The sequence below is a fragment of the Legionella santicrucis genome, from assembly GCF_001468135.1.
Lineage (GTDB): Bacteria > Pseudomonadota > Gammaproteobacteria > Legionellales > Legionellaceae > Legionella > Legionella santicrucis.
The window spans coordinates 10,961-56,280 of sequence record NZ_LNYU01000048.1; the positions used below are offsets into that span (position 1 = coordinate 10,961).

Sequence of the window (45,320 nt, forward strand, 5' to 3'; positions counted from 1 at the left end):
CGACGCATTACCTCAAATGACCTGTTGCCTAAGGAGAGAAAGCGGCATGGGAGCATTGAAAAGGGATTTATATTTAAAAACATAGCGCTTGTGTTATCGCCGAGGTAATAGTGCTGTAAAAAAACGTATGTTGGATGAATTTTATTATCATCGGATGATAACGCGCATGACGAACAAAAAATTTGTTGTTGAAAAAGAAACGCCAGTAGATCGTACAAACTCATAATGATTCATAGTAAGAGGCTCTAATTGAATCGTTTTACCCTGCAGAACCTCCAAATTACTGACTTTTGGTTTGTTTTCATAATAGACACATCAAACGTTATTTATTTAGTGTTGATCTTGATTCTATTCAACAAGAAAATGAATTTCGTAAACATCCCGGATTATGATTTTCTAACCGGGATTGTTTTTGAAAAACTAACAGGTTAATGAGAGCGCATTCTCAACACCCTCCGGGGATGTTGCTTTGGTCAATTCTTTCTCTACTCGTGCAATAAGGGTATCCATTTTATCTCGTCCACCAAAAAACTCACAATCTAAAATAACACTAGGATCATGTTCAAGAAATTCCTTGAGAAATATTATCCCATTACCAAGATCCTCTTTACTCAACTCATCTAAAGAACGCTCGAGACCTAATGCTTTTTGTAAGGTAAACAATAAATTGTCATCCAGTCCCCTTGGATGTTGCAATAATAAGGCATATCCACCAAAAAGCATATAGTTGCATTTTTGCTCATAACCTTCCTTTAACTTGGTTAGCAAAATGCTATGATCCATTGATTCGAGATTATCTCGAATCAATGGTGTGTAATATAAATCATATATTATATTTCTTGATTTATCTGATTCAACATATTTAAGAATACTTGCGCCAATTGCCTCGTCATTTAATGTTTTAAAAACATTAAAATCTTTATGCTCTTTTGCTACCGCTTTGCACCATTTTTCTATATCTTTATCAAGCTGCTGTCGTTCATTTTCAATTTGTTTTATTAGAGATTGGACAAAAGCGATTGCTTTAAACCGATGCAAAATCGCAGCACCACGCCTTGTTTGTTGCTCAATAATCTCCTGCAAGTATTTTTGGAAATTTGCATCTTGAGCAAAATGAGGATATTTCATGTATCGAAGAACTTTTTCTTTATCTTCGATAAGCATATTATCACGAAAAACCTCTAATGCCCGTACAATAGTTACAACATCAAGAATCTTTAAGTCATCTTCTTTGAATTTCTTTTTAGGAATATGCTCTATTTCTTTTAATTGCAACGCCCTTCTTATCGCTAGGAACAATTTACAATTAGTGACATCACATCTACCAAAATAGGTCCAAGATGCATATCCATTATAATCATCATACTCTTTGATTAACCGAAAATAACGATGAATTAATGCTCCTAATAAAAACAAAGTGCCTTGGGTGGTTTTTTCTTTATCTTCTTTGGGAATTTGTCGCAATTCATTAACTAATAAGTTAAATACTTCGCGTTGACTCTCTCTATCGGTCTTGCTGTTTATTACTTCATTTGTTCTGGCTATTAATACTTCAAGACTAGTTTGTTGCACTGAATCACTACTCCGTGCTTCAACCACTTTATATCTGCCTAATAAAGTAGAATATGCAGTGTCCAGGTTAAGAGTATTGACTCTAAATGTCGCAAATGGTGGTGGGGTATAAGTCATACAACCTCCTTATTACATATTCAATCCCAAGGAACCCATGATCCCTCTATAAATCCCATACAACGCTGAAGAACCATTATAAAACGATAAGTGTTTAGCCTCATGAATGTCTTTTTGAATTGTTGCTCCTAATCGTGTATTTAATTCACTATATGTTTTTTCTTCACGTCTTTCATAAACAAAAGTGCAATAATAGCTAAGATCGCTCAGACACGAATCAAAGAACCCCTTATTTATCTCTTCAAGTGATTGCACCCCCAAATGACCGCGAAATAAATCAATCAAAGGTTGGTGCAAATAACTGTTTATTATTGAGCTATATTGAAACCACTTTAGTAAATATATTCCAATAATAACCTTGGTTCTAAATTCATTGAAATCATCAAGAGTTAACTTAGGATCCCTTTTAACGTCTTTAACATAATTGAGTAAATCATAAGTCTCATCTAAGCTCCGAGCTAGGAGACTTATTGTGCTCGCATCATCCATGGCAGCATTGTCAGGAATTAGTATTGAAAAAAAACTTAAACAGCCCGCATGTTGTCCATAAGCTCGTGCTAAACACATCGCTAACCGTTTTGCTTTTTGCTGAAATATAGCAAACTGAGTCATTGCATCCCTCCTGCAAATAGTGACCCGCAAAACTGCAACGCGTCATTTATGTCCTAAAATGTAAACGCCTCCATTTTTTATAACAACCAATAAAAAATATTGCAACTATTAATTTAACGAATTGAACATAAAAAGAATTAAGCGTTTCTTTTTCTCAATTAATGCTTGAGTTTTAACGGTTAAACATATAGCCATGTTGTTGAATTATTCATCAAAACACTACATTGCAAAACGCTCATCAATTGAAGTAATTAGCTTTTGATGAATACCATTAAAACCACGGTTACTCATAACCAATACAGCATCTCCTGCTTGTACTGTTTTTGAGACTTCATTAACGATGTCATCATGGCTTTTACAAATGGTGTAAGGGCAGGTCCAATGATCTAAGGTTTTATGTAAATCAAAATCTTGAGGTTCTAAAACATAGGCGCCATGAACTGATTCCAAAGCGTGTGCCATTTCTATAGCATGAATGCCTGTGCGCATGGTATATGATGCAAACTCCAAAACAGCAAAAATTCGTTGATGCCTATTACTTCGTTTTAAAGCATCAACAGTGCGCATGATAGCGGTAGGATGGTGTGCAAAATCATCATAGACGGTGATACCATGCTTATTGGAACGAACTTCCAATCGACGTTTCACTGGTGTAAAACGTTCTAAGGCTTCAGCAGCAACTTCGGGGCTTACGCCTGCGTTTACACTCGCAGCAAGCGCAGCCAAACCATTTTCTACATTAAAACGGCCAATTAAAGGCCAATTAACTTCCGCAACTTCTTGCCCCAGATGCAATACTTTAAATGATGAACCATTCTCTTCAAGTAATTTTGCAGACCATTGAGCATCACCATCCAAAGAAAGCTCTTCAATTCGTGAATACTGGCCACGTGCAATAACTTCATTTAGCGCTTTATCATGACAAGGTTTGAGCGCAACACCACTTGCAGGTATCGTTCTTAACAGATAATGAAACTGCAATTGAATTGCTGCAAGATCAGGATAAATATCGGCATGATCAAACTCTAAATTGTTTAAAATAGCTATTCTTGGTCGATAGTGCATAAATTTAGGACGTTTATCAAAAAAAGCACTGTCATATTCATCTGCCTCAATTACAAACCATTTTCCTGAGCCCAAGCAAGCACTGGTTTTAAAATCTGACGATACACCACCGATCAAAAAACCAGGATTCAAACCCGCTTGATGTAAAATCCATGCAATCATAGAGGTGGTTGTTGTCTTTCCATGTGTTCCTGAAACAGCAATCACTTGATATTGGGATAAAATGTTTTCAGCGAGCCATTGTGGTCCTGAAGTGTAGGGCTTTCCTGACTCCAGAACAGCCTCAAGCACGGGCATGCCTCTTTTAATTGCATTACCCACAATAATTAAATCAGCTTGTAATGCATAACGTGTATCCACATAACCCTCAGTCCACTCTATGCCTTTTGCCGCAAGCAAATCACTGACAGGTGGATAGCAATTAGCATCGCTACCAGTAACTTTATGCCCTGCTTCACGAGCAAGCAAAGCAAGGGCACTCATAAATGTTCCACTGATACCTAATATATGTAAATGCATAATAATCCTAATCTCATTGTAATAAAGAAACAGTTAAAATGTTAACAGCAACTAAGCCAAAAGTAGTTAATACTGCTTGAATCATAGTCAAATTTAATGCGAACTTATAAATATTAGCTGTAATAACAAATTGCCAAACCGATAAGCCCAAACTTAAAAATAAATAAATAATTCCCAGAAATAAAAATAAAGGGTTTCTTAAATGAATTTGAGATAAATAAGGAGCGATCAGCAACAAAGGAATAACTAATATATGAATAATAATGTTGATAAAAAATAATGAAGTTACAACTTGTACAAGTCTTGCTGCTAACCCTTTAAAGGATAAAACCAGATAAGTATAAATCACATCAGAAATAATCAAACAGAAAGAAATAAGTGCACTATTCACCATACCATTAGAAGATTTAAATGAAGTAACACTCCATTCAATCATGATGAGTAAAGCCAAAAAAAATCCACTCAAAACCATTCGAGAAATAGAATAAGGGGTATTTTCAGGACTTTCCTTTAATAAACAGATGTCCCAGTAACGATCAAATATAAAATGGAGCATTTATGTCTTCATTTTAGAACATAGAGTATTCGTCCTATTGTCATTAAATTAGTCCACTACTCTCTTCATTAATTTCTTCACCATGCTAAGCTGCTGAATGACAGGTTCATTCCATGGCCCTGATATTTTGTAACTGTACCCAGAAATTTTTTGCATACTTTGACTTATAATATTATTTGCAACCCATGCTGCAACACCAGCAACAGGGCCACCTGCAATAGTTGCAACAACTGGTAAGCTTGCGGTTATATGGGGTGAGATCTTTAAGTTCAAATTATAAGTATGCTTGGGTAAATTTAAATCTCCTTTCATACCGGCATAAGCAACCGGACCATCCAGATAACTGTCTTGGGTGGTCATGATCCCATTGTTAATCATAAAATTTCCTTGAAAAATGTCAAAGCTGTATCCTTGATGTGACAAATCACTAAAATCCAATTGCAATCGACGCGGAATTGTCTGTAAACTCAAAATACTTAATAATTTACCTAAACCCAGTTTTTCTTCAGTTGCCTTACTTAAATGAGTAATCCTTCCATTTTTAAATTGTAGATACATCTCTCCATTTAATGAGGCGAGAGAAAAGTTATATACTCTATTTTTCCACCCCCCGTGAAACTCCATATAACCTTTTTTAGCATGAACAGCAGGAGTTACATTCCAACGTTCTAAAGTTTTTGCTAAATGAGTCATATTTAATTTGACATCCAGTTTTGTTTGGTTGACTTTATTTTTTTCGGTCCACTCGCCCTGAACATCAAACTGATAAACTGGAGAATCAATTCGGCAATAATTTATCGACCATTTTCCAACACTGGACTGGCTTTTCAAAGTAACGCTACCAATTTGTAATTTATTCACTGATAAGTTATCAATGCGCAAATTAAGATTTGGAATTTGATCTGGGTGTATTTGTACTGAATCAACATAATCCTTATCAGCAACATGGATTTTATCCAAATTCAAATACTGGACATGGCCGCTTAATTCGTTGGTTGGTGCACGATAAACCAAATCTGCAGCAATCATTTTTTGTTGTAAACTAAAAGACCAATCCTTGTTAGGTAGTATTTTTGCTTTAATAACCATTGCATTGAATTGTTGTTTTAAAAAGTTAAATTTATCAATGGTTATATTGATGATGCGTAGTTTATTTAATAAAGATGTATTCGTTTGTGTTGTAGAAAATTGAGTATATATATCCTTCCAATCGTGCAAATCAAAACCTTTTAATGAGCCGACCAGTGAAAGCCCCGGTAAATTCTGATTTACCGCATTCGCACTTCCCAAGCGCAATTGCCCTGAACTAAAAGCCAGTCCTTGCTTTTCTTTTTTAAACAGTAGATCAGCGCTGAGCCGTACATCATAATGACCTCTTAACCGCATTGATTCTTTTGCATTAAAATCAACATTCAAATTTAGAGGCGTTTTTTCATCCGCCTCTTTTCCTAAAGGTGCAGGTAAATGAATTGCTAATCCCTCCAAGGAGCTGCTTAAACTGATACTGTCTGCTTCCGAAGGTTTATCAGTTAGCTTTAATTCTGCATTCACCAAAAAAGAACCATCAGCTAAAGCAAAAATAGGTAGTTTAAATTGATCCTTTAAAGAATCAACAGTACATTTTCCATTAACGGTAATTGTTGTAGCTGGTTTTGGCTGTTTAACAGATTGAACTTTAATATTCATTGGATTTTCAAGAATGTTAGCAGACAAGGAACTATCAGTAACTCCTGCTTCATTAAACATTAATTCACCAGATAAATTCTTTACAGTAAATTTGCTTAATTCATGATTTACAATAATGGTGTTATTTTTAAAAGTCGCATTTCCCTGAGCAAGCACGGTATCATTTTCAGGATATAAAGGAGCCTCTACTCTTAAATTGAGTAATGCAGTTCCCTTAACTGACAACATTTTCAAAAGAGATAGTTTTTTCTTGAGGGGAGAAGCCATAATATAATCCATCATTTTTTGAACAGATGCATTAATTCTTCCAGTAACAATCAAATTTTCTTTATTCTTTCCTATATCATCAATACGCAAATGCATTTGTTTGGCTGGCACGCCCTGAAAATTAGCATGGGCTATATCAATATTTAAATTACGCTTGTTTAGATGAATATATCCATCAATGTCTTTAATCACTTGCCATTTAGAATTGATTGCAAGCTCTCCCCCACTCGCAAAACTATCTATAGTAAATTCCCCTGTATTATTATCAAAGGGGAAATCTTTCGCTAAACCGTTAAGCCTAATCTGGCCACTTGCTTCAGAAATACGTTTTAGATCATTTTTCAACCAAAGATATAATTTGGGTTTCAAGTATTCTTTAGGAAGAAAAGCAACCCATTGCTGCCAATTTTTTCCAGAAAATTCGGCACCCAAACGAATATGGCCTATAGATTGGCGACTTACTTGATCGACAACACCTTGCATACTCATTGTTAACTCAGGCTGACTAAAGACAAATCTCTCTATGCTAACGCGCAAACCGTCATTCAAGTCCTTCCAATCAAAAGCACCATTAAGTAATGATAAAATTTGCTCTGGATAACCGCTTACCTTTATGGAAGTATTCTCGGAGTCAAGTTCTAAACGTCCTTGGTCAGGTTGCCAATTAATCACTCCTGAAAGATGATGTACTTCTGGGATGGAATCTCTGGCGTTCCACCCCAGCTGTTCAAAACGTGTTAAAACATAATTAATAGAATAATCATTAAAAACTGTCTCATTATCATCTTTTTGCAAATTATCTTTAATGTTTTGCTTGTTCTCATTAGACCCAGCAAGCTCGATCTGAGGTAGCTCATCTGCACCAAAGCTCAACGCATTAAAACTTGGGATGGGAGGGATACTTGAGGCATTAGCATTCGCCGTTATCATGATCTGAGAATCATGTAAGATTCCCTGAGGCTCCATGTCCAACAGGGCTTGCATGCTTTGGGGCCAGTCAATTGCATGAGACAGTAGCGATTCGATAATAATTGATTTCACAAATAATTGATAACTTTGCTGCTCTTTCTTGTATTTAAGTAATATCTGATTTTCAGGCCAACTCATTCCTCCCATACGCAATTGAATGTGATCCGCAAGCAATTGCCATCCTACATTATCAGGCTTCCAAGATAAGTTAGCAAAAAAAGACTGAATCAATTGGCTTTGTTGATTACGTAATAGGCGCCAAGCCAAACGTTTAAAATCTACCTGTGCTTGTACTGAAGTAATAGAACCATGACGCATATCAACCCATAAAGTAATGTTACCTTTACCGCCTTCCAAATGTTCCGTTGCTTGAGGAAATAAACTTTGCCATTGAGCAGGTACGATATTTTTAGCCGAGAAATAAAACCGTCCTTTTATCTCTTCAAAATGTTCCGGATCAAAATATCCATCTCCTAATAACTGAAAATCAGTACTGTTAGTTTGTGCGAGTCTAGCGCCTCCCTTAAATTTATAATGTCCACCACTATTGGCTACTGATACATTTAATCCATCTACTGGAATCAAACCACCATCGCTAAAATAAAAATAAGCTGAAACATGTTTAATAATTAAACGTTCTTGTTGTGATAACCAAATTAAAATTTGTTTGGTTTTTTCGGGGGTCATGTCATTATTATTGAGTGCATTTGTAGTAATACCATCAATAGTCCAATGAGCATCCTTTTCTCTTAGATTAAGATGCATATCATCAATATAAAGAACGCCGGGTTGTATCTGCCAATTCCATAAAGATTTGAATAAATTAATCCCTACTAATAATTTATTGACATGAAAATTATTATTTGAGTCATCGCCTAAAGTAACTTGATTTAATTTAAGTACGGGATGAAACCAATACCATCCTGTCTCTATAGTTTGAATGGTAACTGGCTGGCCAAGAAGAAGGGATAGATGTTGTTCAATATCACCTTTATACTCTTTCGCCCATGGAGTTAGTGCACGGAAAATACTGGATAAAACAGCCATAAAAATTATGAAGACTGCTAAATACACCCAGATTCGTTTAAATACTTTACTCACACTTAGGATTCGGTTACTCATTAATTGTTTTACTATACCATTGCTTGCTTGCTCATACTACATTTTAGGTTTTATACAGTGTAACCTTCCTCTCGCATTTTCGCTAATTTATAACGTAAAGTTCGCTCGCTTACTCCTAATAAAGCAGCTACCTTTTGTCTATTACCTTCATTTTCTAATAATGTTTTCTCGATCAATTCAAATTCATGGACTTGCAAATTTTTACTGTATGCTGTTGAGCTTGTATCTGGAACCAAAGGGGCGGTTAAGGATAATTGTAAATGTTCTGCTTCGATAATACCTTGTGTTTGTAATACTAATGCTCTTTGAATCACATTATCAAGCTCTCGTGCATTTCCTGGCCACGGATAAGCTAACATCAACTTTTGCGCAGCTGGGCTAATTACAGGAACTACAGGCTGCTTATGTTGGCAATGTTTACGAGTTAAATAATTGGCTAAAGGAATAATATCATTTTTTCTTTCTCGCAGCGGATGCCATTGTAAGGGAAAAACATTCAAACGATAGAACAGATCTTCTCTAAAGCGTCCAGCTTTCACTTCGTCCTTAAGTAGTCTGTTTGTTGTAGCCAAAATACGTACATCAAGATCTATTGTTTTATTAGCACCAATACGCTCTACTTCTTTCTCTTGTAAAACACGAAGCAATTTAGCTTGTAAACTTAAAGGCATTTCACTCACTTCATCCAGAAGCAAAGTTCCACCTTGTGCTTGCTCAAATTTTCCTGGAGTAGACTTATACGCCCCAGTAAATGAGCCTTTTTCATAACCAAATAAGGTTGCTTCAAGCATTTGTTCAGGAATTGCAGCGCAATTAATTGCAATAAAGGGTTGTTTTTTTCGCGGTGAATGATCATGAATAAAATGTGCTAACACTTCTTTCCCTGTTCCACTTTCACCACTAATCATTACTCCCACATCAGATTGAGCGACTTTTAATGCCATAGACAATAAAGCTTGGCTTTTAGGATCTTGGGCTATAGGTTCTCCAGTATTTTCATCAAATTCAACTTTAATGTATTGATTGATTTTTTCAGTTAATACCTGAGCACTAAAAGGTTTTTGTAAATAATCCACTGCGCCATGATGAATAGCCGTCACTGCATCTTGAACGGAACCATAAGCGGTCATTAAAATAACAGGCAACCCTGGTCTTTTTTTTTGGATTTCCGATAATAGCTGATTTCCATCCATCTCATCCATGCGAATATCGGATAAAACTACAGAGGGATTATGGATTTCAAGAAGAACTAAAGCTTCTTTGCCATTTTTAGCTGTAATATAAGTATGGCCAGAAATAGTCATTGTTTCAGCCAGAGCTTCCCTTAATACCGGATCATCTTCAACGATTAAAACATGACTCATAGGATTTCCTTTTCTAAAAGTTAGTACCCCCTAGGGCAAAAACAAATTCACTTGAGTGCCGATTCCCTCTGTAGACTCCAAATTTACTCGACCTCCATGCGCTTTTACTACTGCATATACCACTGCTAAACCCAGACCGTTACCTTGAGCCTTTGTAGTATAAAAAGGTGAAAAAGCCTGATTTTTCACCTCTTCTGTCATTCCTTTTCCATTATCTTCTACTGTTATTTGTATACCTGAATTGTCAGTAGATGCAAGTGTTAAATTAATTTCTGTTGCTTCTGATTGTAATGAATTAATCACTAAGTTTAAAACTGCACCAAGGAGTGACTCTCCATGGATTAATGCCTCACGTGTAATAAGCTGGTTATTCACATTTAACGTTACCCCACGGGCCAAAACATACGGTTGAGCTCGTTGTACCAGTAAAGAACACCAGTAAGTTACATCCATGCGTGTTGGTTCGATTGTAGTACCACGTGCAAATAATAATAAATCCTGAATTTGTTGCTCAATACTACTATGACATTCTTGCAATCTAAGAATCCAATTTTGAGTGCGGGAATCCAAATCAAGAAGATTATTCAAATGTTCCGTATACAACATAGCTGAAGCTAGAGGAGTTCTGATTTGATGAGCCAGCTGGGCGGTCATTGTGCCAATAGAAACTAAACGCTTTTCATTTTCTTTAGCTTTCTCATAATCTCGTGTTGCCGTAATATCTGTTAAGCTCACTAAAATACCTGGCAAACTATCTAAAGTAGCAACCGCTACATGAACACGCCTTCCATCCGCTAGAGAAACCTCATGCCCATCATCAACACGCGGAACAAACGCCCGCAAAATCACATCTAACCATAAAGAACCGAGTAATCCATAACCTAACATCGCTTCGGCAGGTGGGTTTAACCAAACAATACGCCCTTGAGAATTAATAATCACTAAAGCCGTAGGCAAACTGGATAGAATATCCCACTCAGAAAGAGGTATCTGGGGTTTTACAGCACAAGTTTGGTAATTAGAATAATGCATGATGAAATTATTATAATTAATATACTGACTCTAACAAATTTAGATTCAAATGAGAATATCTAAAAATTATGTAATTACAATCTATTAATGCTTAAGTATTTTGAACTAAAGTCTCTTACCTCGATTCTCTTTTTCAAGAGTTTCTTGAGCAACAGCTTCCTTCATTGAGACTAATCCATTTTTAATCTTATTACCTCGTTGAATTGTAGTGGCTATATCGTCAACTTTTAGAGGAATAATAGTAACATGTTGGTCGTATACTGACCTTTCTAAAGAAGTTTCATCGTTCTTAAGTGAACACTTTACTCCCTTTATATCCTGATCTATTTCTTTGTCATCAATATCATGGATTATTACATCACATTCTTTATTTGTATCTGTATCATGAATTATCACATCGCATATATCATCAAGAAAACCCTGTGAACTACTTTTTGCTGATTTACTCAAGTGGCGGCGCTTAGATTCCTCATCATCTTTTGCGGCTTGTTCCTCATCACTTTGTTTTAAGACACTGATCTTTTGGAATAAAGCCTTTTTGTTTGCATCAAGTCCCGGAAAAATTTCATTACCTGCTAGTCGGTTTAAAAGAAAACATGTCTGTGTTATTTTAGTCATCTTAGGCAAGTTATCTTTTATGTCCTCAATAGTACTAATCCTGGGTACCCTGAAAAATCCAAAAGAAATTTTATGAAAGAACCATCTAAAATTATTGGCTATTTCTAAATCTTTTTTTAATAATGCATCATCCACAGTATGTAAATATTGATTCATATGAACAAGGGCTTTGTCTCTGAATAATGCCTCTGGATTAAGTCTCGGATCTTGAAGTAGTTTTTCTAAATGAGCTGGCTCCATTTGCTCTAATTTTTTTTCTAATTTCTCATCTAGACTATCTGCAGTTAAAATGGCTCTAATTAATTCGATATCTTCATAAGAGCTTAATCTAGATGCGGGAGATAATTTTTCCAACTCTTGTATCAATGCATCAGGAAAGAATGTTACCTTTCCTAATAATCTCTGGAAGTGTTCGATAGATAGTCGGTCTTTTGAATTTTCTCGAGTTAATTCTTGAACAAGCAATGACAGATTCGTGACCTCATTTGTTGCTGGCTGGGGCGTAACAAATTTACTTAATAATTGCCATTTAACAAATTTTTTCTCAAAGTCATCTTCACTCTGCGCGTTATAAGGAATAAGATTACTTTTAAGCATAAATTCTTTTAAAGCCGTACCTACTTGAAAAGACATGTAGGAAGGCATATCTAGTTTTGTAGTAAATGCTTTAAAATTGAGACCGATACTACCTGATCTAAGACACCGCTGATATTCTGGCGCTCCATAAGCCGGGGAACTAAAAATTTCATTTACTTTTGGATCTTTTTTATCAGTGATCGTTTTTCTATCACTAACAATAAGTCGCTTACCATCAGTTAAGAAATTAGATAATTTAATATCAGGATGATAATGCCCTGAGTCCATTAGTTTAGTGCAAAAATCACTGATTTGAGTCACAAAGTTTAATGTTTGTTCATAAATCTCTTTTGGATCTCGGCCTTTCAGCTTTTGGGCATAACGAGCTAAATCTCCTTTTGATGCAAATTCACTAATCACAACAGGTTGATACGTTATTTCGTCATCATCACTCAAAAAGGGAACCATAATCGTTATATAATCTTCAGAGAAATATTCGCTAACTTGGTGGGTTTGTAGTTGTTGTTCTTTCCCAAAAGTATGTCGATCTTCTACTCGGATTATAGTGTTTATTGGCTCACCTTCAATAATAAAAGTAAAGTTTTTATTATTGCCTTCTGGATTGCCAAAAACTTTGGTTTGATATTCATCGAATTCTTCATGAACAAATCCCTGTATTGCATCAACTTTTGCATAAGCGAGTGATAAATAGTACACATGCCTTTGAATTTTTTCTTGTAATTGCTGATTCTGTTGATAGTAAGCTTTTATAATTTGATTATACTGAATATATTGCGCAATATTTTCCGAAGTTGGATCATTCGTAAATAATTTATCGCGTTCTTGCATTGCTTTATAGAAGTTTGTTTGCACTGTTTCTTGTAGAGGACTCAATGGAGGGGAAACATGAGAGACAGCATTGGCAAACTCAATACTCTGTAATAGTTGTGATGAATCACGATGTATTTCATATTTTTGTAAATGACTCTCTAATCCATTTTTATCGGGTTGATTTCTCCACTGAATTATTTCATTGATTGTACTGTATTGAGCTAAGCAATTGATTTTTTGTAAATAAAATAACCTTTTTAATTCAGCACTTTCTTCTTCATTAGAAATTTCATTATATTTTGAAACTAAATCTATCAGTTTTTTGAGGTCTTTTGAGGAATTGGAACTTGGGAAACCTAAATGCCTGGACATGGAACAAACCTTAATGAATGATTATTTTCATTGTCATCAAAATCATACCGAGAATATAGTTTAAATATTGATCAACATTGAAAGTTTACTGCTATTTCTAAAGCGATACTGCTGTCATATAATTTATATTAATTATTTTTTTTATCTAATGATCTTAAAAAAGCAAGTTTCTCGGCAATTTTTATTTCCAAACCACGCTCTACTGGTTTATACCATCCGGGTTCTCGTACCCCTTCGGGCAAATAATGTTCTCCAGCAGCATAAGCGTGAGGTTCATCATGCGCATAACGATACTCTTTGCCATAGCCTAATTTTTTTAACAACCGAGTCGGTGCGTTACGCAAATGGATAGGTACTTCTCGAGATTTATCCTGTTTTACAAAATCCATTGCTTGGTTAAAAGCCATATAAGCTGCATTACTTTTCGCAGCTATAGACAAATAAATAACAGCTTCTCCCAATGCAAGCTCTCCTTCAGGAGAACCAAGACGCTCGTATGTTGTTGCAGCATCATTTGCAATTTGCATTGCCCGTGGATCAGCTAAGCCAATATCTTCCCACGCCATTCTTAAAATACGCCGAGCTAAATAACGAGGATCTACTCCTCCATCTAACATGCGACATAGCCAATAAAGTGCGGCATCAGGATGAGAACCACGCACAGATTTATGTAATGCAGAAATTTGGTCGTAAAAGTTTTCTCCGCCTTTATCAAAACGTCGCGTATTTTCAGCTAAAGAGTTTATGACAAATTCTTTGGTCACATGTTCAGTATTCATTGCAGTACATGCAGTTTGTAATTGTTCCAGAGTATTTAATAATCGTCTGCCATCCCCATCAGCAAACCCGATGATCATTTCTATAGCCTCTTCATCAAATTGGAGATGGGATAAAACTGCTTGATGCGCTTTTTGGAATAATTGCCGTAGTTCGCCATCAGTTAATGGTTTTAAGACGTATACCTGGGCTCGTGAAAGTAAAGCAGAATTTACTTCGAAAGAAGGGTTTTCCGTTGTAGCTCCTATAAAAGTAACCAAGCCTGATTCTGTATAAGGCAATAATGCATCTTGTTGTGCTTTATTAAAACGATGAATTTCATCAATAAACAATAAGGTATGTTTACCATGAATCAAGTTTTCTTGTGCTTTTTCAATCGCAGCACGAATGTCCTTCACTCCCGAAAAAACTGCAGATAATGCTATCCATTCACAATCAAAAGTTTCTGCAGCAACACGTGCAATTGTTGTTTTGCCAACTCCAGGTGGGCCCCATAAAATCATGGAATGAAGTTTTTTTCCTGCAAAGCTTAATTTTAAAGATTTGCCCTCGCCTAATAAATGGCTTTGTCCAATCACCTCACTGAGACTCTTGGGCCTTAAAAGTTCTGCCAATGGTGGCTTAGGTTTTTCCTGAAACAAACTCATTGTTGAACCACATCCACTCCTTTAGGCGTTTTGAATTGAAACATGTTGGAGGTCAATTTAGGGTTTAATTTGATTTGAGATAATTGAACAGTAGTCACTTGCCCTAATTGATCATAAAGCTCTAACCCAGTTAAGAGTTCTTTTCTAAAGATCAATTTAATTCGTTGAAAACCCGCTTTAGGTGATTTTGATTTTAAATCAAAAACCAATTCATCGCCCATTCCATTTTGAGATACATTAAAATCTCGAGTAACTGTATCGTCATAACCACTTAAAAATAAAGCAGCAGTACCGCCCAAACCCTTGCTTTGCTTTTTAACCGTTACTTGTTCTAAATCTTTATCATAAACCCAAATTCTCTGACCGTCGGCAACCATCAATTGCGCCATAGGTTGTACGGTTTGCCAGCGAAATCGTCCTGGCCTTTGTAAAGCCATAGTACCCGACGAGCGAGATACGACTCGATGTTTTGCCTTGACTGATTGCTTAAAATTGGCAGCCATTGAACGAATTCCGTTGAGTTTGGCCTGCAATAATTCACCTGGTGTTTGACAAAATACCGTGGTAGAGATGCTTAATAGCAACGCAATAAATATTTTTTTCATAGTTAATCCTCAGTCACTGATGTCACTAGGACATCTCGATATCCCCCTTCTAAGGGGCCAACAATTCCTACACGCTCCATTTCTTCAATCATGCGTGCTGCGCGGTTATAACCTATTTTCAAACGTCTTTGTACTGCAGAAATACTTGCTTTACGTGTTTGAATTACAAATTCCACCGCCTGGTCATAAAGAGGATCATCATCTTCTGTTTGACCTTCTTCATCAGAGCCACCTTCATTTCCTTCTCCAGGCATTTTTAAAATAGCATCAATATAATCAGGTTCACCGCGAGCACGCCAATCATCTGCGATGCGATGCACTTCTTTATCATCAACAAAAGCGCCATGAACACGTAAAGGAGCGCCACTTCCAGGTGCTAAGTATAGCATATCTCCGTGCCCCAATAATTGCTCCGCACCTTGTTGATCCAATATAGTTCGAGAATCAATTTTTGACGAAACCTGAAAAGACATTCGCGTTGGAATATTTGATTTAATGAGACCTGTTAAAACATCTACAGAAGGTCTTTGGGTCGCAAGAATCATATGAATCCCTGCTGCCCGAGCTTTTTGTGCGATACGTGCGATTAATTGTTCTACTTTCTTGCCCACAACCATCATCATGTCTGCAAGTTCATCAATCACAACGACAATACAGGGTAAGGGTTCCAATTCAGGGGCAACTTCGTCCATGGAATCGGTAGGTTTCCATAAAGGATTTACCAAAGGTTGGCCATTAGCAATGGCTTCAATAATTTTACTATTGAAACCCGCCAAATTTCTTACTCCTAATGCAGCCATCAGCTTATATCGCCGCTCCATCTCCTCAACACACCAACGCAAAGCACTGGCAGCTTCTTTCATATCAGTAACTACTGGAGTTAATAAATGCGGGATACCATCATATACTGACAACTCCAGCATTTTAGGATCAACCATAATGAGGCGTACTTGTTCAGGAGTTGCTTTAAATAAGATACTTAAAATCATAGCGTTTATCCCCACAGATTTACCTGAACCTGTGGTACCAGCTACGAGTAAATGAGGCATTTTTGCCAAATCTACTACTACTGGATGACCTCCAATATCCACTCCTAAAACCATACTTACAGGCGAATGAGCCTGCTGATAGACACCCGCTGACAAAACATCAGATAATCGAACAACTTCACGTGAATGATTAGGTAATTCCAACCCAACCACAGTCTTACCAGGAATAACCTCAACAACACGTACTGAAATGACCGATAAAGAACGGGCTAAATCTTTAGCCAAAGCAGTTAATTTACTGACCTTTATTCCAGCAGCCAATTGCAATTCAAAACGAGTAACCACAGGGCCTGGATGCACAGCGACTACTCCAGCTTGAATGCCAAAATCTAACAAATGCTGTTCCACTTCACGTGATAAATTTTCCAACTCTTGGTGTGTGTATCCACCCATAGGTTTGCCAGGTTGCCCTTTATCTAACAAGCTGAGCGAAGGTAAGTCTCCTGAAGTACTCATTTTGGGAGCACGAATTTCTTTTATTTCTTTAGCAGGTTTACTAACTTCAGGCTTTGCTTCATTGGTTATTAAAACAGGGGTAGCAATAACTGTTTCTTTTTCCTTGGCAACTTTTGGTTTAAACAATTTAGGTGCGGGTTTCTCACGAGGCGCATTAGACATCTTTATTGCCTTTTTCGCTTTATTTTTATCACTTTGAAACTTGATAAACTGCCATGCTTTTTGTAGCATTTTGGTCACATAATTTACAATAAATAAAGTATAAAAACCGATTAGCTCAATCGCTTTTATCCAGGATAAACCAGTGAACCAAGTAGTACCTACTAAAAATATCGCCAATAACGCGAGACTTGCTCCATATACATTCAGCATTTGGTACCAACCACCACCTACTGCCTGTCCGATAAATCCTCCTGGACCGCGAATAGAATTTAATTGGCTCATCTCCACTTGTAAACTTAGTAAGCCGCAACCACCTGCAAACATAAAGATTAAACCAATAGAGCGCAGCAATAAAACTCGTTTATCGAGAATTTTTAACACACGAAAATCATGTAAAATAAGCCATGCAACATATACAAAAGATATAGGCACTAAATAGGCAATATATCCAAATGTAAAATAAAGCGCATCTGCTACGTATGCCCCCACTTGTCCACCTGAATTAGCCACAGCAAGCCCCTTCCATGCAGCATGCGACAGCCCAGGATCACTGATTTTATAGGTTAATAAGGACAAAAGAACAAAAAGAGCACTTGTTAAAATGAGTATAAAACTCCCCTCACTCAACCGTTTGGTGACATAATTTGGCATGTGCTTTTTAGTTCCTTGAGCTTTTTTTCCGGAGCGTTGTTTTTCCATAGGTATTTTCATATCTTTGTTTTTATCATAATATTCGCCATCTTAACACAAAATATTAAGGAAGGCAGAGAGATGAGCGCAAGCAATCACCATCGCTTAATCATATTAGGTTCAGGTCCAGCAGGTTATACCGCCGCTGTCTATGCTGCAAGAGCCAATCTTAATCCCGTTTTAATCACTGGCATGCAACCTGGTGGTCAATTAACGACTACAACAGAGGTAGATAATTGGCCTGGAGATATTGAGGGATTACAAGGCCCTGCCCTGATGGAGCGCATGCAAAAACATGCTGAGCGCTTCGAAACCCAAGTCATTTTTGATCATATTGTTAAAGCTAATTTAGCACAAGCACCTTTTGTTCTTCAGGGTGATAGTGAAACTTATACCTGTGATGCTTTAATTATTGCTACTGGAGCCTCCGCGCGTTATCTAGGCTTGGAATCTGAATCAGCCTATCAGGGGCGAGGCGTTTCTGCCTGTGCTACTTGTGATGGTTTTTTCTACCGGAATAAAGCAGTCTGTGTTATTGGTGGAGGAAATACTGCAGTTGAAGAAGCCCTTTATTTATCAAACATTGCTTCGTCAGTTACTTTGGTTCACCGACGTGATAGTTTACGTGCTGAAAAAATTCTTCAAGATAAACTTTTTGAGAAAACTCGAAATGGCAATATCAAAATCATCTGGAATTCAACATTGGAAGAAGTCATAGGTGATGGTAAAAAAGTAACTGGAGCCTTAATTCGTAACGTACAGAATGATACCAAAGAATCATTAGATGTAGATGGTGTATTTATCGCCATTGGCCATACGCCAAATACTGATTTATTTAAAGATCAACTCCTAATGAATAATGGTTATATTGTTATTAAATCAGGACTTGATGGAATGGCTACCAGTACATCCATTCCTGGAGTATTTGCATGTGGCGATGTAGCTGATCATGTATATCGTCAGGCTATTACTTCAGCAGGTTTTGGTTGTATGGCCGCCCTTGATGCAGAACAATATTTAGATTTAAATTTAAATAAATAAATAAAATGCAAAATTATAGCTTGGGTTCTTCCATTATACCCAGGCTATGATTTTCTTTGATTAGCAGTTGATAAAGTATTTTAATCTCATATCTGACTCCAAATTTCTTCTAGCCTAAGATCGTGTCCCTAAAAAATGCTAATAATGTTCTCTTCTTTCTCTAATACTTGCTTATAATCACTGTAAGATGCAATTTTATAGAACTCAAAGTTCAGGAGATTAAGTTGAGTTATAATGAACGATACTCTTTCCCCAATCCAGAAACTAGTGATGATCATGGTTTATTGATGGTCGGTGGAGATCTGGCTCCTCAACGTATACTTCAGGCTTATAAGCAAGGAATTTTTCCATGGTATGAACCTGGCATGCCTGTGCTTTGGTGGTCACCAAATCCTAGACTAATCTTGGTTCCCAGTGAATTTAACTTATCCCGAAGTTTAAAAAAATCTCTAAAAAAGGATTTTAGTTGCACCATCGATACCGCATTTAAACAAGTAATTACTGCCTGTGCTACTTGTTCTGATCGGTTTAATAACACTTGGATTACGGAAGAAATGATAGAAGCATACACCACTTTACATCTTTTAGGCTTCGCTCATTCATTCGAAATATGGTATGAAAACAATCTTGTTGGCGGTCTTTATGGAATTAATCTAGGACAGGCATTTTTTGGCGAATCCATGTTTCATAAAATAACGGATGCGTCTAAAATTGCCCTTTATTATTTATGCAAAACGTTAATAAAGTGGAATTTCGATTTTATTGATTGTCAAATACCTACAAATCATTTACAAAGTCTAGGTGCTAAGATAATTGATCGCAAAGAGTTTCTTTGTTTATTAGGCAAGACATTAATTAACCCTACAAAACAGGGCCTATGGCATTTCTCTTTTTGACCACTAATATTTTGAATTAGTAGAACTATACTATTAGAAGGCTGTATAAGGTAGCTAATAGTCAACCCCTTTTGCCATAATTTACTGAGTATGGCCTAGCTTTAATATGAGTTTAATAAAACCGGAGTATTTTATGGAAGCAATACAAAAAAATGAACCAAACTCCAAGATCCCAATTATTTTTGGATTAATCAACAGCTACCAAATACATAACCTTCTAGAACAGCATAATGCAAAAACAAAAGAATCTAAGGCGGTATTTTTAATAAGAGATAGCTCCTCTTACCCAGGTTTAATCACTGTTTCCTATTACTGTCAAGAACAAGATATAGTAAAACATCTTCGCTTTGGACTCACTGAAGAAGGATGGAAAATAGCCCCCAAGCCCCCTCAAGAACCTCCAAAAACAGATTCAACTGAGATTAAAGAAAAATATACCTTAGATAAAATAAAGTTTGATAAAAAAATGAAAAAATTTATCGATACTGCAAAAAAACTCTTTGAACAACATGTTAGCGCCGAACCCTTCAAAACATTAATCATAGAATTACAAAAACACGAATTTAACTTAGAAGGACTCATAAAACCCAAACGTTCCCAAGCCAGTCACGAAAAACATTTCACAGGCTATGTTTAATAAAATTTTTACATATAGAAAAAATATTACACAAGCAAATAGATACCAATCATGAAATTTGATACGGTTAGATTGCCATTTTATTTATTTTAGTGCAGTATACATGGCTGCAAGTATATGTATAATTATGCATAATAAACTTTATCAATTTGGTACATCACTGAGAGACCTATGGCAAAAGAAGATCATATAGAAATGGCTGGTACTGTTATAGACACCCTACCCAACACCATGTTTCGTGTTGAATTAGAAAATGGGCATGTTATTACTGCTCACATTTCTGGCCGTATGCGTAAAAATTACATAAGAATTTTGACTGGAGATAAAGTCAAGGTTGAGTTAACTCCTTATGACCTAACTAAGGGCCGTATTATCTTTCGTGATAAAAATTAGTCCAATTGAGAATTTAGTTTTAACTCCATCCTATCACCCTTCAAGCACATTGCCTTGAAGGAGTTTTCTAGTAATGCAAACTAAATTTTTAGATCAGCCTTGCCTCGCCCTCTGCGAAAACAGGTCTTAATTCTTAATGTTGTGTCTCACTTTAAAAGACACACAGAATTTACAGATTCAATCAACTCCAATTCTTAAGATAACATCTTACTGTTTGATAGGGAGCTCTGGTTCCTCTGCTTTCACAAAGGGTGACGCTCTTTCAAAGTTCAAGTTTTGTAAAATAGTTGTTGAAGACCTGAATAGGTTATTTATAAAGAGAAAAAATCCATAGTTATTAAACATTGATTACACAATAGCGCCAAAGCTGTTGACACTATTGCGTAAAAAAGATTTTATAACGCTTCAAATATTGCAGCAGCGCCCATACCCGTACCGATGCACATGGTAACCATGCCATAACGGCCCTTAGTTCTTTGTAAACCATGTAATAAGGTTGCTGTTCTTATTGCACCGGTAGCTCCTAATGGATGACCCAATGCAATAGCACCGCCTAGGGGATTTACTTTATCACGAGGAAGATCGAGTTCTTTGATCACTGCTAAAGCTTGAGCCGCAAAAGCCTCATTAAGCTCTATCCAATCCAATTGTTCTAATGTAATTCCCGCTCTTTTTAACGCAATAGGAATGGCTTCAATGGGTCCAATCCCCATAATTTCAGGAGGAACGCCAGCTACCGCATAACTTAACAACCGGCCCATGGGTTTTAACTTATAATAATGTAGCGCCTGCTCACTTGCTAATAAAGCGATACCTGCACCATCACTAGTCTGCGAACTGTTTCCCGCAGTGACCGTTCCTCTTGCGGCAAAAACGGGTTTTAACTTAGAAATTACCTCATATGAAGTCTCAGCACGTGGCCCTTCATCCTCACTTACCAATTTTTTCTTAATTAATACATTTGAGTTTTCTAAGTCTGCGTGTCTTATCGTGATTTCAATAGGACTGATTTCCGCCTTAAAATCACCACGTTGCTGTGCTGCCACGGCTTTTTTATGACTTTCAGTGGCAAACTCATCTTGTTGCTCTCGCGAAATTCCCCATCGCTTAGCTACATTCTCAGCAGTAATTCCCATACCATAAGCGATCGCTATATCTTCATTATTAAAAATAGCTGGGTTCGCTGTATACTTATTTCCACCTAAAGGTACCATCGACATGCTTTCCACACCACCAGCAAGGGCCAAATGTACATCACCACTACGAATAGAGTCCGCAGCTATAGAAATACTTTGTACACCTGAACAACAAAAGCGGTTAATGGTCATTGCTGGGACTGATTGAGGTAAATCGGCCAGCAACGATGCAATACGTGCTACATTCATGCCTTGCTCCGCTTCTGGCATAGCACATCCTACAACCACATCCTCTATTTTTGACTTCTCTACAGACGGATTACGCTCCATTAAATTTCGGATTACATGTGCTAACAAATCATCAGGCAAAGTATGCTTAAATACACCACGAGGTGCTTTACCAACTGGGGTACGTAATACGTCAACTATGTATACATTAGTCATTTTCAATCTCCCTTAATTACGTAGTGGCTTGCCGGTCTCTAGTAAATGACTAATCCGCGCTTGTGTTAACGGTGTTGAAGCAAGATTAATAAACGCTTCTCGCTCCAGTTTAAACATCCAGTTCTCATCAACAATTGTATCTTGATTGAGATTGCCACCACAAAGCACCGCTGCCAATTCTGTAGCTATAAAGTAGTCATGCTGAGAAATAAATCCCCCTTCTAACCAGTTCACTAAACCCGCTTGCAATCGAGCTTTCCCCTCAATACCAGCGATTCTAAACTGTTTCTTTAAAGGAGGAAGATAATTCTTTGTATGCATGGATTTTATTTGTTCGAGTGCTACGTAAAGAACCTCATCCGCGTGCATTATAAAGCTATCGGTATTTCGCAAATACCCCATCTGTATCGCATTGGCGGCTGAACTGGCCACTTGTGCAGTAGCAATATGCTGATAGTAACTTTGAAGTACTGGCAATAAATCACCCTTAGGAACAAGATGTGCCGCACGCATTGCCATTTCTTTACATCCGCCTCCAGCAGGAATTACCCCAACACCAAATTCAACCAAACCAGGATAAGACTCAAAAGAGGCAACAACAGCATCACAATGCATCATTAATTCACAACCACCGCCTAAAGCCCGCCCTCTTAAGGCAGCAACAACAGGGATAGGACTATATTTTAAGCGCAAAGCCACATGCTGAAATTGAGCAATCATTGCCTCTAAATCTCGCATTTTATTGTCTTGAATCAATTTTAACACGCCGCGTAGATCAGCGCCTGAGGAAAAATTATTAGCATCTTGTTGATGTAGAATTAGTCCATGACATTGTTTTTCCGCTATTTGCAATGCTTCTTCTAAACCATCCAGTACCGATTGCCCTACTGTATTCGCTTTACTCTTAAAATTCACTACAGCAACATCATCTTGTAAATGCCACAAACAAACACCTTCATTTTCATAAAGTACAGGTTTAGGATGCACTGACTCTTTGAGAACTTTGTCTGGGAAAAATTGACGTTTATAAACGGGTAACTGACTTCTAGGTTCATAATCATTGAGTGGTGGCGAATAGGCACCTTTTTCGGTATAAAAATGACTAATTTCAAAAAGCCATCCTGGCAAAGACGCTGAGCTAAGGGTTCTATTTTCTTTTATTTCTCGATAAATATACTGGGTCATCGTTGCCAAATCAGCAAGTTGCCAGGTTTCAAAAGGACCTTGCATCCAACCAAATCCCCAACGAATTGCTAAATCCACATCTCTTACATTATCCGCAATTGATGCAAGATGATAAGCACAATAATGGAACAAATCCCTAAAACATGCAGCTAAAAATTGTGCTTGCTTATCCTTAGAAGTAATCAGACTTTGCATGCGAGCAACCGGATCTTGGTTCCCCATAATTGCCTTTAACTCATCACTCACAGATGGTTCTGCTGGACGATAGGTTGCTGATTTTATATCGTAAACCTCGATTATTTTACCATTTTTTCGGTAAATACCTTGACCAGTTTTTTGTCCCAAATGTCCCTTTTTAATTAAATTAACAATCCACTCTGGTAATTTAAAACTATGGTGCCAGGGATCATCAGCTAATTGCTGCTGCATCGTATTTACAACATGCTGCATTGTATCTAAACCAACCACATCCATCGTACGAAATGTCGCTGATTTAGGTCTGCCTAATAAGGGACCAGTTAAAGCATCAACCTCATCCAGCCCCATATCCATAGCAAATGCATGATGTAAGGTTGTTAATAAAGAAAATACCCCTATACGATTCCCAATAAAATTTGGAGTATCTTTTGCCCTGACCACCCCTTTACCTAAATAGCGCGTCAACCAAGTTTCTAAATGATTCACTAATTCTTCATCCGTAGCTTCTGCAGGAATAAGCTCGGCAAGATGCATGTAACGCGGGGGATTAAAGAAATGAACGCCGCAAAAATTCTTTCTATGTCTTTCAGGTAAAACAGAACTTAGTGTATTAATGCTCAAACCGGAGGTATTGCTTACAAGGATCGCTTTTTCTCCTAAGTAAGGAGAAATACGTTTGTATAAATCTTCTTTCCAATCTAAGCGTTCAGCAATAGCTTCAATAATTAAATCACATGACGACAAGTCCGAAAGATGTTGCTCATAATTTCGTGCTTGTAATAAAGCAGCAGTTTGGGCTGTTGCAAGAGGATCTGGTTTTAACTTTCCTAAATGAGCTATTGCTTTATCAACAAAAGTATTAGGTCCTCCCTCTCTTGATGCTAAATCAAAAAGTAAGGTTTCTACACCTGCATTCACTAAATGCGCAGCAATCTGTGCACCCATAACGCCGGCCCCTAGAACTGCGGCTTTTTTTATAAAAAAAGATCCCTGCATTCTTTTTTCCTTATTCATTTATATTATCTGAGTAAGCACCATGAAATTTAGAGATAAACACATTGGCTTACCTCCTGCCACATGCGGTGGGCAGTGAGGTAAAATAAATATCGTTAATTAAATGGCAGCTATGCTTCACGTTACCAAACAACAATTTTATCAAGACAGATCAAAACGAATACCTTGAGCTAAAGGCAACTCATTACCCCAGTTAATTGTATTGGTTTGTCGACGCATATATGCCTTCCAAGAATCAGACCCAGATTCGCGCCCCCCACCAGTCTCTTTCTCCCCTCCAAATGCCCCACCAATTTCAGCACCTGAAGTACCTATGTTAATATTGGCAATCCCACAATCACTGCCCCATGCACTTAAAAAATGCTCCGCATTTTTCAAGTTTTGAGTAAACATCGCTGAGGACAGTCCTTGAGGAACATTATTTTGTAAAGCAATTGCTTCATCTAAAGTCTGATAAGGCATAACGTACAAAATAGGCGCAAATGTTTCTTCTTGCACAATATCCCAATGATTTTTTACATCACATACCAGAGTAGGTTGCACAAAGAATCCCGGTTGATGCAGTGACTCTCCACCAAATAAAATACGACCACCAGCTGATTTAATACGAGCTATTGCTTTATTAAATTGCTCTACAGCTTGCTGATCAATAAGAGGTCCCATTAAATTGTGTTTATCTAAGGGATCACCAATTGTTATTTGCTCATAAGCAAAACGTAAACGCTCAATCACATAATCATACATAGAATGGTGTACAAATAAACGTCGTGTCGACGTACATCGTTGCCCTGCAGTGCCTACCGCTCCAAAAACTATTGCCGGTATCGCTAAATGAAGATCTGCTGATTCATCTAAAATAATGGCATTATTACCACCTAACTCAAGAATAGTTTTACCTAAGCGAGCAGCAACTTTCGCAGCAACTTGTTTCCCTACAGCTGTTGATCCAGTAAACGAAATCAGCGGTATACGATTGTCATTAACCATCGTTTCGACAACCTCGTGACTTTCAGGAATAATTAAACTAAATATCTCGGGGCAGCCATTGCGACTTAATACCTCATTACAAATTTGTTGTACTGCTATAGCACATAAAGGAGTTTTTGCTGAGGGTTTCCATAAAGTAACATTTCCACATATGGCAGCTAAAAAAGCATTCCAAGACCAAACAGCAACCGGGAAATTAAAGGCCGAAATAACCCCAATAATTCCATAGGGATGCCATTGTTCGTACATTCTATGCTGAGGCCGTTCTGAGTGCATAGAATTCCCATACAACATTCGTGATTGACCTACTGCAAAATCAGCAATATCAATCATTTCTTGAACTTCACCGTCTCCTTCTTGCTTGGATTTACCCATTTCCAAGGAAACTAAACTACCTAATGCATCTTTATGCTCACGCAAAGCTTGACCAATTTGCCTAATAATTTCCCCTCGTTTTGGGGCCGGGACTTTTTTCCATTCATGAGCAGCATATTGCGCACGCTTCATTACTTCTTCATAATCTTCCATAGTGGAAGTTGCAACTTCGGCAAGTTTTTCCCCATTAGTAGGGTTAAAAGAAACTAACTGATGCTCATGAATCTTGCTTTGCCATCCCTGACCACTAAAAGCCCCAGGGTTAACAGCATGAATTTTTAAATGCTTTAATATATCCATTGATTATCTCCGTAATAATCTAAAATTATATCATTCAACTTGAGATACGACCGTTAATGAACGGTCGTGGATAAGAACGTATGATTGTGATCGATTATGCGTAATAACGACCAAAACGATTTTCCAATACAGCAGATAATTGGAATTTTTCTTGTAAAACCAAACCCTTATATTCATTGGCTTGGCCTAGTGTTAAATCAACAACAGCACAAACACCTGAAGCGGTGCTCACTTGAATGGCAGACCATTCCAACCCGCAAATTTCGACTGGATAAATCTTCTTCACATAATTTCTTTCTGTAAGTTCACCGCGTTTTATTCCTTCTACAGAAACATAAACAATTACAATATCTTGATAGGTTTTAGGAATAGCATTTTCTAAGATTCGCTTTAATGTAGGTCTATCTTGGTTTAAACGCAAGTCATTCATTAATAGACGCATTTTTTGACAGTGACCAGGATAACGCATCGTTTTATAATTCATGGTTTGCACTTTACCTGCATGCATTTCTGCCAAACTTCCAAGCCCCCCAGAGGTATTAAAAGCTTCGTACTCACAACCATCAATTTGAATCGTTTCCAAACCTTCTAATGGAGCTAAGGTAACTGCTTTTCCATATTTAATGGCATAACAGGGATTACCATATTCATTAATTACGCCATCGGTTGACCAAGTTAATGAATATTGCAATGCATTATTTGCATTCTGTGGCAGTGCACCCACACGTAATTTCACATGGTGACATTCTTCAAACTCCTGCATTAGGCTATTAGCAGCAATACTAATAAATCCTGGAGCTAAACCACACTGAGGCACAAAAGCAGTTTCTGCATCCAAAGCAATTGCTTTGACTGCCTCTGTAACAGCTGTATCTTCAGTAAGATCAAAATAATGTGCTTTAGCAGCTCTTGCGGCTTCAGCAACATGCGTATTTAAAAAATAAGGAAGACTTGAGATGACAGCCACAATTCCATGCTTTTCTATATAGGCTTGAGTCGATTCCTTATCTTGAACATCTAAAGCCACAGTCTTGATTTGTGGCACCGCATCCAATAACCTTTTCACATCTGATCCATTAAAATCTACATCCACTAAATGGACCTGATAAGAACCGCTTTCTGACAGTAAGCAAGAAATTAAACTACCAATTTTCCCTGCGCCAGTAATCATTACATTATACATTTGAATCCCTCTCCCATTATAAAACGCGATCATCCTACACAAATTCTCAAGGCTTGGATAGTGTTCTCTAAATCTAAATTTTGTACATGAATAAATAAAAGAAAATTATACTCGCATTATTTAGGCTCTTAATGCGTCATTCTAACGTGAACTTTTAAAAGAAGATATGCTGTTTTAACCACTAATCTAATCGTGTCTATCAAAACATTCGCTAATCAGACATTAAAGCCTTTTGTAGAATATCATCTTTTAATTAATCACATTTGGTTAACTTGACTTTGATTTTATCTTTAGGTCTTGATCAAGATACAAGAACTAGATAAATAAATTGCATGGTGAACTAATGGTGCAATATCTTGCGATACATGTTATCTTTCGATTTTAAAGAAAAGAATTTGCTAATTCTTGACCTAAATCCAGTACTCATTTATCTTACCCTTTTATAATTTACTGATAAAATATGAAGCAAACTGCTTTGGCGAACAGCACAACGCTTAAATCCTCAATTCATCTCAGCTATACAAAATATCTATTTGTATTTATAGCTGGACTATTATCACCTTTTGGCTTTGCACCATTTCACATGCCAGGCCTCACGTTATTAAGTTTAGCATCTCTCTATTTCAGTCTGAAAAATTGTTCTAGAAAACAGAGCGCTTACTTAGGCTTCTGTTATGGATTAGGCTATTTTGGCTTTGGTGTTTCGTGGGTTATCATCAGTATCCATGATTATGGCCAATTAAATTATTTTGTCTCAGCGTTGGTTACATTAATTTTTATCATGTATCTTTCGCTTTTCCCCGCCCTTGTCACCTACTTATATAAGTTACTTGAATTAAAACACAGAACACTACTGTCTTTACTTTTATTTAGCACTTTATGGTGTCTCAGTGAGTATTGTCGCTCCACATTATTTACTGGATTTCCATGGTTGTTAGTGGGTACAACCCTTATTGATACACCCATTAAATATCTTGCCCCTATTTTAGGAATCTACGGATTAAGCTTAATCTGTGTTTTTATCTCTGCATTACTCACCTTAGCTGTTTCACCAAATTATCCAAAACGTTATTATTGCTTAATTGCTTTCATACTCGTCATGATAAGCCCCGCACTATGTAAAAGTGTTTCTTGGTCACAAATAAAACAAGAACCCATTAGTGTTGGTGCAGTTCAAGCCAATTTATCCATGCGTGATAAATGGGATGAAGCTTTATTTTGGAACTTATTAAAATATTATGAAAACGCAATAAATAAACTTTTAGGAAAACAGCTTATTATTTTGCCTGAATCCGCAATACCACTTCCTGCTAGTTATCTGGATAAATATTTGCTCAAATTAAACAAAAAGGCAATAAAAGCAAACAGTGCTTTAATGTTAGGTATACTCCAACCTACAAATGACAATGAAACTCATTATTATAACTCCATCATCACTTTTGGAAAGGCAAAAGGAAAAAAGTTCAAACGCCAACTTGTTCCTTTCGGAGAATACATTCCTAAACCTCTGATTACGATTTATCAATGGCTCAATTTACCTGAAGCAAATTTATTACCTGGAAAAAAGCAACAGCCTTTAATTAAAATCGCGAAACATCCAATTGCAAGTCTGATTTGTTATGAAATTGCCTACCCCAATATTTTGCGCGCACAAATGCCCAAAGCTCAATGGATCGTTTCAATCAGTGATAATGGTTGGTTTGGACATTCACTAGCAAGTTATCAGCAATTACAAATGGCCCAACTTCTCTCGTTACTGACTGGGCGATATCAAGTAGTCGTTAACAATGATGGTTTATCTTCAATAATTGATACCCATGGCAACATAGTTGAAAGTCTCCCCCCATTTAGCTCTGGATTATTACAAGGTACTGTTTATCCTGCTCAAGGTTTTACTCCATGGATTATTTGGTATGAGTATCCTTCTTTGATTTTTTGTACATTTTTTATAATTTTTATACTTTTTATTCAACTTCGTCGCTTATTCCAGCAATAATCTATTGCTGGCAAGCACAAGAGGAGTTATCCTTAGCGATTTAGAGTCACTTAAAAAATTGGACCATGGATAAAACCTATATACCACAAGAAGTTGAGGAACAAGCTCAACAATATTGGCATAAAAAACAATCATTTAATGTTTCGGAAGATTTAAACAAAGAGAAATTTTATTGTTTATCCATGTTCCCCTATCCAAGTGGAACATTGCACATGGGGCACGTGCGTAACTACACTATTGGAGACGTTATTGCCCGCTATCAACGTGCTTTAGGCAAAAATGTCCTACAACCTATAGGTTGGGATGCATTTGGTTTGCCTGCAGAAAATGCAGCGATAAAAAATGGTATTCCTCCTGCTGAATGGACTAAAAAGAATATAGAATCTATGAAAAAGCAGTTTTTACGTCTTGGTAATGCCTATGACTGGAAACGTGAAATTTGCACTTGCACCCCTGAATATTACCGATGGGAGCAATGGTTTTTTATTCGATTATTTGAAAAAGGTTTAGTCTATAAAAAAAATGCCGTGGTAAATTGGGATCCAGTCGATCAAACTGTCTTAGCAAATGAACAAGTGGTTGATGGAAGAGGATGGCGCTCTGGGGCCCTAGTTGAAAGAAAAGAAATTTCTCAGTGGTTCATTAAAATTACAGCTTATGCTGATGAATTATTAAGTTCATTAGATAGTCTGGACGAATGGCCAGCACAAGTAAAACAGATGCAACGCAACTGGATAGGTCGTTCTACTGGTACTGAGATTTATTTCAATGTCAATAATTACCCAAAACGATTAAAAATTTATACGACTCGACCTGATACCCTCATGGGTACAACTTATCTTGCCGTAGCCACGGATCATCCTATAGCCAAAGAAGCAGCTAATAATCGTAAGGAAATCAAAGAATTTATCGACAGTTGCCAAGGCACCAAAATGGCTGAAGCTGAGTTAGCCACTATGGAAAAGCGTGGAATAGATACCGGAATAACTGCGATTCATCCCATAACTGGAGAAAAATTACCAATATGGGTGGCAAATTTTGTACTTATGCAATACGGTTCTGGTGCTGTAATGGCGGTTCCAGCTCACGATCAAAGAGATTGGGAGTTTTCAAAAAAATATCAATTACCAATCAAAGCGGTCATAAAACCAGAAAATGATGTAGTGCATGACTTAAACCTATCCGCTTATACAGGAGAGGGTACGCTAATTCAATCAGGGCAGTTTGATGGATTAAGCTCTACTCAAGCTATAGAAACTATAACAAACTTCCTCGAAGAGCATGATGCTGGTAAGGCCACAATTAATTACAGATTACGTGATTGGGGTGTATCGAGACAAAGATATTGGGGAACGCCTATCCCCATGATTTTATGTGAACAATGTGGCACAGTACCTGTTCCAGATGAAGATCTTCCAGTAGTGCTCCCAGAGAATGTTTCGTTTACCGGAACAGGATCACCTTTAGCTCAATGCCCTGAATTTGTGAACATCACTTGTCCGAAATGCGGACAGGATGCATATCGTGAAACAGATACGTTTGATACCTTTGTTGAGTCTTCTTGGTATTACGCGCGTTTCGCGTGCAAAAGCCAAGAAAATGCAATGCTGGATGATCGGGCAAAATATTGGACTCCTGTCGATCAATATGTAGGGGGCATTGAACATGCCGTAATGCATTTACTTTACGCCCGTTTTTTCCATAAATTAATGCGCGATGAAGGCTTAGTTAATTCCGATGAACCTTTTAAGGCACTATTAACCCAAGGTATGGTTTTAAAAGATGGACATAAAATGTCTAAATCTGTTGGCAACGTCGTAGATCCTAACCATCTGATTGATACCTATGGAGCGGATACGGCACGACTATTTGTTATGTTTGCAGCACCCCCTGAACAATCTTTAGAGTGGTCGGATACCGCCGTAGAAGGCGCACATCGTTTCCTTAAACGAATTTGGTTTTTTGCTTATCAACATCAAAATATGCTTATTGACATAAATGACCTTATTCTCAGTGGTAACGGTCATGTAAACTGGCAACAAGCTGAAAGTCGCTTAAAAAAATCACGCCATATTGTGCACCAAATTCTAGCCCAAGCGACTCATGATTATGATCGTAATCAATTTAATACAGTAGTTTCCGGGTGTATGAAGTTGTTTAATGAATTATCAAGTTATTCTATAGAAACTGAAGAAGATAAATTCTTTATTCATTCTGGAATAAGTATATTACTTCGATTACTCGCTCCTATAACTCCTCACATGACACATCACTTATGGCAACAATTAGGCTTTGAAAAAGCAATTATTGATGCTAATTGGCCTAGGGTCGATAAAGGAGCACTAAAAACCGATGAAGTCGATTATGTGGTTCAAGTTAATGGCAAGCTTAGAGCACAATTTACTGCTAGCGTAGATGCCACAGAAGAAGCATTAATTGCTGCAGCCAAACAACATGTAAAAGATTTTCTAGCGAATCAAACGGTTAAAAAAGCGATCGTTGTTGCGCACCGACAATTAATTAATTTGGTTGTTGGTTGATGAAATATAGTTACTCAAAGTTTCAACCTTTGATTTTACAAAGTATTATTACTATGATACTGGTTTTTTTTCTATCTGCTTGTGGATTTCATCTACGTGGCGTTAGTAATGTACCTAGTTGGCTTAATAATATTGCGCTTATTTCTGAAAATAACGACAAACAATTTATCTCCATAATAGAATCGCGATTGGAAGGTTCAAAGATTCAAATTAATGAGCCTTCTCATGCCCAATACTGGCTTCTAATTAATGAAGTGAATTTACAACAGCAAATTATTAGTGTTGGATCAAGCACAAATCCCAGGCAATATACCTTAACTTTAACCGTAATCTATATATTGAAAACTAGAAAGGGGCAAGAGTTAACTCCTCCGAGCAAGGTTAGTGTGTCCCGACAGCTTACTTTAAATAATGATAGAATTCTTGGTTCTAAAGATGAAGAAAGCATCTTAATTGGAGAAATGAAACAAGATGCAGTGACTCAAATCTTGTATAGACTGAGCCATCTACAAAAGCCTTCATTTTAACTTAATAGCGGAAAAACTGAACTTATCGTGGCTTCGATACAACAAAGCGAAACTCAAGAAAACTTCGTAGAAACCGGGGTTCTGCTTCGCTGCACCTAGGCTACAAAGACAAAAGTGGCTTTTTATATGCAAATAAAACAACAAATGCTCGCTCAACAAGTCCAAAAAAAAATTGCTCCACTCTACATGCTTATTGGACAAGACAACTATCTATTAGAAGATTCTCTAGCTACAATTAAATCTGCCATCAAAAAAAATCATCATTATGATGAAAAAATTATCTCCATCCAGTCTGCCGAAGATTGGAGTTGTATTAAAGAAGAGGCAAACAGTTATTCTTTGTTTTCAGACATTGTGCTTTTAAATGTCTTTTTTGATAAAAAAACAATAGATGCGCTAGGAAAGAAAATTTTAGTGGAATACCTTAAGTCTATTAATCCACGATGCTTTATTATCATAAGAGCGCCTAATTTACCTCTAAAACAATTACAATGGCTCTCTTCCCAAGAACACGCCGTACTTACTGTTGCATATCCACTCGATACAGATGCCATGAAAAATTGGATAGTAACGCAATTAAAGAAAAACTCTATCCAATTTGATCCACAGACTCCTGATTTAATTCACCATTATACTCAAGGAAACATGCTGGCCTGTGCCCAAGTCATTGAAAAAATAATGCTTTCTAATCATGGTAATCAAAAAATTGATGTCCAACAAGTGCAAGAACATTTATCAGATCAATGCGAACACGATCTTTTCGAATTAGTTAATGCATGTCTACTTGGTCAAAGTGATAAAGCAATTCAAATTTTACGTCATGCCGCCAATAATAAAACAGAAGCTACTTTTGTATTATGGATACTGAGTCAAGAAATCAGAATAATTATGCAACTTTATCATTTCTTGGAACATAAAATTGATATTAAAAGCGCCTGTGCTCAATTAAAAATATGGCCACAACGAGTTAATCTCTATCAAACATGTTGTAAGCGATTTAATAAAGAAACATTAATAAAATTACATAGCTGCTGTTACTCTATTGATGAGCGTATTAAATCAAACATAAATACACAAGTATGGAATACTTTGGAAAATATTGCTCTTTCATTGTGTCTGGGAAATATAATAGGTGATTTATGTACAGCATAGCTATTTTCGGTGGCGCATTTGATCCCATCCATAATGGGCATTTACAAACCAGTTTAACCATACAAAAGAATTTCAACTTTGATGCTTATATTTTTCTTCCTTGTAAAACACCAACAATAAAACCAGCTACTATTGCTAGTAGTAAACAACGAATAGAAATGATTCTACGTGCAATAAAGTGCTATAAACAAAATTTCAAATTGGATTTGCGTGAAATAGAACGTGCTACTCCATCTTATATGGTTGAAACTCTTGAAAGTTTTAGAGCAGAGTCTCCTGAGACATCGATTACTTTAATTATTGGTTATGATGCTTTTCTTTCCTTATTTCAATGGCATCAGTGGCAAAAAATAATTACACTTGCACATCTCATGGTAATCAATCGCTCTGAATTCGCTAAGCAACCTATTCCAGAAATCATGCAACAATTTTTAAAAAAATATCAAAGTGAAAATAAAGCAGAACTTTTGAACACTCAAGCAGGGAGTGTGTTTTTATTTGATGCAGGTAATTTTGAAATTTCTTCTACTTCACTTCGTGAAGAGATAAAAAAGGGAGCGAACGTTAAAAGTAAGCTCCCTTATTCAGTCTATGAATACATTAAACATCAGGGGTTATATCAATAAGATTAAAGGACTTATTGTTTGCAGCCATTTGTTTCGCTTGATTAAGAAGTCCCGGTAAATATCCAGAGATCCAGTTAATCACGGGTGTTAGCTGATTATACACCCTAGAGCCTTGAACATATTGTTGATAAGGCAAAGACGTCATGCTTAGTATTGCAAAAATAAGTGAAAGGATAAATACGCCCCGGCCAAAACCGAAAATACCGCCTAAAACTTTATCCATAGCGCCTAAACCACTGCCTTTTAAAAAAAGACCGATGATAAAATTAGCGATACCACCTCCGATTAAAACACCAAGAACAACGACCATAAAACTGACTATTGAAAGGATTGATGGATTTTGTATATAAGGTTGTATATAAGGAGTAACACTGCCCGAATAATTATAACCCGCCCACACAGCTAATATCCATACTCCTATTGCAATAAACTCTTTAACAAATCCTCTTAGCAAACCAGTAATAGAGGATAACCCTATTATTATTATAAAAATTATATCAACCCATTGAAATTGCATCGTTAGCTAACTCCAGTATTGACCACTAAACCATTCAACTGCATAGCAGTTGCTAATTGAGTTTTTACTTTCATCACATCACTTTTAACAGGTGAGTGTCCTACATAAACTTTATAAATAATACCTCGCTTTCCATTTGTTTTAAGGTAATTTGCCTTATATCCTTGGCTTTGTAATCTGCTTACCAACGCTTGAGCATTAGAAAATTTTGCAAAAGATGCTAATTGAACTGCATAAATATTTTTTTGACTTACAGAATGATTCACACTTGCTTTAGCAATAACTGGCGCAGTAACAACTTTCTTTGCTGCCGCTTGTGTCTGTACTTTTATGGGTTTGATCAGTTTCACTGGTTTTGCTGCCACTTCATTTATTTGCTTCTCAGCCGCATTTTTTACGGCATTATTTAACGCAAGCTCAATAGGTTTTGTAGCAACTTCGTGATTCGTTGTAGGCTCTGACTTGGCTATATGAATCGCTGCCTCATCAACAGCTTGAACAGATTGAATAAAATCTTCTTTATCGAGATCAGATCCCTTTTGGTCTAAAACAGGAGGAATTTCTACCTTAGCTACTTTTATGGTTTCAAACATCTCTTTTTCATCAGTCATAACCACATTAGGAGCTGTTGGTTTAGGAGGTAACTGCACATTAACACTAAAATTATTTTCAAAGCGCTGACTTGATTTTTTCATCATTGACGGAAGGAAAATAGCACCCAATGATAAAACAACAGCCAAGCCAACTAAACGATGTTTTAGCTTTTCATCAATTACTAATTTCATTGAATCTCCTATTAGCCATAACATGACTCACTGTAAAAAAAGACCCATAAACAACAATTAAGTCGCCAAGTCTAGATTGTTTTAATGCGGCTTCAAAAGCAATCAGAGGATTAGTATAGCAAAACTCCACAGAAATTGCTGCATCTCTTAAAATTGTAATCAGTAAATCAGCATCGGCAGCTCGTTTATTGTCTAATTGTGCAGGATACCAATAATCAACGCAATCTTTTAAAGGCGTAATTAAGTTAAGAATATCCTTATCTTTTAATGCAGAAAAAACTGCATGTACCCTTGTTTTTTCCATTTTTTGCAAAGTTTCAGCAAGTAATCTTGCTGATTGAGGATTATGAGACACATCATATAATACATCCACAGTACCTCGATGCAATTGTAAACGCCCGGGGATAAAAATGCGCCGCATTGCAGATTGCAAGTGAGTATGAGTTATAGGTAAATACTGCTTCAATAAAAAACATGCGGTAATTGCAGCCGCAGCCGATTTGAGTTGTATCGAAGGTTTAGGTAAGTCATAAATTGAAAAAAGACCGCTCTTTTCGTCATACTCAATACCCCAGGTGGCGTCTTTTTCCTGAATTGAAAAATCACGATCATAAAGATATGTAGGAGAAGCTAGTTGTGTCGCTTTCTTAATTATAGAGGTCGGAGGATTATTGTCTGCATAAATGAATGGTTTACCTGAGCGAAGAATTCCAGCTTTTTCATAACCAATGGCGTCAAGCGTGTCGCCTAAATAATCCTGATGATCATAATCAATTGTTGTAATAATGGATAAATCGGCATCAACTATGTTAGTAGCATCTAAACGCCCACCTAATCCTACTTCCAGAATAATGATATCTAAATTCATTTTTTTGAAATACCACAGCGCCGCTAAAGTAGTCATTTCAAAATAGGTCAGGAGGACTTCCCCTCGAGCTTTTTCAATAATACTGAATGCCTGACATAAATCATCATCAGAAATTGGAGTTAAATTGACTCGAATACGTTCATTAAACTGAATAAGATGAGGCGAAGTATAAGAACCTACTTTATATCCAGCAGAATGATAAATTGCTTCAAGAGCCGTTACAGTCGAGCCTTTTCCATTAGTACCAGCAACAGAAATAACTCGACACTCAGGAAGTTGCAAATGCAATATTTGTGCAACTTCTTTGATGCGAGTTAAACCTAGTTGTATCTCTTGAGTATTCCTGGTTTCTAAATCGTATAACCATTCATTAATGCAATGATGTTTTGGCAACTAATCCCCTGTGGTTTGACGGGTTAATTTGGAGACCAATTCAGCGACAACAGGACGAATATGTTTTCGCTCCAGAATCATGTCAATATGGCCATGCTCTAATAAGAACTCACTACGCTGGAACCCTTCTGGTAAAATTTGTCTTACTGTTTGCTCAATAACCCTGGGACCAGCGAAACCAATTAAAGCATTAGGTTCAGCAACAATTACATCACCAAGACTTGCAAAACTAGCCGATACTCCACCCATAGTGGGATCAGTGAGAACCACAATAAATGGTAATCCTGTTTCGGCAAATTTTGCTAAAGCAGCTGAAGTTTTCGCCATTTGCATTAAGGAAAAAAGCCCCTCCTGCATACGCGCACCACCGCTTGCAGTAAAGCAAATATATGATCTTTGTTCCTTGGTTGCTAACTCAACCGCACGAACAAATTTTTCACCTACAGTAGCCCCCATGGACCCACCCATAAAGTTAAACTCAAAAGACCCAACTACCACAGGCTGTTGTAATAAAGTTCCTTTTACAATAACCAACGCTTCTTTTTCACCAGTCGCTTTTTGGGCCTGGGAGATTCTGTCTTTGTATTTTTTGGAGTCTCTAAATTTTAATCGGTCATGAGGTTCTAAAGAAGCAGCTACTTCCTCTTGACTACCCTCATCAAGAAATTGCTTAATTCGAGTTCTGGCAGATATCCTATGATGAAAATTACAAGATGGACAAACCATTAGATTTTTTTCTAACTCAATACTATAAAGAACCTCATTACAGCCAGAACATTTCAGCCATAAACCTTCAGGAACTCCTTTTTTTTGAGAAGTCTCTGTATTAACTCTTGAGGGTAATAATTTTTTAAACCAACTCATAATTGGAACCTAATTTAAAAAATTTCATTATTATACACAGAAAAAAATATTCTTAAATCCACATCTTGTTCATGTGATAATATCTTCTAATATTTAAAAGGTAGCATTGACGCCCTCATCAATGTTCTAACGCCTAATTATTGTTTCATTTCAAGGCACTTAAAGTTATTATTTAAAATGCCGCTAAAGAAAATATAACGACCTAAATTGAGATTCATGTATGAAACTTATAATATCAATAATAATCTTCATCTGTTTCTTAGTTTCTAGTCAATTTGTTCTCGCGCATAATCGATATGGTGAAACATTGTGCAATTCACCCGATTATTTTTGCATGAAAATTAAAACTGGTGAGAGTTGGGATAAACTTTTTCCAGATGAAGAAGAACGAGATATGGTGAAGCGAATTAATCGTATGAATATTGCTTTACGTCCTGGATTAACCATTGCTGTACCTAAAAATATCGATCGCTTAACGATTTATGATGTATCTCCATTTCCCAGATACATAGAGGCCAACGGTGAAAAAACAATTTACGTAAGTCAAAAAAAGCTAGCATGGGCAGCCTACGACCAAGATGGAGAGTTACTCTGGTGGGGACCAATTTCTTCAGGGATAGGAAAATGTACTGGTGTTCTTGGTGGATGTACTACACCTACAGGTTCATTTCGAATTATCCGTAAACAAGACATAGATTGTGTTTCAACTGTGTTTCCAAGACGATCTGATGGAAACGATGGGGGCGCTTTAATGCCCTATTGTATGCATTTTTATAGGGGTTATGCTCTTCATGGCAGTTATGAATTACCTGGCTATAGGGCAAGTCATGGTTGTGTCAGGATGTTTATTGAAGATGCACGTTGGCTTAACGAAGAATTTATAGATTTACCTGGAGGTGGTATGAAGGGAACTCGTGTTGTTATTGATGAGCCAAACGACCCCAATGAGCAATAGACAAATAATAAACAAACTGTTAATATTTTAAAAGGTGAATTTTATACATTAGTATGATAAGGTTGTCTGTTAGCATTTATGATCGAAAAAGCGGCATAATAAAACATTAGAAATGTTTAATCGATTAACCTACAGCATAGAACTACTCCCAGTTTTCGTCAAAATCAATAGTGTTTACACCTGGAGAATGATAAAAGAATGGCACATTACAATACAGAGCCTCAATCAATAACACATTTCGGAATACAATCAATTATGCCTTGGATGGTATGGGGCTTAGGTTGTTTATTTTATTTTTATGAGTGTCTCTTACAAGTATCGCCAAGTGTTATGAGTCACGAGTTGATGAGAGACTTCTCAGTTACCAGCCAAACTTTAGGAATTTTATCAGGCATCTATTTTTATTCTTATGCAGCCATGCAATTGCCAGGTGGTGTATTAATGGATTATTTCGGCCCACACCGGTTGTTAACATTAGCTACTATAGTCTGTGCCTTAAGTACTATTGCTTTTGGTATGACTGATAGCTTTTTTATGGCTTGTGTCGCACGCTTAATGATAGGTTTTGGTTCTGCTTTCGCAGCTGTTGGAACAATGAAACTTGCTGCCAATTGGTTTCCAGCCCAACGTTTTGCCTTATTAACTGGCCTTATGGTAACCTTAGGAATGCTTGGAGCAATTGGTGGAGAGGCTCCTTTAGCATTATTAATTGACAATTTTGGTTGGCGCCATAGTATGCTAATCATGGGAAGTACAGGACTCGTGCTCGCCGTTTTACTCATTTTCATCGCCAAAGACACTCCTAAAAATCATGAAGTTACTACCTCACATCCCATTGATGAAGAGCAACTAATACCAAGTTTACTTGCATTAATAAAGAATAAACAACTCTGGTTAGTCGCCTGCTATGGTGGTCTAATGTACATGGCAACTCCAGTTTTTTGTGGTCTATGGGGTGTTCCTTTCTTAATGAATAAAATGATGATCACCAAGACGACAGCAGCAAATTATATTTCTCTAGTCTTTGTTGGTTGGGCAATTGCCAGTCCCTTATGGGGAGTATTTTCTAACCGCATTGGCTTGCGTAAACCCCCCATGTATATAGGGTGTGTCGGCGCTCTAATTTGTTCTTTACTCTTTATTTTTGTCCCAATTAATACAGCAATATATATGGAGCTGCTCTTATTCGCATTTGGTATTTTTTCTGCAGGATTTTTACCCGCATTTACCGTTGCTAAAGAATTATGTAATAAAAAATATGTTGCTACGGGTTTAAGTTTCATGAATATGATGAATATGATAGGAATAGCACTAGCACAGCCACTTATTGGTTATATTCTTGATAAAATGTGGGAAGGGGAAATTAATGGTAATGTCAGGGTTTATCCCCTGGAAGCATATCATACTGGCCTTGCTATTCTTCCGCTTGGAATGCTTATTGCTTTAATTATTTTACCAAAAATTAAAGAAACTTATTGCCAAAGTGTACATTAATGAAATAATACGAGGCTCCCTGAGATTATAAAAGTAACCTAGATGCAATAATAGAGAAATCTGGTTCTATTTTTTGCACCTGGAATACATTTTGAAAGTAGATTTTAAATATGGCAAAAAAACTATATATCAAAACTAACGGCTGTCAGATGAATGAATATGACTCATCTAAAATGGCAGAAGTTTTGTTGCACTCACATGGCTTGGTCAAAACCGATCAGGTTGAAGATGCAGATGTGATCTTACTTAACACGTGCTCTATTCGCGAAAAAGCACAAGAAAAAGTTTTTTCTCAATTAGGACAATGGCGTGAATATAAAGCGAAAAATCCTCATGTTGTGATTGGAGTAGGTGGATGTGTAGCAAGTCAAGAAGGTGAAGATATCATTAAAAGAGCACCTTTTGTCGATCTTGTTTTTGGTCCTCAAACATTACATCGACTTCCTGAGTTACTTAATGAGCGAATGGAAAAGAAAAAACCAGTTGTTGATATTAGCTTCCCAGAAATAGAAAAATTTGATCATCTCCCTGCACCTAGAGCTGAAGGACCAACTGCTTTTGTTTCTATCATGGAAGGTTGCAGCAAATATTGCAGCTTCTGTGTTGTTCCTTATACTCGTGGTACTGAAATTAGCCGACCGTTTGATGATGTACTTGCAGAATGTTATCAATTAGCAATGCAAGGAGTTAGAGAAATTAATCTATTGGGTCAAAATGTTAACGATTATCGCGGTGCCATGGAAAACGGCGATATTGCTGACTTAGCACTTTTAATTCATTATCTTGCCGCTATAGAGGGTATAGGTAGAATTCGTTTTACAACCTCACACCCTTTGGCATTTTCAGACAATTTAATTAATGCTTATGCAGAAGTACCTGAGTTGGCGAATCATCTACACTTACCGGTACAAAGTGGTTCAGACCGTATTTTAGGTTTAATGAAGCGAGGATATACTGCTTTAGAATTCAAATCTAAAATTAGAAAACTACGAAAAGTACGACCAGATATTCGTTTATCTACAGATATTATTGTTGGCTTTCCAGGAGAAACAGATAAAGATTTTCAAGATACTATGGATTTAGTCCACGAAATAGGTTTTGATACTTCATTTAGCTTTATTTATAGCCCAAGACCTGGTACTCCGGCTGCTAATTTGCCCGATGACACCCCTTTGGAAGTTAAAAAACAAAGACTTCAGATTTTACAAAGTAGGCTCTTATTACAAGCTTCTCGTTATAGCCAGTCTATGGTTGGAACCACACAGAAAATCTTAGTTACTGGTTACTCCAAAAAAGATTCACAACAACTTTCTGGACGTACTGAGTGCAATCGAGTGGTCAATTTTGATGGCCCAGCACATTTGATTGGGCAATTTGTTGATACTCAAATCAGTGATGCATTACCAAATTCATTACGAGGGCGCCTCATTGCCGCTGAGACTGAAACGATTTAATGATAGAACATATTCAAAAACAATTGATCATTCCTCGCGAGTACCATAATCAACGTATAGATAGTGTACTCGCGCATCTACTACCTGACTATTCACGCTCACAAATCAGTAACTGGATTAAAAGTGGTACAATAACGCTTAATCGTCAATCTTGTAAACCTAAAGACAAAGTTGAAGATGGTGACCTAATTGAGATCAATGTTGATTTTAATACAACAGATACTCATTTAGATCATTGTGCTCCAGAAGAAATTCCTTTAAATATTATCTATGAAGATGAAGATGTTTTAGTGCTCAACAAACCAGCAAATATGGTTGTTCATCCTGGCGCTGGAAATAAAGAACATACTTTAGTTAATGCCTTATTACATCATGCCCCCTCACTCACTCATTTACCTCGAGCAGGAATTGTTCATCGACTCGATAAAGACACGACAGGTCTTTTAATCGTAGCCAAAACCTTACCCGCACATACATCCTTAGTACGCCAAATGCAAGCCCGTGAAATTAAGCGTCATTACATTACTTTAGTACAAGGCCACATTATTTCTGGCGGCACTATTGATACCGGCTTTGGACGGCATCCTAGAAATCGACTAAAAATGACTGTGCAAGAACAGGGAAGGCAAGCCATAACTCACTATTCAGTAAAAAAACAATATCAGGATTTTACTTTATTGGACGTCAACCTCATGACTGGACGAACACACCAAATCAGAGTCCATCTAGCATATATCCATCATCCCGTCGTTGGTGATCCACTGTATGGAACACGTATGCGCTTTCCTGCCCAAGCATCTGAGCACTTACGCGCCCTATTTCAAAACTTTAAAAGACAAGCACTGCACGCGCGCACTCTCTCATTTTATCATCCAAAAACAGAAAAAGAGTTGACGCTTATAGCGCCTATACCTGATGATTTTAAGCTTCTTCTAAACACATTGGACGAGCATTATGGAGACTAAATTAGCGAATTGGCTTGCCCCAGAAAATATTACAGCCTTGAGTACTACCCGACGTTCAGGATTTAGCCAAGCACCTTATGAAAACAACAATATGGGCTTAGGCATTGGAGATAATGATCTCCAAGTGCTGCAAAATAGGCAGCAGCTGATTGAACAATTACATTTACCCGGCGAACCTCAATGGTTAAAGCAAACACACAGTACCCATTGCGTCATCATCGAAGAAGATTCAAATAGAAATGCAGATGCCGCAATAACTCGCTCGAAGAACTCTCCTTTAGTAATTCTTACTGCGGATTGCTTACCAATCATGCTATGTAACGTACAAGGTACTGAGATTGCAGCAATTCATGCTGGATGGAAAGGATTGGCTCATGGTATTATTGAAAATACGCTGGATAAAATGAACAGTCTAGAATCGGAACTACTAGCTTGGATCGGCCCATCCATTTGCCAACAATGCTATGAGGTAGGTGATGAAGTCTACCAAAAATTCATTACTACTTACTCTTTAAGTAAACAAGCGTTCAAGCCCGTAAAGGAAAAATGGCTCGCTAATTTACCTTTAATCGCTGAAATTATTTTAAATTCTAAAGGAATTAAAGCAGTTTATCAGTCAGAATTATGTACTTTTGAGTTAAAAAATGAGTTCTATTCCTACCGAAGAACCTCACAAACAGGTAGAATAGCTACCTTAATCTGGTTTAATGATCAACCTCAGGACTAAAATATGATAAAACGTATCAAATTATTTATAAGTACCCTGCTTCTTTTAACCGCTTCGGCTACATATGCGGTTAATGAAGCCCCCTCATCGATGCCTAGCCTTGCCCCGGTTTTAAAAAACATAATGCCGGCTATTGTTAATGTTGCAGTACAAGGTTATTTGCCTGCTGATGCAGCACCTCCAGGAGCCTCATCTAGAAATGATGATGATGAAGCATTGAATACTCGACGCCCACATCAAACGGCTCCAGAAAAAGGACGTAAATTTGAAAGCATTGGCTCTGGTGTTATTTTAGATGCTCAAAATGGAGTTATTATTACTAATGATCACGTCATTCGTAATGCCACTCTTATCACCATAACACTACAAGATGGCCGACGATTGAAAGCAAAATTGATTGGTAGTGATAGTGAAACTGACCTAGCTGTATTAAAAATCAATGCCACAAATCTAAAATCTTTACCTATAGGTGATTCAGATCAATTACAAGTAGGTGATTTTGTAGTTGCTATCGGAAATCCTTTTGGTCTAAATAGTTTTGGTAATAGCCAGTCAGCAACTTTTGGAATCGTCAGTGCTTTAAAACGCAGTGATTTAAATATTGAAGGTGTAGAGAACTTCATTCAAACTGATGCAGCGATTAACCCAGGTAATTCTGGTGGTGCTTTAGTAAATACCAAAGGAGAATTAATAGGGATTAACACAGCGATTCTTTCACCTTATGGTGGTAATGTAGGTATAGGATTTGCCATCCCTGTTAATATGGCTAAAGATGTAGCACAACAAATAATCAAATTTGGTTCTATCCACCGTGGATTAATGGGGATATATGTCCAACATTTAACTCCAGAACTTGCTCATTCCTTAGGCTATTCAGAAGATTTTCAAGGGGCATTAGTATCACAAGTTAATCCAAACTCTCCTGCTGAACGAGCTGGTTTAAAGTCAGGTGATATCATTACCCAAATTAACAATACTAAAATCACCCAAGCAACCCAAGTAAAAACAACAATCAGCCTCTTACGTGTGGGCTCAAATGTTAAAATGATTGTTCAACGTGATGGCAAACCCATTACCCTTGATGCTGTTGTGACTGACATCAAATCCCATGAACAAAAACTTCAGGCTGGAAATCCTTTCCTCTATGGATTAGCATTAAGAAATTTTGAGCAAGAAACTCCGCCTCATGGTAATGTAATAGGTGTACAAGTTGTTGGTGCTTCAGAAACAAGTGCAGGATGGCGCGCAGGCCTAAGACCCGGAGATATAATTATTTCTGCAAATAAAGCTCCTGTAAAAGACGTGAAATCTCTGCAACAAATCGCACTGCAGAAAAAACAAGAGCTACTGGTTCAGATATTGCGTGGACCTGGCGCAATGTATTTATTGATTATTTAATTTTTTCCAGGCCTGGGTAAAGAAGTACCCAGGCTTAAATTGCTTTTATTCATTAGTGTTAAACACAATGCCCACGATAAAAATATAAATCAATCCATTTTAAATGGCAGACTTGTCCAGTTAAAAATTAGTCCACTCAAATCAAAAAATCACCATTTTTCCCTAAACTTAAACTTATATAAAGAAAAATATAAAAAAATACGTTAATGGACTTGACATACTCTCATTAAAACGACAAAATCACGCGTCTTGTGGCTATGTAGCTCAGCCGGTTAGAGCGCGGCACTCATAATGCTGAGGTCGGTGGTTCGAGTCCACCCATAGCCACCATTACCAAAAAATTGGGCTCTTTCCCAATTACGGTGTACTTCCAATCAACAGTAAACCACCCCTAACGTAAACTCTGTAATTTCGAGATTACTAAAACCAAGTACGACGTTAAATGAGTTTTATCTTTTGATGAAAGCCACTTAGTAAGGTGTTCGTTTTTTCAGAGCAAGATCATTTTCAAATATATGTGGCTCATCCCCATTTCCGGGGGCACTAATCAAGAACACAAAACTTTAACCCTTAACCTGTAATTTTCAAAATTTCTAAACCCATAAG

Annotated in this window: 34 protein-coding genes and 1 tRNA gene; 16 read left to right on the forward strand and 19 right to left on the reverse strand. The window is 37.0% G+C overall.

All coding sequences use genetic code 11. The features are described from left to right. Positions 1–420 precede the first annotated feature (420 nt). From Lsan_RS09810 to Lsan_RS09860, 11 genes are all read right to left on the reverse strand, one after another. The gene (locus Lsan_RS09810; protein WP_058514223.1) at positions 421–1,689 is read right to left on the reverse strand and encodes a hypothetical protein; all 1,269 of its coding nucleotides are present in this window, start codon (positions 1,687–1,689) and stop codon (positions 421–423) included. A gap of 12 nt (positions 1,690–1,701) precedes the next feature. Next, positions 1,702–2,301: a hypothetical protein gene (locus tag Lsan_RS09815; protein ID WP_058514224.1), complete on the reverse strand. Its 600-nt coding sequence runs from the start codon at positions 2,299–2,301 to the stop codon at positions 1,702–1,704. A 219-nt stretch (positions 2,302–2,520) separates the two neighbouring features. Further along, positions 2,521–3,885: a UDP-N-acetylmuramate:L-alanyl-gamma-D-glutamyl-meso-diaminopimelate ligase gene (gene mpl / locus Lsan_RS09820; RefSeq protein ID WP_058514225.1), complete on the reverse strand. Its 1,365-nt coding sequence runs from the start codon at positions 3,883–3,885 to the stop codon at positions 2,521–2,523. A 13-nt stretch (positions 3,886–3,898) separates the two neighbouring features. After that, on the reverse strand, positions 3,899–4,441 hold the full coding sequence (locus tag Lsan_RS09825) for a hypothetical protein (RefSeq protein ID WP_058514226.1): 543 nt from the start codon (positions 4,439–4,441) through the stop codon (positions 3,899–3,901). A 48-nt stretch (positions 4,442–4,489) separates the two neighbouring features. After that, positions 4,490–8,485: a YhdP family phospholipid transporter gene (locus Lsan_RS09830; protein ID WP_058514227.1), complete on the reverse strand. Its 3,996-nt coding sequence runs from the start codon at positions 8,483–8,485 to the stop codon at positions 4,490–4,492. A 50-nt stretch (positions 8,486–8,535) separates the two neighbouring features. Next, positions 8,536–9,849 carry a sigma-54-dependent transcriptional regulator gene (locus Lsan_RS09835; protein WP_058514228.1) on the reverse strand — a complete coding sequence of 438 codons (1,314 nt, stop codon included), beginning with the start codon at positions 9,847–9,849 and terminating at the stop codon, positions 8,536–8,538. A 30-nt stretch (positions 9,850–9,879) separates the two neighbouring features. Beyond that, a complete protein-coding gene (locus tag Lsan_RS09840) occupies positions 9,880–10,881 on the reverse strand; it encodes a sensor histidine kinase (RefSeq protein ID WP_058514229.1) in 1,002 nt (333 codons plus the stop codon). Between the two features lie 105 nt (positions 10,882–10,986). Continuing rightward, the gene (locus Lsan_RS09845) at positions 10,987–13,278 is read right to left on the reverse strand and encodes a protein kinase family protein (RefSeq protein ID WP_058514230.1); all 2,292 of its coding nucleotides are present in this window, start codon (positions 13,276–13,278) and stop codon (positions 10,987–10,989) included. A gap of 128 nt (positions 13,279–13,406) precedes the next feature. Next, entirely contained in the window at positions 13,407–14,702 is a 1,296-nt protein-coding gene (locus Lsan_RS09850) for a replication-associated recombination protein A (protein WP_058514231.1), read from the reverse strand. Further along, positions 14,699–15,307: an outer membrane lipoprotein periplasmic chaperone LolA gene (lolA, locus tag Lsan_RS09855; RefSeq protein WP_058514232.1), complete on the reverse strand. Its 609-nt coding sequence runs from the start codon at positions 15,305–15,307 to the stop codon at positions 14,699–14,701. The genes Lsan_RS09850 and lolA overlap by 4 nt, the downstream gene beginning before the upstream one ends. A gap of 2 nt (positions 15,308–15,309) precedes the next feature. Continuing rightward, complete coding sequence (locus tag Lsan_RS09860) at positions 15,310–17,673, reverse strand: DNA translocase FtsK (protein ID WP_058514233.1); 2,364 nt, start codon at positions 17,671–17,673, stop codon at positions 15,310–15,312. 72 nt (positions 17,674–17,745) lie between these two features. Here Lsan_RS09860 and trxB point away from each other — a divergent pair, with 72 nt between their 5' ends. The 4 genes from trxB (at position 17,746) to infA (ending at position 20,631) form a co-directional block, all read left to right on the forward strand. Continuing rightward, positions 17,746–18,705, forward strand: a complete 960-nt coding sequence (trxB, locus tag Lsan_RS09865) for a thioredoxin-disulfide reductase (RefSeq protein ID WP_058514234.1) — start codon at positions 17,746–17,748, stop codon at positions 18,703–18,705. Positions 18,706–18,992: 287 nt separating this feature from the next. Then, entirely contained in the window at positions 18,993–19,601 is a 609-nt protein-coding gene (gene aat / locus Lsan_RS09870; RefSeq protein ID WP_420324294.1) for a leucyl/phenylalanyl-tRNA--protein transferase, read from the forward strand. Between the two features lie 133 nt (positions 19,602–19,734). Then, complete coding sequence (locus Lsan_RS09875) at positions 19,735–20,238, forward strand: SH2 domain-containing protein (protein WP_058514236.1); 504 nt, start codon at positions 19,735–19,737, stop codon at positions 20,236–20,238. 171 nt (positions 20,239–20,409) lie between these two features. Continuing rightward, positions 20,410–20,631 carry a translation initiation factor IF-1 gene (gene infA / locus Lsan_RS09880; RefSeq protein WP_019233117.1) on the forward strand — a complete coding sequence of 74 codons (222 nt, stop codon included), beginning with the start codon at positions 20,410–20,412 and terminating at the stop codon, positions 20,629–20,631. Positions 20,632–21,026: 395 nt separating this feature from the next. On the opposite strand, the gene Lsan_RS09885 is transcribed toward infA, so the two are convergent. The 4 genes from Lsan_RS09885 to Lsan_RS09900 all read right to left on the reverse strand — a co-directional run bounded on the left by Lsan_RS09885 (position 21,027) and on the right by Lsan_RS09900 (position 27,453). After that, positions 21,027–22,211, reverse strand: coding sequence for an acetyl-CoA C-acyltransferase (locus tag Lsan_RS09885; protein WP_058514237.1), 1,185 nt, complete (start codon positions 22,209–22,211; stop codon positions 21,027–21,029). A 12-nt stretch (positions 22,212–22,223) separates the two neighbouring features. After that, the gene (locus tag Lsan_RS09890; protein ID WP_058514238.1) at positions 22,224–24,590 is read right to left on the reverse strand and encodes a 3-hydroxyacyl-CoA dehydrogenase/enoyl-CoA hydratase family protein; all 2,367 of its coding nucleotides are present in this window, start codon (positions 24,588–24,590) and stop codon (positions 22,224–22,226) included. 159 nt (positions 24,591–24,749) lie between these two features. Continuing rightward, complete coding sequence (amaB, locus tag Lsan_RS09895; RefSeq protein WP_058514239.1) at positions 24,750–26,270, reverse strand: L-piperidine-6-carboxylate dehydrogenase; 1,521 nt, start codon at positions 26,268–26,270, stop codon at positions 24,750–24,752. A 94-nt stretch (positions 26,271–26,364) separates the two neighbouring features. After that, positions 26,365–27,453, reverse strand: a complete 1,089-nt coding sequence (locus Lsan_RS09900; RefSeq protein WP_058514240.1) for a saccharopine dehydrogenase family protein — start codon at positions 27,451–27,453, stop codon at positions 26,365–26,367. 460 nt (positions 27,454–27,913) lie between these two features. On the opposite strand from Lsan_RS09900, the gene lnt reads away from it, so the two are divergent. From lnt to nadD, 5 genes are all read left to right on the forward strand, one after another. Beyond that, on the forward strand, positions 27,914–29,449 hold the full coding sequence (gene lnt / locus Lsan_RS09905) for an apolipoprotein N-acyltransferase (RefSeq protein WP_058514241.1): 1,536 nt from the start codon (positions 27,914–27,916) through the stop codon (positions 29,447–29,449). A 65-nt stretch (positions 29,450–29,514) separates the two neighbouring features. After that, complete coding sequence (gene leuS / locus Lsan_RS09910) at positions 29,515–31,989, forward strand: leucine--tRNA ligase (RefSeq protein ID WP_058514242.1); 2,475 nt, start codon at positions 29,515–29,517, stop codon at positions 31,987–31,989. Then, positions 31,989–32,516 carry an LPS-assembly lipoprotein LptE gene (locus tag Lsan_RS09915; RefSeq protein WP_058514243.1) on the forward strand — a complete coding sequence of 176 codons (528 nt, stop codon included), beginning with the start codon at positions 31,989–31,991 and terminating at the stop codon, positions 32,514–32,516. The genes leuS and Lsan_RS09915 overlap by 1 nt, the downstream gene beginning before the upstream one ends. Before the next feature lie 126 nt (positions 32,517–32,642). Then, the gene (gene holA / locus Lsan_RS09920; protein WP_058514244.1) at positions 32,643–33,668 is read left to right on the forward strand and encodes a DNA polymerase III subunit delta; all 1,026 of its coding nucleotides are present in this window, start codon (positions 32,643–32,645) and stop codon (positions 33,666–33,668) included. Then, entirely contained in the window at positions 33,656–34,294 is a 639-nt protein-coding gene (gene nadD, locus Lsan_RS09925; protein WP_058514245.1) for a nicotinate-nucleotide adenylyltransferase, read from the forward strand. The genes holA and nadD overlap by 13 nt, the downstream gene beginning before the upstream one ends. Here the strand turns inward: nadD and Lsan_RS09930 are convergent. From Lsan_RS09930 to accD, 4 genes are read right to left on the reverse strand one after another with little or no spacing between them, the layout of a single operon-like run. After that, on the reverse strand, positions 34,269–34,811 hold the full coding sequence (locus Lsan_RS09930) for a CvpA family protein (RefSeq protein ID WP_058514246.1): 543 nt from the start codon (positions 34,809–34,811) through the stop codon (positions 34,269–34,271). The two genes, nadD and Lsan_RS09930, sit on opposite strands and share 26 nt — an antisense overlap. Before the next feature lie 2 nt (positions 34,812–34,813). Further along, a complete protein-coding gene (locus Lsan_RS09935; RefSeq protein WP_058514247.1) occupies positions 34,814–35,596 on the reverse strand; it encodes an SPOR domain-containing protein in 783 nt (260 codons plus the stop codon). Continuing rightward, positions 35,580–36,857 carry a bifunctional tetrahydrofolate synthase/dihydrofolate synthase gene (folC, locus tag Lsan_RS09940; RefSeq protein ID WP_058514248.1) on the reverse strand — a complete coding sequence of 426 codons (1,278 nt, stop codon included), beginning with the start codon at positions 36,855–36,857 and terminating at the stop codon, positions 35,580–35,582. Before folC ends, Lsan_RS09935 begins: the two co-directional genes overlap by 17 nt. Next, on the reverse strand, positions 36,858–37,721 hold the full coding sequence (accD, locus tag Lsan_RS09945; RefSeq protein ID WP_058514249.1) for an acetyl-CoA carboxylase, carboxyltransferase subunit beta: 864 nt from the start codon (positions 37,719–37,721) through the stop codon (positions 36,858–36,860). Between the two features lie 220 nt (positions 37,722–37,941). Here accD and Lsan_RS09950 point away from each other — a divergent pair, with 220 nt between their 5' ends. The 7 genes from Lsan_RS09950 (at position 37,942) to Lsan_RS09980 (ending at position 45,044) form a co-directional block, all read left to right on the forward strand. Continuing rightward, positions 37,942–38,676: a L,D-transpeptidase gene (locus Lsan_RS09950; RefSeq protein ID WP_058514250.1), complete on the forward strand. Its 735-nt coding sequence runs from the start codon at positions 37,942–37,944 to the stop codon at positions 38,674–38,676. A 198-nt stretch (positions 38,677–38,874) separates the two neighbouring features. Next, positions 38,875–40,170 (forward strand): MFS transporter, encoded by a 1,296-nt coding sequence (locus tag Lsan_RS09955; RefSeq protein WP_058514251.1) that lies wholly within the window; start codon positions 38,875–38,877, stop codon positions 40,168–40,170. 110 nt (positions 40,171–40,280) lie between these two features. Then, entirely contained in the window at positions 40,281–41,624 is a 1,344-nt protein-coding gene (miaB, locus tag Lsan_RS09960; protein ID WP_058514252.1) for a tRNA (N6-isopentenyl adenosine(37)-C2)-methylthiotransferase MiaB, read from the forward strand. Further along, a complete protein-coding gene (rluD, locus tag Lsan_RS09965) occupies positions 41,624–42,589 on the forward strand; it encodes a 23S rRNA pseudouridine(1911/1915/1917) synthase RluD (RefSeq protein ID WP_058514253.1) in 966 nt (321 codons plus the stop codon). Before miaB ends, rluD begins: the two co-directional genes overlap by 1 nt. Further along, complete coding sequence (pgeF, locus tag Lsan_RS09970) at positions 42,579–43,316, forward strand: peptidoglycan editing factor PgeF (protein WP_058514254.1); 738 nt, start codon at positions 42,579–42,581, stop codon at positions 43,314–43,316. Before rluD ends, pgeF begins: the two co-directional genes overlap by 11 nt. A gap of 3 nt (positions 43,317–43,319) precedes the next feature. Then, positions 43,320–44,714: a Do family serine endopeptidase gene (locus Lsan_RS09975; protein WP_058514255.1), complete on the forward strand. Its 1,395-nt coding sequence runs from the start codon at positions 43,320–43,322 to the stop codon at positions 44,712–44,714. A gap of 253 nt (positions 44,715–44,967) precedes the next feature. After that, positions 44,968–45,044, forward strand: a tRNA-Met gene (locus Lsan_RS09980). Positions 45,045–45,320: the final 276 nt, after the last annotated feature.

Coding starts and splice junctions, on each gene's coding strand:
- Lsan_RS09810 (WP_058514223.1), bottom strand. CDS start 1,689: ATGACTTATACCCCACCACCATTTGCGACATTTAGAGTCAATACTCTT.
- Lsan_RS09815 (WP_058514224.1), bottom strand. CDS start 2,301: ATGACTCAGTTTGCTATATTTCAGCAAAAAGCAAAACGGTTAGCGATG.
- mpl (WP_058514225.1), bottom strand. CDS start 3,885: ATGCATTTACATATATTAGGTATCAGTGGAACATTTATGAGTGCCCTT.
- Lsan_RS09825 (WP_058514226.1), bottom strand. CDS start 4,441: ATGCTCCATTTTATATTTGATCGTTACTGGGACATCTGTTTATTAAAG.
- Lsan_RS09830 (WP_058514227.1), bottom strand. CDS start 8,485: ATGAGTAACCGAATCCTAAGTGTGAGTAAAGTATTTAAACGAATCTGG.
- Lsan_RS09835 (WP_058514228.1), bottom strand. CDS start 9,849: ATGAGTCATGTTTTAATCGTTGAAGATGATCCGGTATTAAGGGAAGCT.
- Lsan_RS09840 (WP_058514229.1), bottom strand. CDS start 10,881: ATGCATTATTCTAATTACCAAACTTGTGCTGTAAAACCCCAGATACCT.
- Lsan_RS09845 (WP_058514230.1), bottom strand. CDS start 13,278: ATGTCCAGGCATTTAGGTTTCCCAAGTTCCAATTCCTCAAAAGACCTC.
- Lsan_RS09850 (WP_058514231.1), bottom strand. CDS start 14,702: ATGAGTTTGTTTCAGGAAAAACCTAAGCCACCATTGGCAGAACTTTTA.
- lolA (WP_058514232.1), bottom strand. CDS start 15,307: ATGAAAAAAATATTTATTGCGTTGCTATTAAGCATCTCTACCACGGTA.
- Lsan_RS09860 (WP_058514233.1), bottom strand. CDS start 17,673: ATGGAAAAACAACGCTCCGGAAAAAAAGCTCAAGGAACTAAAAAGCAC.
- trxB (WP_058514234.1), top strand. CDS start 17,746: ATGAGCGCAAGCAATCACCATCGCTTAATCATATTAGGTTCAGGTCCA.
- aat (WP_420324294.1), top strand. CDS start 18,993: ATGGTCGGTGGAGATCTGGCTCCTCAACGTATACTTCAGGCTTATAAG.
- Lsan_RS09875 (WP_058514236.1), top strand. CDS start 19,735: ATGGAAGCAATACAAAAAAATGAACCAAACTCCAAGATCCCAATTATT.
- infA (WP_019233117.1), top strand. CDS start 20,410: ATGGCAAAAGAAGATCATATAGAAATGGCTGGTACTGTTATAGACACC.
- Lsan_RS09885 (WP_058514237.1), bottom strand. CDS start 22,211: ATGACTAATGTATACATAGTTGACGTATTACGTACCCCAGTTGGTAAA.
- Lsan_RS09890 (WP_058514238.1), bottom strand. CDS start 24,590: ATGCAGGGATCTTTTTTTATAAAAAAAGCCGCAGTTCTAGGGGCCGGC.
- amaB (WP_058514239.1), bottom strand. CDS start 26,270: ATGGATATATTAAAGCATTTAAAAATTCATGCTGTTAACCCTGGGGCT.
- Lsan_RS09900 (WP_058514240.1), bottom strand. CDS start 27,453: ATGTATAATGTAATGATTACTGGCGCAGGGAAAATTGGTAGTTTAATT.
- lnt (WP_058514241.1), top strand. CDS start 27,914: ATGAAGCAAACTGCTTTGGCGAACAGCACAACGCTTAAATCCTCAATT.
- leuS (WP_058514242.1), top strand. CDS start 29,515: ATGGATAAAACCTATATACCACAAGAAGTTGAGGAACAAGCTCAACAA.
- Lsan_RS09915 (WP_058514243.1), top strand. CDS start 31,989: ATGAAATATAGTTACTCAAAGTTTCAACCTTTGATTTTACAAAGTATT.
- holA (WP_058514244.1), top strand. CDS start 32,643: ATGCAAATAAAACAACAAATGCTCGCTCAACAAGTCCAAAAAAAAATT.
- nadD (WP_058514245.1), top strand. CDS start 33,656: ATGTACAGCATAGCTATTTTCGGTGGCGCATTTGATCCCATCCATAAT.
- Lsan_RS09930 (WP_058514246.1), bottom strand. CDS start 34,811: ATGCAATTTCAATGGGTTGATATAATTTTTATAATAATAATAGGGTTA.
- Lsan_RS09935 (WP_058514247.1), bottom strand. CDS start 35,596: ATGAAATTAGTAATTGATGAAAAGCTAAAACATCGTTTAGTTGGCTTG.
- accD (WP_058514249.1), bottom strand. CDS start 37,721: ATGAGTTGGTTTAAAAAATTATTACCCTCAAGAGTTAATACAGAGACT.
- Lsan_RS09950 (WP_058514250.1), top strand. CDS start 37,942: ATGAAACTTATAATATCAATAATAATCTTCATCTGTTTCTTAGTTTCT.
- Lsan_RS09955 (WP_058514251.1), top strand. CDS start 38,875: ATGGCACATTACAATACAGAGCCTCAATCAATAACACATTTCGGAATA.
- miaB (WP_058514252.1), top strand. CDS start 40,281: ATGGCAAAAAAACTATATATCAAAACTAACGGCTGTCAGATGAATGAA.
- rluD (WP_058514253.1), top strand. CDS start 41,624: ATGATAGAACATATTCAAAAACAATTGATCATTCCTCGCGAGTACCAT.
- pgeF (WP_058514254.1), top strand. CDS start 42,579: ATGGAGACTAAATTAGCGAATTGGCTTGCCCCAGAAAATATTACAGCC.
- Lsan_RS09975 (WP_058514255.1), top strand. CDS start 43,320: ATGATAAAACGTATCAAATTATTTATAAGTACCCTGCTTCTTTTAACC.